Annotated in this window: 29 protein-coding genes and 2 pseudogenes (1 of these 31 cut by a window edge); 16 read left to right on the top strand and 15 right to left on the bottom strand. The window is 72.6% G+C overall.

The genetic code is table 11. The annotated features are described in order from the left end of the window. Nucleotides 1–98 precede the first annotated feature (98 nt). From LRS74_RS30780 to LRS74_RS30795, 4 genes are all read right to left on the bottom strand, one after another. The gene (locus LRS74_RS30780) at nt 99–1,163 is read right to left on the bottom strand and encodes a zinc-dependent alcohol dehydrogenase family protein (RefSeq protein ID WP_277744077.1); all 1,065 of its coding nucleotides are present in this window, start codon (nt 1,161–1,163) and stop codon (nt 99–101) included. 370 nt (nt 1,164–1,533) lie between these two features. After that, the gene (locus tag LRS74_RS30785) at nt 1,534–2,361 is read right to left on the bottom strand and encodes an SDR family NAD(P)-dependent oxidoreductase (RefSeq protein ID WP_277744078.1); all 828 of its coding nucleotides are present in this window, start codon (nt 2,359–2,361) and stop codon (nt 1,534–1,536) included. Between the two features lie 133 nt (nt 2,362–2,494). Continuing rightward, entirely contained in the window at nt 2,495–3,634 is a 1,140-nt protein-coding gene (locus LRS74_RS30790; protein ID WP_277744079.1) for an amidohydrolase family protein, read from the bottom strand. Between the two features lies 1 nt (nt 3,635). Continuing rightward, on the bottom strand, nt 3,636–5,054 hold the full coding sequence (locus LRS74_RS30795) for a glutamine synthetase family protein (RefSeq protein WP_277744080.1): 1,419 nt from the start codon (nt 5,052–5,054) through the stop codon (nt 3,636–3,638). A 469-nt stretch (nt 5,055–5,523) separates the two neighbouring features. Here LRS74_RS30795 and ssuE point away from each other — a divergent pair, with 469 nt between their 5' ends. Then, nucleotides 5,524–6,123 (top strand): NADPH-dependent FMN reductase, encoded by a 600-nt coding sequence (gene ssuE, locus LRS74_RS30800; RefSeq protein ID WP_277744081.1) that lies wholly within the window; start codon nt 5,524–5,526, stop codon nt 6,121–6,123. A 392-nt stretch (nt 6,124–6,515) separates the two neighbouring features. Here ssuE and LRS74_RS30805 read toward each other — a convergent pair whose 3' ends face one another. Further along, a complete protein-coding gene (locus LRS74_RS30805) occupies nt 6,516–6,749 on the bottom strand; it encodes a PQQ-dependent sugar dehydrogenase (protein WP_277745005.1) in 234 nt (77 codons plus the stop codon). Nucleotides 6,750–7,326: 577 nt separating this feature from the next. On the opposite strand from LRS74_RS30805, the gene pqqA reads away from it, so the two are divergent. The 6 genes from pqqA to LRS74_RS30835 all read left to right on the top strand — a co-directional run bounded on the left by pqqA (nt 7,327) and on the right by LRS74_RS30835 (nt 12,514). Then, complete coding sequence (gene pqqA / locus LRS74_RS30810) at nt 7,327–7,458, top strand: pyrroloquinoline quinone precursor peptide PqqA (RefSeq protein ID WP_144385886.1); 132 nt, start codon at nt 7,327–7,329, stop codon at nt 7,456–7,458. Between the two features lie 7 nt (nt 7,459–7,465). Next, complete coding sequence (pqqB, locus tag LRS74_RS30815) at nt 7,466–8,371, top strand: pyrroloquinoline quinone biosynthesis protein PqqB (RefSeq protein WP_277744082.1); 906 nt, start codon at nt 7,466–7,468, stop codon at nt 8,369–8,371. 193 nt (nt 8,372–8,564) lie between these two features. Next, nucleotides 8,565–9,323: a pyrroloquinoline-quinone synthase PqqC gene (gene pqqC, locus LRS74_RS30820; protein WP_277744083.1), complete on the top strand. Its 759-nt coding sequence runs from the start codon at nt 8,565–8,567 to the stop codon at nt 9,321–9,323. Beyond that, nucleotides 9,320–9,598 carry a pyrroloquinoline quinone biosynthesis peptide chaperone PqqD gene (gene pqqD, locus LRS74_RS30825; protein ID WP_277744084.1) on the top strand — a complete coding sequence of 93 codons (279 nt, stop codon included), beginning with the start codon at nt 9,320–9,322 and terminating at the stop codon, nt 9,596–9,598. Before pqqC ends, pqqD begins: the two co-directional genes overlap by 4 nt. Continuing rightward, a complete protein-coding gene (gene pqqE, locus LRS74_RS30830) occupies nt 9,595–10,692 on the top strand; it encodes a pyrroloquinoline quinone biosynthesis protein PqqE (RefSeq protein WP_277744085.1) in 1,098 nt (365 codons plus the stop codon). Before pqqD ends, pqqE begins: the two co-directional genes overlap by 4 nt. A gap of 340 nt (nt 10,693–11,032) precedes the next feature. Continuing rightward, nucleotides 11,033–12,514: an SDR family NAD(P)-dependent oxidoreductase gene (locus tag LRS74_RS30835; protein ID WP_277745006.1), complete on the top strand. Its 1,482-nt coding sequence runs from the start codon at nt 11,033–11,035 to the stop codon at nt 12,512–12,514. 130 nt (nt 12,515–12,644) lie between these two features. Here the strand turns inward: LRS74_RS30835 and LRS74_RS30840 are convergent, their stop codons facing one another. The 3 genes from LRS74_RS30840 to LRS74_RS30850 form a co-directional block, all read right to left on the bottom strand. After that, entirely contained in the window at nt 12,645–13,460 is an 816-nt protein-coding gene (locus LRS74_RS30840; protein ID WP_277744086.1) for an SAM-dependent methyltransferase, read from the bottom strand. A 144-nt stretch (nt 13,461–13,604) separates the two neighbouring features. Next, entirely contained in the window at nt 13,605–13,820 is a 216-nt protein-coding gene (locus LRS74_RS30845) for a DUF397 domain-containing protein (protein ID WP_144386104.1), read from the bottom strand. Nucleotides 13,821–13,873: 53 nt separating this feature from the next. Beyond that, on the bottom strand, nt 13,874–14,731 hold the full coding sequence (locus LRS74_RS30850) for a helix-turn-helix transcriptional regulator (protein WP_277744087.1): 858 nt from the start codon (nt 14,729–14,731) through the stop codon (nt 13,874–13,876). A gap of 285 nt (nt 14,732–15,016) precedes the next feature. Between LRS74_RS30850 and LRS74_RS30855 the strand changes: the two genes are divergently transcribed. Continuing rightward, nucleotides 15,017–15,427 (top strand): ATP-binding protein, encoded by a 411-nt coding sequence (locus tag LRS74_RS30855; protein WP_277744088.1) that lies wholly within the window; start codon nt 15,017–15,019, stop codon nt 15,425–15,427. A gap of 99 nt (nt 15,428–15,526) precedes the next feature. After that, nucleotides 15,527–16,480 carry a TAXI family TRAP transporter solute-binding subunit gene (locus tag LRS74_RS30860; protein WP_277744089.1) on the top strand — a complete coding sequence of 318 codons (954 nt, stop codon included), beginning with the start codon at nt 15,527–15,529 and terminating at the stop codon, nt 16,478–16,480. Between the two features lie 255 nt (nt 16,481–16,735). Here LRS74_RS30860 and LRS74_RS30865 read toward each other — a convergent pair whose 3' ends face one another. From LRS74_RS30865 to LRS74_RS30875, 3 genes and pseudogenes are all read right to left on the bottom strand, one after another. Further along, on the bottom strand, nt 16,736–18,133 hold the full coding sequence (locus LRS74_RS30865; protein WP_277744090.1) for a HAMP domain-containing sensor histidine kinase: 1,398 nt from the start codon (nt 18,131–18,133) through the stop codon (nt 16,736–16,738). A 128-nt stretch (nt 18,134–18,261) separates the two neighbouring features. Further along, nucleotides 18,262–18,918: pseudogene (locus LRS74_RS30870) on the bottom strand (response regulator transcription factor); the annotation flags it as partial. Between the two features lie 30 nt (nt 18,919–18,948). Further along, nucleotides 18,949–20,304, bottom strand: coding sequence for an MFS transporter (locus tag LRS74_RS30875; RefSeq protein WP_277745007.1), 1,356 nt, complete (start codon nt 20,302–20,304; stop codon nt 18,949–18,951). A gap of 581 nt (nt 20,305–20,885) precedes the next feature. On the opposite strand from LRS74_RS30875, the gene LRS74_RS30880 reads away from it, so the two are divergent. Beyond that, on the top strand, nt 20,886–22,034 hold the full coding sequence (locus LRS74_RS30880) for a serine hydrolase domain-containing protein (RefSeq protein WP_277744091.1): 1,149 nt from the start codon (nt 20,886–20,888) through the stop codon (nt 22,032–22,034). Between the two features lie 246 nt (nt 22,035–22,280). Here the strand turns inward: LRS74_RS30880 and LRS74_RS30885 are convergent, their stop codons facing one another. Further along, nucleotides 22,281–22,943: a response regulator transcription factor gene (locus LRS74_RS30885; protein WP_277744093.1), complete on the bottom strand. Its 663-nt coding sequence runs from the start codon at nt 22,941–22,943 to the stop codon at nt 22,281–22,283. Then, nucleotides 22,918–24,090: a histidine kinase gene (locus tag LRS74_RS30890; protein WP_277744094.1), complete on the bottom strand. Its 1,173-nt coding sequence runs from the start codon at nt 24,088–24,090 to the stop codon at nt 22,918–22,920. The genes LRS74_RS30885 and LRS74_RS30890 overlap by 26 nt, the downstream gene beginning before the upstream one ends. Before the next feature lie 175 nt (nt 24,091–24,265). On the opposite strand from LRS74_RS30890, the gene LRS74_RS30895 reads away from it, so the two are divergent. Together LRS74_RS30895 and LRS74_RS30900 are read left to right on the top strand one after the other, a co-directional pair. Continuing rightward, nucleotides 24,266–26,545 (top strand): MMPL family transporter, encoded by a 2,280-nt coding sequence (locus LRS74_RS30895; protein ID WP_277744095.1) that lies wholly within the window; start codon nt 24,266–24,268, stop codon nt 26,543–26,545. Between the two features lie 32 nt (nt 26,546–26,577). Then, a pseudogene (locus LRS74_RS30900) lies at nt 26,578–26,884 on the top strand (transposase); the annotation flags it as partial. Between the two features lie 6 nt (nt 26,885–26,890). On the opposite strand, the gene LRS74_RS30905 reads toward LRS74_RS30900, so the two are convergent. Together LRS74_RS30905 and LRS74_RS30910 are read right to left on the bottom strand one after the other, a co-directional pair. Then, nucleotides 26,891–27,226: a hypothetical protein gene (locus tag LRS74_RS30905; protein WP_277744096.1), complete on the bottom strand. Its 336-nt coding sequence runs from the start codon at nt 27,224–27,226 to the stop codon at nt 26,891–26,893. 596 nt (nt 27,227–27,822) lie between these two features. Then, a complete protein-coding gene (locus LRS74_RS30910; RefSeq protein ID WP_277744097.1) occupies nt 27,823–28,818 on the bottom strand; it encodes an FkbO/Hyg5 family chorismatase in 996 nt (331 codons plus the stop codon). Between the two features lie 320 nt (nt 28,819–29,138). Between LRS74_RS30910 and LRS74_RS30915 the strand changes: the two genes are divergently transcribed. The 4 genes from LRS74_RS30915 to LRS74_RS30930 form a co-directional block, all read left to right on the top strand. After that, complete coding sequence (locus LRS74_RS30915) at nt 29,139–29,855, top strand: alpha/beta fold hydrolase (RefSeq protein WP_277744098.1); 717 nt, start codon at nt 29,139–29,141, stop codon at nt 29,853–29,855. A 499-nt stretch (nt 29,856–30,354) separates the two neighbouring features. Next, nucleotides 30,355–46,938, top strand: coding sequence for a type I polyketide synthase (locus LRS74_RS30920; protein ID WP_277744099.1), 16,584 nt, complete (start codon nt 30,355–30,357; stop codon nt 46,936–46,938). Nucleotides 46,939–46,998: 60 nt separating this feature from the next. Beyond that, entirely contained in the window at nt 46,999–53,637 is a 6,639-nt protein-coding gene (locus tag LRS74_RS30925) for a type I polyketide synthase (protein ID WP_277744100.1), read from the top strand. Between the two features lie 50 nt (nt 53,638–53,687). After that, on the top strand, nt 53,688–57,671 hold the beginning of the coding sequence (locus tag LRS74_RS30930) for a type I polyketide synthase (RefSeq protein ID WP_277744101.1). 11,565 nt of this gene lie beyond the right edge of the window; the window shows 3,984 of its 15,549 coding nt (coding positions 1–3,984); the start codon lies at nt 53,688–53,690; its stop codon lies off the right edge, out of view.

Raw genomic sequence — 57,671 nt, forward strand, 5'->3', positions numbered from 1 at the left:
TGCGGCCGACGACACCCGGTGGCTCCCCGCGCGGGTCGACCGGCGTTGCGCGTCCTCCCCCCACCGGCACCCCGGGCGTGGGGGAGGCCGCCGGGCCGTCACCCCGCGGGCGGCCGGCGGAGGTGGGGCTCGATGACGGTGACGCCCGTGCCGCCCCGGGCCGCCAGGCCGACCAGCGCCTCCGGGGCCTGGTCGAGGCCGATGGTGTGGGTGACCAGCAGGTCGGGGCGCAGCACCTTCGCCTTGACCATCTCCATCATCGGCGGGTAGGCGTGTGCCGCCATGCCATGGCTGCCGAGCAGCCGGAGCTCCAGGGCGATCACCCGGTCCATCGGGAGCATCGGGTTCCCGGCGGCCGGCGGGAGCAGGCCGACCTGGACGTGGCGACCGTGTCTGCGCAGGCTGTTGATGGACGCGGCGCAGGTCCGCGGGGAGCCCAGGGCGTCGAGGGAGAGGTGGGCGCCACCGCCGGTGGCGTCCTGGACGGCCTCCGCCACGGAGCCCAGCACCGAGGAGGCGTCGATGCACTGCGCCGCGCCGAACCGCCGGGCCAGGTCGAGTGCGTGGGGCGAGATGTCGACCGCGACCACCCGCGCCCCCGCCGCCGCGGCGATCATGACGGCTGAGAGGCCGACACCGCCGCAGCCGTACACCGCCACCCACTCGCCCGGTGTGACCCGGCCCTGCGCCACCACGGCGCGGAACGCGGTGGCGAAGCGGCAGCCGAGGCCGGCGGCGGTGGTGAAGGACAACTCCTCGCGGATGCCGACGAGATTGATGTCGGCGTTCTCGATCGGGACGTACTCCGCGAACGACCCCCAGTGGGTGAAACCGGGTTGCGACTGTCGCTCGCACACCTGCTGCGCGCCCTCCGCGCAGGCTCCGCACCGACCGCAGGCGCAGACGAAGGGCACGGTGACCCGCTGCCCCGGCCGCCAGTTGGCGACGTCGGGGCCCACCGCCTCGACGACCCCGGCCAGTTCGTGGCCGGGGACGTGCGGCAGCCGGATCTCCGGGTCGTGTCCCATCCAGCCGTGCCAGTCGCTGCGACACAGCCCGGTCGCCTCGACCCGGATGACCGCGCCGCCGCGGGCGGGTGCGGGATCCGGGACCTCCCGGACCACCGGCCTGCGCCCGAACGCATCGAAGACCACCGCACGCATAGGCCCGCTCCCTCGCTCCTCAACGCCGGTCGCCCGACGACGGCGCGGTACGCCGCACGCGACCGCCCCCCGGTCGCGCGATGTCTGGGCACATTCTTGCCATGCCCCCGCGCGTTCCGCACGTATCGTTGGCCGTCGCCCGTATTTCCGGATCGTTTCCGGGAGGGCGGGCAGCGGAGCCCCGGGCCGCACCGCGGAACGGTACGCTCGGACCCGGACGCCCCGCTCAATCGGAGGCGGAGCCCTCGCCGACGGTGGGGCCGTCGCCGCCGGGAGAGTCCCTCAACTGCGGCGGAGCCTCAACCGGCACCCGAACCTCAAGGGCACCCGAACCTCAACCGGCATCGATCCCTCAACCGGCACCGATCCCTCAGTCGGCGCCGGAGCCTCGGTCGGCGGTGGAGCCTTCGCCGTCGCCGGAGCGCCGCGCCTCCGCCATCTCGCGCATGGTACGGGCGCCCACCCGGCGCTGCACCGCCCCGGCCACGCCCGGGAACAGCCCGCCGATCACGCCGCTCAGCCGCAGCTCCAACGGAGCGATGGTGACCTCGCCGCGGTCGCGCTCGACGGCACGGATCGTGGCCGCCGCCACCTGGCCCGGGGAGACGGTGCGCACCCCCGGCGGCAGCGTGGCGCCCGAGTCGGCGAACATGCCGACGTCCCGGACGAACCCGGGCTGCACGATCGACACGCCCACGCCTGATCCGTGGAGTTCCTGCCGCAGGGCGTGGGCGAAGCCGCGCAGCCCGAACTTCGTGGCGTTGTAGAGCGCGGCGCCGGGGGAGGCGGTGCGCCCGGACAGCGAGCCGACCAGCACGATGTGGCCGCGCCGCGCCTCCACCATGCCCGGCCCCAGCATCCGGGCGAGCGCGATCGGCGCCCTGAGGTTGACCTCCAGCGACCGGTCGATGTCCGCGAGCGGGCTTGCCAGCACCGGACCGCTGGAGGACTGGGCCGCGTTGGCGATGAGGATGTCGACGCCGGCGGCCTCCTCGGCCAGACGGGCCAGGTCCTCGCGGTCGTTCAGGTCCGCCACGATCGCCCGCCCGCCGACGGAGTCGGCCAGCTTCCGGAGGGGCTCGGCACGCCGCCCGGTCAACAGCAGTTCGGCGCCCCTGGAGGCGAAGGCACGGGCGAGGGTCCGCCCGAGACCGCCGGTGGCGCCGGTGATGAGGACGGTCGATCCGGATACGTGCATGCGCTCCACCTCGGGCGACGGGTCAGGGTCCGCACGAACGCTACCCGAGGGGCCGCCCACCGGGTGCCGGGGACGCGGCGGCCCGTCGGGATCGGCCGCCCGCCGGGTGCGCCGGGTCGGACCGCCCCCGCGGCTACCGCGCCGGAAGCCCGTACACCCGCCGCGCGTTGTCCGCCGCGATCAGCGCCGCGACGCGCTCCGCGTCGTCCCGGGCCCAGGCGCCGCTCGTCACCCAGCGCGCCACCAGGGCGGCCAGGGCCTCCCGGAACAGCCGCACGCCCACCGTGTACAGCTCCGGCAGCCCGTAGGCGTCGGTGGAGAACAGCACCTTGCCGAACGGGGCCAGCTCCAGCACCTCCCCCAGCACGGCCTCGGCGCGCGCCCCGCTGTGGGTCAGCGCCAGCCCGACGTCGGCGTGGACATGGGGGTACATGGCCGCGAGGTACGCCGCGTTCCGGTGGTACGGGTAGCCGTGCAGCAGGACGAGCGGGGCGCCGGTGGGGCCTACCGCCCGGATGAAGTCGGTCAGCAGCAGCGGGTCGCAGCGGTGCAGCGAGAGGTCCGGGTCGCCGAACCCGGTGTGCAGTTGCAGCGGCAGGCCGGTGGCGACGGCGGACCACAGCAGATGGCGCAGCAGCACCGGGTCGGCGAGCCGGCCGCCGGCGGGGCGCTCGGTGAGCCACCAGGCGGCCGCCGCCAACACCTCGGTCTCCCCGGGCGGACCGGGTGCGAAGTCCAGGCCATGGCGGTAGCCGACGACCGACTTGAAGGCGATCGCGGAACGGGCCGCCGCACGGACCGCCTCGCCGAGGTCGGCGACGAAGGCGTGGGTGGTACGGGCGTCGTCGGCGACCCGCTCCGCCAGCTGCTCCAGCCGCACCACCTCGTGGGCGGTCGCGGAGCCGGCGGCGGCCGCCAGCTCCCCCGGAGTGGTCAGCTCGCCCGGCAGCCCGGTGTCCACCAGGAACGCGCCGATGCCCAGCCCGCCCAGCAGCCGCGAGGTGGCCTCGACGGCCCCCAACTCGCGCCGCCGCGCCAGATAGCGCTCGGGCGGGCAGTGCGGTTCGAGTCCGAGCAGCGGCGGACACCAGCGGCGCACCGCGAAACCGGCCTGGGTGTCGAAGAAGCTGGTGCCCGGCGCGGCCGGCGCGTCCGACTCGGTGAGCAGCGCCTCGAACGCGGCCGCGTCGAGGTCGGCGCGGACCACGCCATGGCAGTGGTGGTCCACCAGCGGCGGCAGGGGGAACGTCTCCGGGTCCGGTGCCGACGCCATGTCAGTACCGCCAGCGGGTCGCGGAGACGATCTCCTCCGGGGTGGCCCCCTCGAACAGCGCCACCTCTGCCCGGCGCACCGCGGCGACGGACGTGAAGAGCGGCTCGCCCAGCGCCTCGCGCAGCACCGCCGAGCGCTCGAACCAGTCCAGCGCCTCGGCCAGCGAGGTGGGCAGTCGGGCCTCGGTCCCGGCCTGGGCGGGGTCGCCGGCGACCGGGGCGGGCAGCGAGAGCCCGGCGTCGACCCCGGCCAGCCCCGCCGCGATCACCGCGCCCACCACCAGATACGGGTTGGCCGCCGCGTCGAAGCACTTGACCTCGGCGTTGGCCGCGCCGGGGTCGTCCGGGGCGCCGGTGACGAAGCGCAGCGCCGCCTCCCGGTTCTCCAGCCCCCAGCACTGGAACACCCCGGCCCAGCGCGAGGGTTCGAGCCGGAGGTAACTCGCCGGGCTGGGCGCGCCGATCGCCAGCAGGGCGGGCAGCTCGCGCAGCACACCGGCCAGGAACGCCGCGCAGACCGCGGTCATCCCGTACGGCCCGTCCCCGCCCCGGCACAGGTTGCGCCCCTCCTGCCAGAGACTGAGGTGCAGATGGCCGCCGTTACCGACCGAGCCCACCTCGATGGCGGGGGCGAACGAGGCGGCCAGCCCGTGCCGGGCCGAGACCGCCCGGATGGTCTCCCGCACCAGCACCACGAGATCGGCCGCGCCGACGGGATCGGCCGGGGCGACGGAGACCTCGAACTGGCCCGGCGCGTACTCGGGATGGATCTGGAGCACGTCGATCCGCTGGGCGTGCAGGGCCTCCAGCACCCCGGCGAGATAGTCGGACAGCTCGACCACGCGGGCCATGCCGTAGGCGGGGCCGGTGCCGGCGTAGCGGGGCTCCGCCCCGAGCTCCCCGACCGCGCCCCGCCGCGGCCCGGGGACCGACGCCCCGTCGGGCGCCGGCTCGGGGCCGCCCGCGTGGGCCACCACCCACTCGGTCTCGAACCCCATCCGCGGCTCCAGGCCCCGCTCCCGGGCGCGCTCGACCATGCGCCGCGCGAACAGCCGCTGGCACACCGGATGCGCTCGGCCCTGCTGGTCGTAGCGGTCCACCGGGGCCCAGGCCCAGCCGGGCTGGGCGGCCAGGACCGTCAGCCGCTCCAGGTCGGGGAAGAGCCGCAGATCACCGTCCGGGCCGCCGACGTGGGGGCTGGTGGTCATCGAGTCGTCCACCAGATAGACGTCGAAGACCGGCGACATGCCCACCCCGCGGCTCGCCGCCTGCGGCAGCCGCGTCGTGGGCACGGCCTTCACCCGGATCAGCCCGGCGTTGTCCACCCAGGTGAGGGCGGCGCCGCGGACGCCCTCCGCGGTCAGGTGGTCGGTCTCCTGGCGGGCCCGGGCCCGCGCTTGCTCACGCTCCTCCGCGTCCACGCGACTCCCGTCCGTCGTCCGGTCCTCGCACCGAGTGTGACACGGCGGCAGCTCCCGTTCACGGTGCCCGAGGGGCGCTGAGCGGTGGACATCCGATCGTCTCGGATGGTGAGAGCCGCCGTTGACGATCGCGAAATCGGCGTGCTTGCATCGGCGCATGCACCAGCAGTCCCTGACCCGCCGCCGCTGCGTCGACCTCCTGCGCGTCGCGGCAGCCATCTGTCCCACCGGTCGCTGACTGCATTCGCCGTAGGGCCCCTCGGCCGCGGCATCCCCCGCGCGTACGCCGCCACCGCCCGAGCGGCCGCTCTCCGTAGGCCACGCCCGGCCGCCGAGGCCGTACGCCCCTCCACGCCACGACGCCCCCACGCCACGGCGCCCCCCACGCCGCCCCCTCCCACGCCTTCCGGCGACGGCCCGGCCCTCGCGGCCCCGTCCCCCGCGCCACCCACCCCGCAAGGAGCACACCATGGCTCGTGTCCTCGCCCTCTCCGGCAGCCCGTCCCGCTCGTCGCGCACCGCCGCCCTGCTGCGGTCCGTCGAGGCACGGCTGCACGGAGCCGGGCACACCGTGCGCACCGTCGCCGTCCGTGAGCTGCCCGCCGGCCCGCTGCTGGCGGCGGACACCGCCGACCCGGCGATACGGGACGTGGTCGACGCGGTCGCCCGGGCGGACGCGCTCGTGGTCGCGACCCCCGTCTACAAGGCCGCCTACAGCGGGCTGCTCAAGGTGCTGCTCGACCTGCTGCCGCAGCGGGCGCTGACCGGCAAGACGGTGCTGCCGCTGGCCACCGGCGGCAGCACCGCCCATGTCCTGGCGATCGACTACGCGTTGCGCCCGGTGCTGACCGCGCTGGGCACCGACGCCGTGCTGCGCGGCTACTTCGTGCTCGACCGGCTGCTCGCCGTCGGCCCGGACGGCGCCGCGGCACTGGACCCGGAGGCGGCACGCGGCCTCGCCGACGCCGTGGACCGGTTGGCGGCGGCGCTGGGGCCGGCCACCGACGTGGACACCTGGCTCCCCACGCTCGACAGTCGCACGCCTCTCGGGTCGCTCGCCGGTTCCTAGCGGGCCGGCGTGGTGGGCGGCCGTGAGGGGCCGCACGGGGACGGGGTGGTTCCGGCGCGGTTCGACGCGCGACACGCGGTCCGCGCCGGGTGGCCGGCCGCCGGCGGCGTCGACGTCGGTGGTGGTCACCCAGAGGCACCGGGCACGGTCTCGACGGTGCGCTGCCGGCCGTACCGCCCGGCGGTGTACGCCCGGGGCCGCCGGTCTCCGGGCCGGCGAGCGGGATCCGCCCCAGCCGCTCGCCGCGCGTCGCCGCCCTGTAGAGGGCCCCGTCGGCGTGGGCGAACCCGCCGGGGGACGCCTCACCGACCGGCCACTGGCGCCCGGGGCCGGTCATCCCGGCCGCGGAGCACGTCCCCTCACAGGCCGGCCGTCGTTCCGCCCCGGCTCGCTCAGGTTGAGCTCGTCGTAGCGGTTCGGTGGTCGCTGCTCCGGTTCGGCGGGAAGGCGATGCCGAGCAGCCCGCCCCCGCCGTCGGTGGTCACCCCGTTCGGCACCCGGCCGACCGGCGTGCGGACGCCGGTCGGGGACTGGCGGACGACGGCGAACGAGTCGCGCTCGGTGGTGAGCGCCGAGCCGTCCGGCAGCCAGCTCAGCCCCCAGGGGATCGACCGGCCGCTGGACATGGTCGTCACGGCGCCCGGCACCGACCGAGGCCCCGGCGCGGCGCTGGTCTCCGGTGCGCCGGACACCCCGGTGGGGCGGCGGCGCCGGCCGTGGGGGAGGGCGCGGGAGCGTCGCCGCGTGGCCAGGGGGGTGTCCTGCTCCGGAAGAGGTGCGCGCTACGGGCAGCCTCCCCGAAGGCCGCGCGACCCACGCGGAACGCAGCGATCGCCACCCCGTCAAGGGCGGGTACAGGCCATGCCGGCACCGGCGGGGGGCCACGGTCCTCGGCGGGGTTCGCGCGTTCGGCCGCCCTCCGGTGGCCTGCGGTAACGCGCGTGGCTAGCGTGGCGTTGAGCTGTCGACGCCCGGTCACAGGGCCGGGATCCGTCGGCGACTCGCCCGCCCCACCGCCCCTTCCCGCCCGTCCGGCCCCCCTTGGGAGCGCCGAACTCGGTCTTCACGGACCCCTCGGCCCCCGCCATCCTGGCACCACCAGCCGACGACATGACCTTCGCCCGAGCGCGGAACGCGAGCGACGCGTGCGCTTCCGCCCGCTCACACTCCCCCCCCCCCGACACAGGAAGGCAGGTACGGCTCATGAACGAACCGGAGCAGCACCCCGAGCAGGCCCCGCAGCCGGGCCCCGCGGAGACCGTCTGGCAGACCCCCGACTTCGTGGTCATCGAGACCGCGCTGGAGGTCACCGCCTACTCCCTCACCAAGCGCTGACCCCGCCATGCTGCTGCGCGTGCTCGGCACCGCGGCGGGCGGCGGCCTTCCCCAGTGGAACTGCGCGTGCCCCGGTTGCTCCGGGGCACGCGCCCATCCGCGCCGGCGCCGCCGCCACGCCTCGCTCGCCGTCCAGGCGGCGGAGGGCCGCTGGTACCTGATCAACGCCACCCCCGACATCGGCGACCAGATCGAGGAGTTCCCCGAGCTGCGTCCCGGCCCCGGCCCCCGGCAGACCCCGGTCGCCGGGGTGCTCCTCACCGACGCCGAACTCGACCACACGCTGGGGCTCGCCCGGCTGCGCGAGGCGGACTCGCTGCGGATCCTGTGCACCGCACAGGTCCGCACCGCCCTGCTGGACGGGCTGCGGCTCGGCGCGGCGCTGACCCCCTACGTGCGGCTGGACTGGCGGCGGATCGGCGGCCGCGACGGCTCGCTGGCCGTCGACTCCCCGCTCGCGGTCAGCGCGATCCCCGTCTCCGGTAAGCGTCCCCGCTACGCCGCGGACGTCCCAGCGGCCCGGGGCGGGGACGACGGCTGGGTGGTGGCCCTGCGCCTGCACGACCACACCACCGGCCGCTCCCTGGTCTACGCCCCCGCCCTCGCCGCCTGGCCGGACGCCTTCCAGGACGCCGTCGCCGAGGCCGACTGCGTCATCGTCGACGGCACCTTCTGGGCCGAGGAGGAGCCCCTGGACCGCGGCTTCTCCACCCGTACCGCCAGCGCCATGGGACATCTGCCCATCGACGGGCCGGACGGCACCGCGCGGCGGCTCGCGCGACTGCCGGGCCGCCGGCTGTACACCCACCTCAACAACACCAATCCCCTCACCGACCCGACCGCACCCCAGCACAAGCGGCTGGAGGCCCAGGGCATCGAGGTGGCCGCCGACGGGATGGTGATCGAACTGTGAGCGCGCGAGGCCGCCGGGCCGCGGTTGCCGCCGGCGCCGCCCCCGCGCCGCGCCCGGCGGGGGCGGAGAAGACCGCGGAGAGGGCCGGGGAGAGGACCGCAAAGAGGGCCGCGGAGAAGACCGCGGAGAGGGCCGGGGAGAAGACCGCAAGGAGAGCCGGGGAGAGGACCGCGGAGAGGACCTGGGAGACGACATGAGCATCGGCTTCGAGGAGCGGCTCCGCGCCGTCGCGCGCGAGCACTACCACGACCGGCACCCCTTCAACGTACGGATGCACCAAGGCGAGCTCAGCCCCGCCGAGCTGCGCCGCTGGATCCTCAACCGCTTCCACTACCAGCGTCACATCCCGGTGAAGGACGCGCTGATCACCGCCAAGCTGGAGGCGCCCGCGCTGCGCCGGATGTGGGTGCGCCGGATCCAGGACCACGACGGCACGGTCGAAGGGGAGGGAGGCATCGAGCGCTGGCTGCGGCTCGGCGAGGCCGCGGGCGTCGAGCGGGACCGGCTGCTGTCCGGGGCGGAGGTGGCGCCCGGCGTCCGCCTCGCCGTCGCGGGATACGTCGACTTCTGTCGCCTCGGCAGCCCCCTGGAGGCCGTCGCCGCCTCGCTCACCGAGCTGTCCGCCCCGGACCTCATGCGCACCCGCGTCGACGCCTTCGAACGCCACTACCCCTGGATCGACCGCGCGGGGCTGCGCTACTTCCGCGAGCGCGTCGCCCAGGGCCGCCGGGACAGCCGAGAGGCGCTCGACCTGGTGCTGCACTGGGCCCGCACCCCCGCCGAGCAGGAGCGCGCGCTGGCGGCGCTGACCTTCAAGTGCGAGGTGCTCTGGGCGCTGCTGGACGCGGTGCAGCACGCCGGGACCGGGGCCCGTCCCATGGTCGGCGCCCCAGCCGGCGTCGGCGTCGGCGCCTGCTCCGGGGCCGAAGACCCGGAGGAGGGGGAGCCGTGACGGCCCCGCTCGCCGACACCGCGCCGTGGCGGCCCGTCCTGCCGCCCGCCGTCCTCCTCCGCCACGACCCGGTGCGCGGGGCCGAACTGCTGGTGCTGCCCGAGCGCGTCGTGGTGCTGCACGGCAGCGCCGGCAGCGTGCTGCGCCTGTGCGACGGCGTCCGCGAGGTCGCGGCCATCGTCGCCGAACTGGCCGCCCGCCACCCCGGCGCCCCGGTCGCGGGCGAGGTGCCCGCCTTCCTGGACCGGCTGCGCGCCCAGGGACTGCTGCGATGAGCGCCGACCGGGACCGGCCCTGGGCGATGCTCGCCGAGCTCACCCACGGCTGCCCGCTGCACTGCCCGTACTGCTCCAACCCGCTGGAGCTGGTCCGCCGCTCCCGTGAGCTGTCCACCGCGCAGTGGGTGGAGGTCATGCGGCAGGCGGGGGCGTTCGGGGTGGTGCACACCCACCTCTCCGGCGGCGAACCGCTGCTCCGTCCCGACCTGGTGGAGATCGTCGCCGCCGCGGAGCGCGCCGGGATCTACACCCAGCTGGTCACCAGCGGCACCGGACTCAGCCGGGACCGGCTCGGCCCGCTGTGCGACGCCGGGCTGCGCGCCGTCCAGCTGTCCGTGCAGCACGCCGACCCGGCCGCCTCGGACCGCATCGCCGGGCGCCGCTCCTCCTTCGCGGAGAAGGAGGAGGCGGCCGCCGCCGTGCGGGAGGCGGGTCTGCCGCTGGGCCTCAACGTGGTCCTGCACCGCGGCAACCTGGACGCCGTCGACGCCATCGTCGCGCTGGGCCTGGACTGGGGCGTGGACCGGATCGAGCTGGCCAACACCCAGTTCTACGGGTGGGCGCTGCGCAACCGGCCGGCCCTGCTGCCCACCCGCGAGCAGCTCGCGCGAGCCCGGGAGGACGTCGACCGATGCCGGGCGCGGCTGGCCGGCCGGCTCGACCTGGTGTGGGTGGTGCCCGACTACTTCGACGGCGAGCCCAAGCCCTGCATGGGCGGCTGGGGCGCGGTCTCGCTCACCGTCGCCCCCGACGGCCGGGTCCTGCCCTGCCCCGCCGCCGCCACCCTGCCCGGTCTGGACCCGCCCAGCATCCGCGACCACCCGCTGGACTGGATCTGGGACCACTCCACCGCCTTCAACCTCTACCGGGGCACCGACTGGATGGCCGCGCCGTGCCGCGGCTGCCCCCGCCGTGAGCAGGATCACGGCGGCTGCCGCTGCCAGGCGTACGCCCTCACCGGCGACCCCAACCGCACCGACCCGGCCTGCGCGCTCTCCCCGGACCACGCGCTGCTGCGCAGCCTGATCGATCCGGACCCGACCACGGCGGCCGCCACCCCACCCGCGTACGCCTACCGCAAGCCGGAATAGGCGAGGGGCCCCCTTTTTTTTGAGGGCTCGGTTCGCCTCCGGGCGCCTTAAGCGACTGCCGACAGTCGACCGTGCTCGCCTGCTCGTTCCTCACAGGCTCCGCGCGCTCTCCCTTTCGGCAGCCGCGCGCCCTTCGGTTCACTCGCCGGACCGCACGGGGCCGGAGTACGTCCGAGGCCGTGAGGCGGGGGCGCGCCCTTCGGCTCACTCGCCGGTCCCTGCGCGGTTGCAGCGCGAGCGCGGCGCTGAGGCGAGGGCCACAAAAGTTGGAGAACCGGCCCGCCCTTACATACCCTTCCCGAGGTTCCATGAAGACTCGAACATGAAAGCGGCTGTGGCGATGACGGTGACGGAAGACGGTCCGGCCGAGTGGGCGGACGCCGCCGAGGTGGCAGGCGTCGACCCGGAGCGGATGGCGGTCTGTCTCAGTGTGCTCGCCGAACTGGACCAGCTGCCGCTGGACCATCCCGACGCGATAGCGGTGCGGCGCGCCACCTCCCGCATCTACCGGACGGTGAAGCAGCGCCGCCGCCAGGAGCGACGTGCCGCCAAGACCGCGCACGACCGGGCGGTCACCGAGGCGACCGCGACCGGCGCCGCCGACCGGATCGACGACGAGACGCTGGGCCGCGCGCTGACCAGCTCGGTCACGACGGAGATCGCCGGCATCCTGGAGCGGCCGCGCTCCTGCTACACCTGCAAGGACCGGTACGTCGAGGTCGACGCCTTCTACCACCAGCTGTGCCAGTCCTGCGCCAAGGAGAACCGGGCACGGCGCGACGCCCGCACCGACCTCACCGGGCGGCGGGCGCTGCTGACCGGCGGCCGGGCCAAGATCGGGATGTATATCGCGCTGCGGCTGCTGCGTGACGGGGCGCACACCACCATCACCACCCGCTTCCCCAACGACGCCGTCCGCCGCTTCAAGGCGATGCCGGACAGCGCCGACTGGCTGCACCGGCTGAAGATCGTCGGCATCGACCTGCGCGACCCGGCCCAGGTGGTCGCGCTGGCCGACTCGGTCAGCGCGGCCGGTCCGCTGGACATCCTGATCAACAACGCGGCCCAGACCGTGCGCCGCTCCCCGCAGGCCTACGCCGAACTGGTCGCCGGCGAGTCGGCACCGCTGCCCGCCGGGGAGCTGCCCGAGTCGGTGGTCTTCGGCGCCTTCGGCAGCGGCGCGCAGGCCGCGCTGCCCGGCCCCGCCACGCCCCGGACGGGCGGGCTGACCGCGGACGACGTGGCGGCCCTGGCGCTGACCACCGGTTCCGCCTCGCTCGCCCGGATCGAGGCCGGCACCGCGATCGACGCGGGTGGTCTGGTGCCGGACCTGGCCCCGACCAACACCTGGATCCAGCGGGTGGACGAGGTCGACCCGGTGGAGCTGCTCGAAGTGCAGCTGTGCAATGAGACGGCGCCGTTCATCCTGGTCAGCCGGTTGCGCGCGGCGCTGGCCGGCTCGTCCGCGCGGCGCAAGTACGTGGTGAACGTCTCCGCGATGGAGGGCAAGTTCAGCCGCGGCTACAAGGGCGCGGGGCACCCGCACACCAACATGGCCAAGGCCGCGCTGAACATGCTGACCCGTACCAGCGCGCGCGAGATGTTCGAGTCCGACGGCATCCTGATGACCAGCGTCGACACCGGCTGGATCACCGACGAGCGGCCGCACCCGGACAAGATCCGACTGGCTGAGGCGGGCTTCCACGCCCCGCTGGACCTGGTCGACGGCGCGGCGCGGGTCTACGACCCGATCGTGCGCGGCGAGGACGGTGAGGACCTCTTCGGCGTCTTCCTCAAGGACTACGCGCCGACGGACTGGTGAGGCCGGTCGGGGCCGGACGACCGGCCCCGGGGAAACGCCGAAACGGCCGGAGCGAGGGCACCTCGCTCCGGCCGCCGTGTCGGTAGCCGTCGTCGGACGTCGTGTCGCCGGATCGGCGGGCGGACGCCGATCAGGGCTTGCGGGCCACGCCCGCCCAGAAGGACACCTCGGCGTCGGTCACGGTGGCCGCGGCCGCCTCGGCGTCGGGCTTCCAGCGGTGCGGCACCTCCACGCCGGGCTCCACCAGCTCCAGGCCGGTGAAGAACTCCTCGACCTCCTTCCGGGAGCGCACCTGGGCCGGGATGCCGCCCTGGCGGTAGATCTCCACGACCTTCTCCCAGGTCGCCGGGTCGAAGTCCGGCGTGCAGTGCGACAGCACCAGGTAGCTGCCGGAGGCCAGCGGCTCCAGCATCCGCTGGACGATCTCGTACGGCTCGAACTCGTCCGGCACGAAGTGCAGCAGTGCGTTTAGGGAGAGCGCGACCGGCTGGCTGAGGTCCAGGGTGTCGCCGAGCTCGGGAGCGGCCATGATGCGCTCCGGCTCGCGCACATCGGCCTGGATGTAGGAGGTGCGCCCCTGGGGGGTGGAGCGCAGCAGGGCCTGGGCGTGCGTCAGCACGATCGGGTCGTTGTCGGTGTAGACGATCCGGGCGTCGGGTGCCACCTGCTGCGCGACCTGGTGCAGGTTGGGCTCGGTGGGGATGCCGGTGCCGATGTCGAGGAACTGCCGGATGCCGGCCTCGGCGGCCAGCCAGCGGGTGGCGCGGTGCATGAACGACCGGTTGGTGCGGGCGCAGGTCTTGATGCCCGGGTAGACCTCGAGGACGTGGGCGGCGGCCTGGAGGTCCACCTCGTAGTGGTCCTTGCCACCGAGGTAGTAGTCGTACATCCGGGCCGGATGCGGCCTGCTGGTGTCTATCTGGCCGGGTGCGCCGTGGTCGGACATGCGGCCCTCCGTTCTGTTGTGCGCCGCGTGGTCGCTGGGGCGGCCGAAGTGGTCGGCTTCGGTGCGTGGTCGGGGTGGTGCGGTGGCGTGCTGCCGTGGGGGTGGTGCCGTGGGGTGCTGCGGGGATCGCGCCGCGTCGGGTCGCTAGGTGAGCAGGAAGTCGGCCGCTCCGGCCTTCGCTCCCTCGATGAACGTCTCGATCTCGTGGTAGGCGTAGATCAGCGCGGGGCCGTCGGGATCGGTGGACTGGCGCAGCGCCACCCGGCCGTCACCGAGCTTCATGACTTCGACGCAGCTACCGCCGTTGGGACCGCTCCAGGGCTTCTGCCAGCCTTCCGTGCCGAGTTCCCTGGAGGGCATGCCGTTGTAGATGTGTGCGAGGGGTGCCACATCGTGATCGTTGGGATCCACGGTCAGAGCTCCTTGCGAATCGCTCCGAGGTAGGCCTCGGTGTGGTGCACCGGAGTTGCTTGAGTGCACATCCGGTCGAGGGCCTCCAGATAGGTGGCCACATCGGCGCGTTGGTCGATGTAACCCGCGCCGGTCAGGCTTTCGCTGTAGACGATGTCCGGCAGTTCGGGGATGGCGAACCGGAACAGCTGGAAGGGGCCGAACATGCCCGGGTGGGGACCCGAGGTGAGCGTGATCACCTGGAGCGTGACATTCGGCCGCTCCAAGCTGTCGATCAGATGGTCGATCTGGCGACGCATCACCTCGGGGCCGCCGACGGGACGGCGCAGCACGGTCTCGTCGATCACGGCCCACAGGTGCGGGGCGCCCTCCTTGGTGAGCAGCGACTGCCGCTCCATGCGCAGCGCGACCCGACGGTCCAACTCCTGGTCGGTCGCGGTCGGGAAGCCGATACGGAGCAGCGCTCGGGCGTACTCCTCGGTCTGCAACAGCCCGGGGACGCAGTGCGGCTCGTACGCCCGGATGCGGACAGCCGCCTCCTCGAGGCTCACATACAGGCTGAACCACTCCGGCAGCACATCACGGAAGCGGTGCCACCAGCCCGGCCGGTTGGCCTCCTCGGCGAGGGCGAGGAAGGCGTCGATCTCCTCCCGCTCCACCCGGTAGGTCTGCAGTAGCTTCTCGACGTACGGGATCTTCAGGCCGACCTCGGCCTTCTCCATCCGGCGGACCGTCGTCTGGTTGACGTGCAGTGCCTTGGCGGCCTGGTCGTAGGAGACGCCCGCCTTCTCCCGCAGAGCGCGCAGCCGCATGCCGAGGACCATCTGCCCGACGGTCGGGGCAGACCGCGCTTCAGCCACGTCGTTCCTCCTCGGAGGGCCTGGATGCTCGGACGCCTTGGTGAGCCTTGATGACGGCATCAGTGTGCCACGATCGCCTTGGATCGAACAGACTGCGCTCGCTACTCTGCATTTTGCAGAACGCCTCTTGCCAACTTGCAGTGCCAGCAACGATAGTGAGGGAGCGGAGTGGTCCAACAAGGCCACGACGTCGAGGACTTGTAGCACCACCTGGTCCCACCCCACAGGTAGATGGAAGGCGAAACGGCCGTGGCACTACCTCAACGCACGACGATGGTCCGCTCCTTGCCCACCGGCGTCGTTGACGGCGACCGCCAGGAAAGATTCCATCTGCCCGCCCAGGGGACGTCCGTGGCCGCCGCGCGGCGACGGGTGCGGGCGCACGTGCCCGCATGGGGCTTCGGCGGCGACGTCTGTGACGCCGCCGAGCTGGTGGTCTCGGAACTCGTCACCAACGCGCTCGTACACACGGGGAGCGAGCGGATCCTGTGTGTCCTGCGCGCCGAAGAGCGGCTGCTGTACGTCGAGGTCGCCGACCAGGGCGGGGGACCGGTCGGACCCACGGCGCGGCACGCCGCCGCGGACGACGAGGGCGGACGCGGGCTGATGCTCGTGTGCGCCCTCGTCGACGCCTGGGGGGACCGCCGGACAGCCGGCGGGGGCCACGTGGTGTGGGCCCAGTTAGGAGCCGGCTGAGCGCCGGAGGGTTCGGGTGGCCGACCGCCGCGCTCCGCGGCGACCGGCGCGGCCGCGGCCACGCCTGGGCCCGCCGACGCGGGGTTCTACGATGTCCCCGTGTCAGCCCTCCCACGCCGCGGCCTCCTGGCTCTCCCCCTGGGCACCCTCCTGGCGGGCGGCGCGCTCACCGGGTGCACGGAGTCGGGGCCGCACGGAGCGGTCCGACTGGCGACGGGCCCCCGCGGCGGGCCGTACGCGATCTTCGGTAGCAGACTCGCCGACGAGGTGCGCAGCTCGCACGCACACCTCGGGGTGCGGGTGCTGACCACCGCGGCCAGCGTGGAGAACCTGCGGCTGCTCGGCGACGGACGCGCCGACCTCGCCCTCAGCCTCGCGGACAGCGCCGCGGACGCCGCCGCCGGACACGGGGTCTTCCCCCGGCGGCTGCCGGTCGCCGCGCTCGCCCGGCTCTACCTCAACTACCTCCACCTCGTGGTCCCCGCGCGCTCCGCGATCCGCACGCCCGCCCAGCTCGTCGGCCACACCGTCTCGATCGGCGCCGCCGAGTCCGGCACCTCGGTGACCGCCGAGCGGGTGTTGGAGACCGCCGGGGTGGACACCGACCGGGGCGTGCGGCTGGGGCTCGGCGCCTCCGTGACGGCACTGCGCTCCGGCGACGTCGCGGCCTTCTTCTGGTCCGGCGGCGCGCCCACCCAGGCCATCGCCGACCTCGCCCGACGCACCCCCGTACGACTGGTCCCCCTCGGCGACCTGGCGCCGGCGCTGCGCCGGACGTACGGCCCCGTCTACGAGGGTGTCGCCATCCCTGCCGGCGTCTACGACCAGCCCGGCCCCACCCCCACCGTGGCCACCCCCAGCTACCTCGTCTGCCGCACCGATCTGCCGGACGACGTGGTCCGTGCCGTCACCGGTGTGCTGTTCGCACGCCGGGACCGGCTCCCCGTCCCGGACGCCCCCGGCAGCCGCCTCGACGAGCGCTACGCGATCGGCACCGGCACCGTCCCACTCCACCCCGGCGCGGCCGGCTACTACCGCTCCGTGCACGGTTGAGGTGGCCTGTGAGGGTCGGGTCGCGGCGGCCGGCGCCAGGTCGCTGCCGGGAGGTCGTCGTGGTCGTGGGCGAAGTGGCGGGGTCGCCGGCCGGCTACTACCGCTCCGTGGAGGGGGAGCGAAGTGGCGGGGGTCGCCGGGCGGCTGCTAGCGCTCCGTGCACGGTTGAGGGGCCTGTGAGGGTCGGGCTGCGGTTCCGCACCAGGTCCGCTGCCGGGAAGCCTTGGTCGTGGGGCCGGGGGCGCCGGGCGGCTGCTAGCGCCGTGGCCGCGGTGGACCGGGTCTGGGCCCGTGGGGCCGCAGTTCCACCACCAGGCCGTGCGGGTGGGCGGGGAGCAGGGTGAGGGTGGAGTCGCTGGAGCGGGCCAGCTCGGCCGCGATCGCCAGACCCAGGCCGCTGCCCGGGACGTTGCCGTGGCCGGGGGAGCGCCAGAAGCGGCCGAGGGCCGCCGACCGCTGTTCGGCGTCGAGCCCCGGCCCGTCGTCGGCGATCCGCAGCACCCCCTCGCGCAGCGAGACGGTGACCGTCCCGCCGGGCGGGACGAACTTCGCCGCGTTGTCGAGCGCGATGTCGGCGATCCTGGCGGCCGCGGCGGGCAGCGCCGGTGGCGCCGCGGTGGACGGGGCGTCGCCCGGGGAGCGCATCGCCTCCCCGGTCTCCACCGCCACCTCCAGCGTCAGACCGCGCGCCGCGTACACCTCCCGCCAGCTCTCCAGTCGCCGTGGCAGCTCCGTCGCCGCGATCGGCTCAGGGGCGGTGGCGTCGGACTCGACCCGGGCCAGGGTGAGGAGGTCCTCCATCAGTCGGGCGAGGCGGTCGACCTCCGCCGACGCCTCGGCGAAGTCGGCCTCGCCGGAGGGGCGCAGATGCGGCTCCAGGTTCTCCAGCCGCAGCGAGAGCACCGTCAGCGGGGTGCGCAGCTCGTGCGAGGCGTCCGCGACGAAGGCGCGCTGCCGGTCCAGGGCGGCGGAGACGGCGTCGGCCATCGCGTTGAAGCGGCGCTCCAGCAGCCGCAGCTCGGCGGGGCCGTGGTCGGCGGCGCCGACCCGCGCGTCCATCCGGCCCTCGGCGATGGCGCGGGTGGTGGCGTCGAGCTCGGTGACCGGCCGCAGGATCCACCGGGCGAGCCGCCGCGCCGCGAACAGCGCGCAGCCCACCGCGACCACCGAGCCCGCCGCGATGGCCGCCCAGACCAGCGTCACCTCGTGCCGGGCGGTCGCGGTCGCCACCCGCATCACCACCACTCCCGACACCTGGGCGTCCCGCCCGGCCGGCTCCGCGACCACCGCCGCATCCGGGCCGAAGGGGGTGACCAGCGGCAGGCTTCCGGTGGTGCGGCCCGACAGCGCCCGCCGGGCGGCCGCCTCGTCCCAGGCGCCGTCGCCCGTGACCGGGGCGCCGTCACGGTCGCGGATCTCCACCGGGGTGCCGTAGAGCTCGGTGTAGCGCCGCACCTCCAGGGCGAGGCCCGTGGTGTCCCCGTCGCGGATCGCCTGGTCGGCGAGTTCCGCGAACCGGGTGGCGTCCGCCCGGCGCTCCAGCAGCAGCTGCCCGGTGCGGTGCGAGGAGTACGCGAGGGCGAACGGCACGGCGAGCGCGGTGACCAGGCAGGCGACCAGCACCGCGTAGACGCTCAGGATGCGCAGCCGCATCCGCCCGCCGTCCCGGTCTCCGGATCCATGGGCGTGGTCGCCGTGGGGCCGGCCGGCGCCGGCCCCGCCGTCTCCGGCTTCGGCCGTGGCTTCGGTTTCGGCTCCGGAGCCGAAACCGAGCCCACCGCCAGCCGGTAGCCCGTGCCGCGCAGCGTCTCGATCAGACCGGGGCGGCCGGTCTTGGCGCGGATACCGGCGATGTGGACGTCCAGCGAGCGGGAGGCCGACAGCAGCACATCGCCCCACACCGCGTCCAGGATCTCCTCCCGGCCGCGCACCACACCCGGCTCCCGGGCGAGCAGCGCCAGCACCTCGAACTCCCGGCGGGTCAGCTCCACCGGCCGGCCCGCCACCTCCAAGCGCCGCGTGGACAGGTCGATCCGGACCCCGCCCGCGGCCGTCACCACCACCGGACCCGGGGCGGCGAGCGGCCGGGTGCCGCGCCGCACCACCGCCTCCATGCGGGCGATCAGCTCGGCGGTACGGAAGGGCTTGACCAGATAGTCGTCGGCGCCGCCGCGCAGCCCGCGGAGCACGTCGCGCTCCTCGGTCCGCGCGGTGACGACGATGACCGGCACCGCGGAGACCCGCCGCAGCCGCCGCAGCGCCTCCAGGCCGTCCATGTCGGGCAGCCCCAGGTCGAGCAGGACGAAGTCGGCGCCGTCCTTCAGCCGCAGCGCGTCGTCGGCCCGCCCGGCGCGGACCACCTGGTGGCCGTGGCGGGCGAGCGACGCGGTCAGGGCGGCCGCCAGCCGGTCGTCGTCCTCGACCAGGAGAATGTGCATGGCGGTAAGGGTAAGTGGGTCCGGCCCAGGTCAGACAGGGGTCTTCGGGCTCACCTCGGGGGCCGCCTCCACCGGCCGGTCCGGGGTCAGGGCGGCGTCCCGGGTCTCCCGCATGGTCGCGTAGACGACCAGCGAGACGGCGGCGCAGCCGGACACGTACCAGTAGAAGCCGGACTCGGCGCCCGCGTTCTTGAACCAGAGGGCCACGTACTCCGCCGTGCCGCCGAACAGCGCGTTGGCGAGCGCGTACGGCAGCGCCACGCCCAGCGCCCGGACATGGGTGGGGAACAGCTCGGCCTTCACCACCGCGTTGATCGAGGTGTAGCCGGTGATGATCACCAGCGCGGCCAGCGAGAGCAGCAGCGCCCCGCCGAAGGAGCTGGTGTCGGAGAGGGTGCTCATGATGGGCACGGTGCCCAGCATCGAGCCGACGCCGAAGCTGATCAGCAGCGGGCGGCGCCCCACCCGGTCGGACAGCGCCCCGGCCAGCGGCTGGAGCAGCATGAACAGGAACAGCGCGCAGAAGCTGACCAGCGAGGCGTCGGACTTGCTCATCCCGGCGGTGTTCGACAGGTACTTGGTCAGATAGGTGGTGTACGTGTAGTACGCGACCGTGCCGCCCATCGTCAGCGCCATCACCAGCGCGAACTCCCTGCGGTGCTGGAGCAGCTGGCGGATGGTGCCGCGCTCGTGGCCCTCGGTGTCCCTGCCCTCCCCGGTGCCCTCGGCCGCCTCGTACGCCTCCGTCTCCAGCAGGTTGCGCCGCAGCCAGAAGACGACGGCCGCGCCGACGGTGCCGACGAGGAACGGGATGCGCCAGCCCCAGGAGTGCAGCGCGTCGTCCGACATGGTGTGCTGGAGCAGGATCTGCAGGCCGAGCCCGCACAGCTGACCCATGGTCATGGAGACGTACTGGAAGCTGGCGACGAAGCCGCGCCGGCCGGGGTTGGACGCCTCGGTCAGATAGGTGGCGCTGGCGGCGTACTCACCCCCGACGGAGAGGCCCTGGAGCAGTCGGGCCACCAGGAGCACGGCCGCGCCGGCGTAGCCGACCTGGTCGTACGTCGGCGCGACGGCGATCAGCAGGGCGCTCGCCGACATCAGGGTGACGGTGAGGGTGAGCGCCGCCTTGCGGCCGCGCCGGTCGGCGTAGCGGCCCAGCAGCCAGCCGCCGACCGGGCGCATGAAGAAGCCGACGGCGAAGATGCCGGCGGTGTTGAGCAGCTGGGCGGTGGCATCCCCCTTGGGGAAGAAGGCGCCGGCGAAGTAGGTCGCGAAGCTGGCGTAGACGAACCAGTCGAACCACTCGACGAGATTGCCGACCGAGCCGCCGATCACGGCCTTCCAGGGCGTGCGGCTGCTCGGCGCGGCGGGGGGTGTGGACACGGTCACGGGGCCCTCCTTCGACGTGCGGGACGCGGCCCGGCCTCCGCGAGCGGTGCGCGGAAGCGGTGCCGCAGCCCGCAGCCTCCGGTTTCGGGCCGGCTCCCGTACAGACTCCGGAGCGAGAGCTAACATCCGGTTAACACTGCCGGCGGATTCTCCGCTCCAGGAGACCGGCAGGGGCTCAGGACTCTCGGGCGGGTCTCAGGAGGTTCGAACGCGCCCCGTAGGGAGCGTTCTCCCAGTTCAGAGCGCTGCGCTGATTCGCCTCTGCTGGTAGGGCTCCCGGTCGGGCAAGCCCTTTTCGGCAAGTTGCGCACGCCGGAGGCGCTTCGCCAGGACCCCGCTCCGTCCCGGTTGGAACCGGACCGAGCCGGACCTTGGGGAGGGTTTTAGGGGGGTAACCCCCGGCACCGCCCTGACGACAGCACATCGGTACGTCAGGGGGAAAGCCGGATAGGCCGATCCCCCCCTCCGCTGGTGGGATGGTCACCGACCGCCGCCTCCGGGGCAACTCCGTCGCGGGCCACAGCCTGAGCGGTTCCTGAACGCGCGCGCAACCTGAACGCAGAGAAGGGGTCGTCATGCATGGGTTAAGAAGGCGTCGGCGAGGCCTGCTCGTCCTGACCAGCCTGGCCACAGCCGTCCTCGTCGCATCGACCGCGCCCACGGCGTCGGCGAAGCCGCGGTCGGCCGATCCGCTCCAACAGCAGGTGGAGGCGATCCACGACACCGGGACCGTCGGTGTGCAGGCCGAGGTGATGTCACCGGACGCACGCCACAGCGCGTACGCCGGGACGGCCGCGATGAACTCAAGGAGGCCGATGCCGCGGGACGGCAGGTATCGGATCGGCAGTGCCACCAAGACCTTCACCGCCACTGTTGTGCTCCAACTCGTCGGCGAGGGGCGAATGTCCCTGGAGGACACCGTCGAGCGGTGGCTGCCGGGAGTGGTCCGGGGCAACGGCAACGACGGCAGCCAGATCACCGTGCGGCAACTGCTGCAGCACACCAGCGGCATCACTGATGTCGGGCCGCAGATACCCGCGTTGACCAGTGCGGAAGGCTACCGGGTCGAACGGTTCCGCACGTACACCCCCGAGGAGTTGGTAAGGCTGGCGATGCAGCATCCTTCCAAGTTCTCCCCGGGCACTGACTGGTCGTACTCCAACACCAACTACGTTCTCGCCGCAATGATCATCCACAAGGTCACCGGCAGGAGTTGGGCACGGGAGGTGAAGGACCGGATCATCCGCCCCCTGGACCTGAGGGGCACCAGTACGCCCGGCGTCTTCCCGTCCATCCTGGGCCCGCACGCCGAGAGCTACGCCGCGTTCGGCACCGACACCGGCATCGACGTCACGGAGCTCAACTCGAGTATGGCCGTCGGCTCCGGCTCGATCATCAGCACTGCGCACGACCTGAACCGGTTCTACGCCGCGCTGCTCGGCGGCCGTCTGCTGGCTCCGGCGCAGCTCGACGAGATGACGACCACCATGCGCGCGCCCGAGCTGGGCGTGAGGTATGGACTCGGTCTTGCCGAGATTCCGTTGCCCTGTGGCGGCAGCTACTTCGGCCACCGAGGCGAACTCCTCGGCTATGTCACCTGGGCTGGCGCCACCCGAGACGGGACCCGGACCGCCGTGGTGTACGTCACCAGTGACGGCGGCCAGGACACCCAGCAGGCCATGATCACACTCGTGGGTCAGGAACTGTGCGGGACCCGCTCCTAGCGCGCGCATCGAGTCGTGATCATCCGGTGGTCCTGGTGAGGTCTTTGATCCAGATCATCGAGGCGTGCAGGTGGAGACTGGCGAGGTAGCTGACGGGAGTCTTGTCGTATCGGGTGTCTCACCGTCCCAGTTCCGGCCTCCTGGTACGTCACGCTCTGGGGCGGGTGAGGCACGTGGAGCCGACGTGAGCCGACCGGTGCACTGACGTCCGGGCGGGGACTCATGGGACATGGCCCGGCACCCGGCTCAGGTTCCGGGGAGGATACGGCGCGTTTCGTAGGCCCACATCGCGATCTCGACCCGGTTGCGGGCGCCGAGTTTGGCCATCAGGCTGGCCAGATGCGTCTTCACCGTGCTGAGGCTGATGTGCAGCGCATCGGCGATCTCGGTGTTGGTCAGCCCGCGAGCGACGGCGAGGAGCACCTGTTCCTCGCGGGCGGTGACGGGGGAGACCGGCTGGGCCACGGGCCGGCCGGCGGGCAGGTCCGCGAATGCCTGGAGCAGACGGACGGTGACGCTGGGCGCGATCAGCGCTTCACCGTCGGACGCCGACCGTACGGCCTGCGCCAGAAGGTCCGGTCCCGTGTCCTTGAGGAGGAATCCGCGGGCGCCGGCACGCAGTGAGCCGTAGACGTACTCGTCGAGGTCGAACGTGGTGATGACGACCACGGCCAGCGGGTCGGCGACGCCCGGGCCGGCGACCAGCCGGGTGGCCTCTAGCCCGTCGAGCACGGGCATGCGGATGTCGAACAGGCAGACGTCGGGGCGTAGTCCGCGGGCCAGGCGCACCGCTTCCCGCCCGTCGGCGGCCTCGCCGACCACCTCGATGTCGGGCTGGGCGTTCAGCATGATCCGCAACCCGGTGCGGATGATCGTCTGGTCGTCAGCGACGAGGACGCGAATGGACACCGTTCTCGCTCCTCGCTCTCGGCAGTTCGGCTTCGACATGCCAGCCCCGGTCGGTACCCGGGCCGGCTCGTAGTGTGCCGCCGAGCAGCGTCGCGCGCTCGCGCAGTCCGGTAAGTCCGTATCCGTCGCGACCCCGGCCGGTGCGCCGGCCGTTGTCGCGCACGCTCACCCGTACCGTGTGCCGTTCCGCGGCGACCCGAACGACGAGCTCGGTCGCGTCGACCGCATGGCGCAGCGCGTTGGTCACCGACTCCTGCACGATCCGGTAGACGGCCGCGTCCACGGCCGGGGGCAACGTGTCCAGTTCGCCGTCGAGCCCCAGGTCGACCCTGAGGCGACCACCCGGGGTGCGCACCAGGCGCTCCAGATCCGCGACTCCGGCAGGGGGCGCCAGCTCGGCGCCGACCCCGCGGTCGCGCAGCGTGGCGACCATGGCGCGCATTTCCTCCAGCGTGCGCGCCCCTTCCTCCTCGACCCCCTCCAGCGCCTTGACGGCGGCGGACGGGTCGGCGCCCGCGAGCACCCCGCCCGCCTGGGCGATGATCACCATGGCCGACACGTGGTGGGCCACCGTGTCGTGCAGTTCCCGGGCGAGCTGCTCGCGCTCGCGGGACCGCACTTGCTCCAACTGCCGCTCGCGAGCGGTCACCCAGAACCGCACGGCAGCCCCGAACACGCCGGGCAGCAGCAGGAAGACGAAGCCCACGACGTTCTCGACGACCGGCGTCTCGTCCGTGACGGAACACAGCGCGCCGGCCGCGAGGATCACCGCGCCGCCCAGCCCGATCTCCCGTCCCGATCCCCACCGGGGCAGCGCGTACACCAGCACGAGCACGACCGCGCCGGTGTACAGGCCGACGGGCTCGCGCGGAGCGGCGACCAGCGAGGCCACCTGGAGCAGGATCACCGAGCCGAACGCCAGCGTGACCATCGCCAGCGGGCGGGTCCGGCGCCACAGGGGCAGCAGGCACAGCCATACGGTGAACACCACCGCCACCGGCCGCCACACGACGTTCTCGCGCAGGATGGCCTCCAGCACCACACCGCCCAGGCCCGCGGCGAGCACCCCCCAGTCCCGCCACACCCGGGCCGGAGGGGCGGGCGGCCGGGGTTCGGTCCACAGGGTTCGCAGGTCGTCTCGGAGCACGCTTCTCAGCCTAGGGACCGCGGCGTGCCGCGCATCGGCCGAAAGGACGGTTCGTCGCTCCGCCCTGGGGCCGACGGATCCGCGGCCCGCGGGCCGATGCCGCGGAGCGCCGTGGCGACGAGCCTCGGCATCGGCGGCCGTACAAGGACGGCCGACGAGGTGGTTGGAGGACCCGATGCTCTCGAAAGCCCTGTTGCGCCTGGGCGCAAGCGCCGCCCGCCATCCCTGGCGGGTGATCGCGGCATGGCTGATCGCCGCCACGCTTGCCGTCCTCGCCGCGATCGCCATCGGCGGGCGGACCGCGGACTCGATGACCGCTCCGGGACTGGACTCCCAACGGGCCGCGCAACTGATCGAGCGGGCCGGCACGGGCCAGGAGGGGATGACCGCCCAAGTCGTCGTCGCCCCCCTCGACGACGGTGCGACGTTCTTCGACCACGGCAGCGCGCGCACCGCTCTCACGCGGCTGCAGACCGAGGTGCAGCGGCTGCCGCACGTGCTCGGCACGAGCGACCCGGCGGGGGCACTCGACGCACGCGGGGACACCGCCGTGCGCGGCGGCCTTGTCTCGGCCGACGGGCGGATCGCGGTCGTCCGGGTGCAGTACCCCGACCAGAGCCGGCTGTCGGCCGAAGACCTCGACGCCCTCGTCGATCTCGGCGACCGGCTGCGCGCCGAACTGCCCCTGCGCATCGAGATGGGCGGGAGCCTCTTTTACGCCTTCTCCGACCCCGACGGCGGCGCAAGCGAGCTGATCGGCATCCTCGCCGCGGCCGCGATCCTGTTCCTGGCGTTCGGTTCGCTCGTCGCCGCCGCGCTGCCGATCGGCATGGCGGTCTTCGGGCTGACCATCGGAGTTGCCACGATGACGGTACTGGCGGGGGTGACGGATGTCCCGACCTTCGCCCCCGTCCTGGGCAGCATGGTCGGGCTCGGAGTGGGCATCGACTACGCGCTGTTCGTGCTCGCCAGGCACCGGGAGTACCTCGCGCGCGGGCTCGATCCCCACGAGGCGGCGGGGCGAGCGGTGGCCACGGCGGGGAGGCCCGTGGTCTTCGCCGGCGGCGTCGTCATCGTATCGATCCTCGGCCTGGCGGTCGCGAACGTGCCGTTCATGACGGTGGGCGGGCTCGCCGTCTCGATCGTCGTTCTGACCATGGTGGTCGCGTCGGTGACGCTGCTGCCGGCCTTCCTCGGCGCCGCCGGCCCACGCCTGGCCCGGGCCGGCCGGATCGGCCGGGCTCTGCAGACCAGGAAGCTGGGCCGACTCGCACGGCGGCGGGACCCGGCGGCGGACGCCGCCCCCGCCGCCGGGTGGCGGCGCTGGATCGGGCACGTCAGCCGGCACCCGGTGCTGTACGCGATCGGCGCGGCGGGGCTGTTGCTGACCGCGACGCTGCCCGTGCTCGGCCTGCGCGTCGGCCTGCCCGACGACGGCTCACTGCCCCACAGCCGTACCGAGCGCCGCGCCTACGACCTCGTCGCCGAGGGGTTCGGCCCGGGCACCAACGGTCCCCTCGTCATCGCCGCGGACCCCGCCGGTGATCCGGGAGTGCTGGACCGACTCGTCGGGGCGGCCGCGGCGGATCCGGGCATCGCATCCGTCGCGCCGACGCACATCGATCGGGTCACCGGCATCGCGACCCTCGTGGTGTTCCCGACCAGCAGCCCTCAGGACAAGGCCACGGCCGACACCATCGCCCGGCTGCGCACCGACGTGCTGCCCACGGCGATCGGGCACGGCCCGGCCAGGGCCCACGTCGGCGGCGCCGCCGCGAGCCTGTCCGATGTGGGCCAACGCACCAGCCAACGCCTGCCGGTGTTCGTCGCTGCCGTGCTGGCGATGTCGTTCCTGCTGCTGATGCTGGTCTTCCGCTCGATAGTCGTACCGCTCAAGGCGGTACTGCTGAATCTGCTGAGTATCGGCGCGGCCTACGGCATCATGGTCGCGGTCTTCCAGTGGGGCTGGGGAGGCGCACTCATCGGGCTGGAAGCGACGGTTCCGATCGTGTCGTTCATCCCGATGTTCCTCTTCGCCATCCTGTTCGGCCTGTCGATGGACTACGAGGTGTTCCTCCTCTCCCGCGTACGCGAGGAGTACCTGCGCACCGGCGACAACGGCACGGCGATCGTCGAGGGCGTCTCGGGCACCGCCCGGATCATCACCTCGGCCGCCCTCATCATGGTGGCGGTCTTCCTGTCCTTCGCCGTCGCCGAGGACCCCTCCACCAAAATGTTCGGGCTCGGCCTGGCCACCGCGATCTTCATCGACGCCACGGTCGTACGCATGGTGCTGGTACCGGCGACCATGACACTCCTCGGCCGGACCAACTGGTGGCTGCCGAGGTGGCTGGACCGGATGCTTCCCCGCGGCCCGGTCGGTACCGACGGCACCGACGGCACCGACGCGGAATCCACGGGTGAGGCTCCGCGTCCACGGCTGGTTGACCGTTGACTCAACTCCTGCCCGCCCCTGGCGTCGGCACCTTCCCGACCGCCGGCCACCTCGCCGCCTACGCCGGACTCGCCCCGGCAACCCGCAGCTCGGGCTCCTCGATCCGCGGCGAACAACCGTCCCGCAGAGGAAACAAGCAGCTCAAACGGGCCTTCTTCCTCTCACGCGTTCGCCGCCCTGGGCGACCCGGCATCCAGGGCCTACTACGACAAGAAGATCGCCCAAGGTAAACACCACACCCAGGCCCTGCTCTGCCTCGCCCGACGCCGGGCCGACGTCCTCTTCGCAATGCTCCGCGACGGAACCTTCTACGAGTCCCGGCCTACCGCAGTGGCATGAGATCGCTCACGAGTCGCGCTGCATGGACGTCGAGAGGGGCGACTCGCAGTCGAAATCGAAAGTCTCTACGGCGGCGTCAGCGGGGAAGTCCGGGTGGTCGTGCCAGATTCCAGCCAAGGCGACCAGCAGGTTCCACGAGGCGGTTGCATGCAGCTCCGTCTCCCCTGAGTGCTCAGCCGGAGAGTTTCGGTGGAAGATCACCGCCGCGATCTGTTTGTTCGCGGCCAGGCGCAGGGCTGCGGCCGTGCGGCGGGCTTCGCCTTGAAGCGGAGCGGTTTCGGGGATGCGTGCCGACACGAAGCTGGCCAGCCGTGCGACCTGGTCCTCAGTGATCCGTTCCACTCATACCCCCTGCGGCTAGCACCCTATTCATCTGCGACGGCAACTATCGCACCGGGCTGACACCGCCATGGGCGACGGGAGGCCCAGACAGCTTGACCAAAGAGATAGGGGCAGGCACCCCCCCAAGCTCCGGGCCGCGGCACCTACCGGATGCCACCCGGCGACGACCTCGGCACGGATGCCGGGTCGGCCCGACACGGGCTTCGCAGTTGGCGGTTCTCTACTGTCGAGCGGCTCGCGGCCATCGCTCGAGGAGGTGAGGCTGGTACCCCTGACGCGGCGGTGGCCAGCCTGGTGGTCAGCGCCGGCCCCGCGTGCGGCGGGCTCGCGGTCGGCAATGGGGGACTTCGGACAGCCACGGCCTTCGCGAGCGGTAAGGGGTGGCATGACGGCCCCGCCGGTGTCCACTGTCGGGGACTCGGCGGGGCCCTGGAGCATGGGGAGGATCTTGGGGAGGGGGGAACCCTCCCCATGGTGTGTTCTCCCAGGTGACTGCGTCGCCCTGATGCTCCATCCGGTTGACAGCCGGCGGATTTCTCTCTCCGGGAGACCGGCAGGGGTCCGGGCGGACAGGCCGCCTACCCGGGCCGCGGGCACTACGCGATGATGCCCTCGATCTCGACGAGGAGGTCGGCGCGGCAGATGTCGACGTTGAAGTAGGCGATGTCGACCGGGTCCGGGAAGGCATCCTGGCACGCCTCGCGGACCTGCGGCATGTCGTCCAGGTGCCGGACGTAGACCTTCACCTGGGTCAGGTCGGACAGCTCATGGCCCCGGGCGATGCCGTGCTCCTGGAGGTTCCGGTCGCCGATGAGGTGCTCGATGTTCTCCAGCGCCACCCGGCACTGCTTGTCGATGCTGTCGGAGTGGACCGTCTGGTGGCCGAGGATGGCCGCGGTGCCGGAGACGTAGAGGTGCGCCGCACCGGCCTCGGCGTCACGCGGCGTCAGATGGGTGGCCCGGGCGAAGCTCGGCGACTTCGGCCCGTACTGCTCCGGGTAGTTGTAGGCCGGGATCTGGCGGGTGTTCTCGATGTTGACCCGGGCTCCGGTCCGGGAGGCCAGGAAGTAGAAGGCGACGCCCTCCCCGCGGGAGCCGATGCCGGTGGCCGAGGGCATGTCCCGGCCCTCGGCCGCGTAGCTCTCGAACGCCTCGGCGCGGCCCCGGCAGAAGTCCTGGTAGATCTCGAGCCCCTCGGCGTTCGGCTCATTGATCCGGCCGATGAGATTCCACATCCGGAAGATGCTGGGGTAACCGAGCCGCTCGACCAGCTCGAAGACCGCCGTGTAGGCGGCTCGGGTCGCATCGGTGTACGTGTCCTGCCCGGGTATGTAGCCGGCGCAGAACAGATAGTCGTCGGTATACCCGTACACCAGGCCGTTCTCGGTGCCCGTGCGGACGGGCTGGTCCACCGTCCACCGCTCGGTGCGGACCTCCGTCTCGTCGGCCGCCATGTGCGTGGGGAGCACCGGCACGCCCTCGAGCACAAGCGGATTCGAGCCCTCCAGTCCGTATGTGACCTCCCCGAGGACGAAGCGGCCAGACTGGTTCTCGGGCAACTGGCCGGGGACGATGTAATCGCATCGCAGCATAGGGAACTCCAACGCGCCGCAGATCACGGCTTGGTGATGAGGGACCAGATAATTGCGGGAAGAATGCGTAGGAATACGCAGAGTGAAGGCTGGCCGGGGGAGCGGGTCGGAGGGTCGCCGCGCGACGCATGCCGATCCGTGCCAACGGCCCCACCATACGTCAGTACTTCTCTAGGCGACTTGCCTTCTGTGATCGGGTCGACATTGAAGCTTCCTGACGGGTTTTCGTAGGCTACCGACTCAGCCCAGCTTGGAGGAAGAGAAGCCAGATGCCCGCTAACGACGCCCGAAAAAGCGCCTGGATACAGGGATTTGGCTCCATGTCTTCCGGCGATGTTCGCCTGGTTTGTCTCCCGCACGCCGGAGGCTCGGCGAGTTTCTACCACCCGTTCTCGCGATTGCTGCCGTCCGCCGTGGAGATGCTGGCCATCCAGTACCCGGGACGTCAGGACCGGCGCCTCGAGCCCTGCATCGTGGACTTGAGGGAACTCGCGGACCGTGTGCTTGAGGAGCTGCGGCCGTACATCGGTCAGCCCCTCGCCCTGTTCGGTCACAGCATGGGCGCGACCCTGGCGTTCGAGGTGGCCCGCCGCCTTGAGGAGCAGGACACCCCGCCGACGCACCTGTTCGTCTCCGGCCGGCGCGCGCCGTCCCGCTCCCGCCACGAGGACGTGCACCTGCGTGACGACGCGGGCCTCATCGCCGAGCTGGCGGAACTCAGCGGAACCGACACCCGGCTCCTCGAGGACGAGGAGATGCGGCGCATGGTCCTGCCCGCCCTGCGCGGCGACTACACGGCAGCCGAAACCTATGTCTACCAGCCCGGACCGCCGCTGGCGTGCCCCGTGACCATGATCACAGGAGACGCCGACCCCAGGGTGGACCGGGACGAGGCCGAGGCGTGGGAGAAGCACACGACCGGTCCGTTCGAGCTGCTGACCTTCCCGGGCGGCCACTTCTACCTCAGCGACCAGCGCGCGGAGGTCGCCCAGGCCGTGGCCGCCAGGCTGCTGCCCGGCCTCCCCACGGACCACTGAGCCGCCCGGCGCCCGCCCGCCGAGCCGAGGCGCTGTCAGGTCGCCGCGTACGCTGGGGACCTGACGGTGACCGGTCGAATTCCAGTCGGCCGGGAGAGGTACACTGCCGAAACGCACGTGCAAAGTGCTGAAGTTATTGTTGGTCGCGGGGGTGGCGACAGCACGACGCGGGGGAGATTCACGCATGCCAGACCGGCACGACCTCATTGCCATGGGGCAATCACGGGGAGCCGAGCCAGCGACGCTGCTCATGCGGACACGGAGTTCCGGCGCGGTCATCAGCGCCTCGCAACTTACCCATCACACCTGTCCGAATTCTTCGGCGGGGGCATTCGCTCGGCACTGAGTGGTGCCGGCATAGACATTCCCTGACAGGCGCCGGCCTGCCGCGAGAACTGCCGCGGCACGCCATCACACACACATCCATGGGCTGGTGCGCCCATTGCCGGGAACGAACCCCGGCGTGTGCTGTCAACGAGGCGAGGAAAAGGAATCCAAGGTGCGTGCAGAGCTGATCCAGCCGTTGCCCGAACTGCTGCGTGCCCACGCCGAACAGCGAGGCGACCAGATCGCTTTCGCTGACGAGCGGCGCAGCGTGAGCTACCGGGAGCTGGAGCGGCGTACCGCTCGCCTCGGGGGACACCTGGCCGGGCTGGGTCTGCGGCGCGGCGACCGCGCGGTGATCCTCCTCAACAACAGCGTGGAGGTGATCGAGAGCTATCTCGCCGTCACCCGGGCGGCCTGCGTCGGCGTGCCGGTCAACCCCCAGTCGGCCGACGGCGAAGTCGCCCACGTACTCGACGACAGCGGCGCCCGCGTCGTCATCGCCGACACCGCCCACCTGGAACAGGTCACCCGCATCCTGGCCGACGGACGCGAACGGGTGCGAGTCGTGGTCGTCGGCGAGGACGACCCGGCGGCCGGGCACGCCTCCTTCGAGGCGATGGCCGCCTCCGAGCCGGCCCAGCCGGCCCGGGACGACCTCGGACTCGACGAGGTCGCCTGGATGCTCTACACCTCCGGGACGACCGGGCGGCCGAAGGGCGTGCTGTCCACCCAGCGCAGTTGCCTGTGGTCGGTCGCCGCCTGCTACGCCCCGGTGCTGGGCCTCTCGGAACGGGACCGGGTGCTCTGGCCGCTGCCCCTCTTCCACAGCCTCGCCCACATCCTCTGCGTCATCGGCGTCACCGCGACCGGAGCCACCGCCCGGATCATGGGCGGCTTCGTGGCCGAGGACGTCCTGAGGCTGATGCGAGCCGAATCGTTCACCCTGCTGGTGGGTGTGCCGACCATGTACCACCACATGGTGCTCGCCGCCGACCAGGAGCCCCTGGACACCACCGAGCTGCGCGCCTGCATGGTGGCCGGAGCGGTGACCGCGCCCTCACTGGCCCGCTCCTTCGAGGACACCTTCGGCCTGCCCCTGCTGGACGCCTACGGCAGCACCGAGACCTGCGGCCTGATCACCATCAACCCGCCCGGTGGGAAGCGGGTCACCGGCTCCTGTGGGCAGCCGGTGCCCGGCCTCGGAGTGCGTCTGGTCGACCCGGAGACCGGCCAGGACGTGCCGGCCGGCGCGGAGGGCGAGGTGTGGGTCAGCGGACCGAGCCTGATGGCCGGTTACCACAACCAGCCCGAGGCCACCGCCACGGCACTGCACGACGGCTGGTACCGCACCGGAGACCTCGCACGGCGCGACGACGACGACTACTTCACCATCAGCGGCCGCATCAAGGAACTCATCATCCGCGGCGGCGAGAACATCCACCCCGCCGAGGTCGAGGAAGCGCTGCGCGCCGCCCCCGGCATCGCTGACGCGGCGGTGACCGGCAAGCCCCACGACACCCTGGGCGAAGTCCCGATCGCCTACCTGATCCTGGACGAGCCCGGCGCGTTCGACCGCGAGCAGGTCCTCGCGGTCTGCCGGGAACGACTGGCGAACTACAAGCTGCCCGCGGAGCTGTACGAGGTCGACGCGATCCCGCGGACCGGCTCCGGCAAGATCATCCGTCATCTCCTGGCCGAACGGCCCGCCCAGCTCCTCGCGCTCGGCGACACCTCCCACGAGTCACTCTTCCGGCTCGACTGGACCGAGGTGACCGGTTCCGCCGACGGGACGGCCGCCACCGGCGCCGCCGACGACGCCGCGCACGCGACCACCGGCTGGGCACAGATCGGCCCGGACGCGCTCGTGCCGGACGCTCAGACGTACCCGGACCTCGCCGCGCTCGGCGCCGCCATCGACTCCGGCACGCCCACCCCCGGCTTCGTCGCCATCCCGCACCGGCACATCGCTCCGGCGGACGCCCCCGCGACCGACACCCCGCAGGCCCGCACGACCGGCGACGAGTCGCTGGACCGGCTCCGCGGATGGCTCGCCGACCCGCGACTCGCCTCCTCCCACCTGGTCATCGTCACCCAGGGGGCAGTCTCCGCCGCTCCCGGCGAGGACGGACCCGACCCGGCCGAGGCCGACCTGGTGAGCCTCCTGCGCACCGTCCAGGAGGCGCACCCCGACCGGCTGACCCTGCTCGACCTCGACGATGACGAAGCGTCACGGGCACTCATCACCACCGCCACCACCTGGCGAGAACCGCAGCTCGCGATACGCGCCGGCACCGCCTATGCCCCCCGGATGCGGCCCGTCCGCCACGCCGACCCGCAGCACGGGGACGGCGACGCCGTCCTGTCCGCGCTGCGCGACCGACTCGCCGGCATGTCCGATGCCGAACGGACACGCACCCTGCACGAGCTGGTCCGCGAGCAGGCGACGGCTGTCCACGGCGACCTGGGCCAGGCCACCTTCGAGCCCCGCCGGAGCTTCCGGGAGCAGGGCTTCACCTCGCTGACCGGGGTGGAGCTGCGCAACCGCCTGGCGGCCGCCACCGGGCTGCGTCTGCCGGCCACCCTCGTCTTCGACCACCCCACGCCGCAGGCCGTGGTCCGCTACCTGCAGGCGGAACTGCTGGAGAGCCAGGACGCCCTCGTCGGCCCGAGCCCGAGCGGCCCGCTCGCCGCCGCCGACGACCCGATCGCCATCGTGGGCATCGGCTGCCGCTACCCGGGCGGCATCGCCTCCCCCGAGGAACTGTGGCGCCTGGTGTCAGGCGGCAGCGACGCCATCTCCGCCTTCCCCACCGACCGTGGCTGGGACCTCGACGGGCTCTACCACCCGGACCCCGACCACCCGGGCACCAGCTACGCCCGCGAGGGCGGATTCCTCTACGACGCTGCGGACTTCGACGCCGGGTTCTTCGGGATCTCGCCGCGCGAGGCGCTGGCGATGGACCCGCAGCAGCGGCTGCTCCTGGAAACGTCCTGGGAGGCGTTCGAGCGCGCGGGTATCGATCCGCTGTCGGTGCGCGGCAGCCGTACCGGCGTCTTCGCGGGCGTCATGTACCACGACTACGCCAGCCGCCTGAACGCCCTTCCCGAGGGCGTCGAGGGATACCTGGAAACCGGCAACGCGGGCAGTGTGGCCACCGGTCGGGTGGCCTACACGCTGGGGCTTGAGGGTCCGGCGGTGACGGTGGACACAGCGTGTTCGTCGTCGCTGGTGGCCCTGCACCTGGCGGCGCAGTCGCTGCGTCAGGGTGAGTGCTCGATGGCGCTGGTCGGTGGTGTGACCGTGCTGTCGACGCCGGACGTGTTCGTCGAGTTCAGCCGCCAGCGCGGTCTGGCGGGGGACGGCCGCTGCAAGGCGTTCGCCGGTGCGGCGGACGGCACCGGCTGGGCCGAGGGTGCGGGCATGCTGCTCATCGAGCGGCTGTCCGACGCCCAGCGGAACGGCCACCCCGTGCTGGCCGTCGTCCGGGGCAGCGCCATCAACCAGGACGGTGCCTCGAACGGCCTGACGGCGCCGAACGGCCCGTCCCAGCAGCGGGTGATCCGCCAGGCACTCTCCAACGCCGGCCTCTCCACCCAGCAGGTGGACGCGGTCGAGGCGCACGGCACGGGCACCACGCTGGGTGACCCGATCGAGGCCCAGGCGCTGCTCGCGACATACGGCCAGAACCGCGCTGACGACCGTCCGTTGTGGCTGGGTTCGGTGAAGTCGAACCTGGGTCACACGCAGGCGGCGGCTGGTGTCGCCGGGATCATCAAGATGGTGATGGCGATGCGGCACGGTGTGCTGCCGCAGACCCTGCACGTCGACGAGCCCACGCCGCACGTCGCCTGGTCCGCCGGATCCGTCCAGCTGCTCACCGAGCAGGTGGCCTGGCCCGAGACCGACGAGCCCCGCCGGGCGGGCGTGTCAGCCTTCGGGGTCAGCGGCACCAACGCCCACGTCATCCTCGAAGCCGCCCCGGCTCCCGAACAGCCCGAGGACGCGACCGACCTCACCGGTGACACCGATGCCGCCGTGGTCCCGTGGGTGCTCTCCGCCCGCGGCCCGGAGGCCCTGCGGGCGGCAGCGGAGCGCCTCATCCAGCTGGTGGAGAGCGCGACAGACGCATCGCCGACGGACATCGGCTACTCGCTGGCGACCACCCGCGCCTCCCTGGAGCACCGTGCCGCCATCGTGGCCTCGGGCCGGGAGGAGTTCACGGCTGCTCTGACCGCTGTGGTCGCAGGCGACGCCACCGCCGGAGTCCTTCGCGGTCAGGCGAACGCGTCCGGCGGTGTGGTGTTCGTGTTCCCGGGTCAGGGTTCACAGTGGTTGGGGATGGCGGTGGAGCTGTTGGAGGCTTCGCCGGTGTTCGCTGCGCGGATGGCGGAGTGCGCTGATGCGCTTGAGCCGCTCACGGACTGGTCGCTGCTTGATGTGGTGCGGGATGAGTCGGGGGTGTGGCTGGAGCGGGTGGATGTGGTCCAGCCGGTGTTGTGGGCGGTGATGGTGTCGCTGGCCGCGGTGTGGGAGTCGCATGGTGTGGAGCCTGCCGCGGTGGTGGGTCATTCGCAGGGTGAGATCGCGGCCGCGGCTGTGGCGGGTGCGTTGACTCTGGAGGACGCTGCTCGGGTTGTGGCGTTGCGGAGCCGGTTGCTGCTGGATCTCAGTGGTGATGGTGGCATGTTGTCCGTCGCGTTGCCGGTGGAGCGGGTTGCTGAGCGGATCGGTGGGTTCGGGGACGCGGTGTCGGTGGCCGCGGTCAACGGTCCTGGCTCGGTGGTTGTTTCCGGTGAGCGTGTGGTGTTGTTGGAGCTTCAGGCTGGGTGGGAGGCTGAGGGTGTCCGGGCGCGGATGGTGCCGGTGGATTACGCCTCGCATTCGGCGCAGGTGGAGGAGATCGAGGGCCGTCTGCTGGAGGTCCTGGCTCCGATCCAGCCCCGCAACGCTCGTGTTCCGTTCTACTCTTCCGTGACCGGTGCCCGGATCGACACTTCGGGTCTGGATGCCGCGTACTGGTACCGGAATCTGCGGCAGACGGTGGAGTTCGCCAACGCCACCGCGACCCTGCTGGATGAGGGTCATGGTGCGTTCATCGAGGCCAGTGCGCATCCTGTGTTGTTGATGGGTGTGCAGGAGACCGCGGATGCCGCGGATCGTGCGGTGGTGACGGTCGGTACGTTGCGTCGTGGTGAGGGTGGGCGGCAGCGGCTGTTCACGTCGCTGGCGGAGGCGTATACGCAGGGCGTCGAGGTGGATTGGGCGTCGGTGTTCGCGGGTGTGGGGGCGCGTCGGGTGGATCTGCCGACGTATCCCTTCCAACGCCAGCGCTACTGGCTCGACGCTCCCGAAACCGATCAGCAGCCCACCAACGGCCAGGCCACCAGTGCCGCCGAGACCACCTTCTGGGACGCGGTCGAGCGCGAGGATCTGGCGTCGCTGGCCTCGGCCCTGCGGGTCGGGGACGAGGACCCTTTCAGTGCGGTGCTGCCGGCGCTCTCGTCGTGGCGCCGTCAGCAGCGGGACGCGTCGACCGTGGAGCAGTGGCGATACCGGATCGACTGGCGGCCGATGCCGGGTGCGCAGGCGCGTTCGCTGTCGGGCACCTGGATCGCGGTGCTGCCGTCGAGCGGCGGCGGTGAGCAGTGGGTCGCGGCGCTGGAGGAGCGCGGCAGCCGCCTGGTGCGCGTCCAGCTGGACGCGGCACCGGACCGCGCCTCGCTGGCCGACCAGTTGCGGGATGCCTGCGCCGCCGGCCCGGTCGCGGGCGTGCTGTCGCTGGCGGCCCTGGAGGACGGCGCCCATCCGCTCCATGCCGGCCTGCCCGGCGGCACGGCGGCCACCGTGGTCCTGGCGCAGGCCCTCGGAGACGCCGGGGTGGACGCCCCGCTGTGGCTGCTGACCGAGGGCGCGGTCGCCACCGGCCGCGCCGACGAGCTCACCGACGCGCAGCAGGCCCAGGTCTGGGGCCTCGGCCGGGTGATCTCCCTGGAGCACCCGGACCGCTGGGGCGGCCTGATCGACCTTCCGCAGGCCGCTGACGAGCGGGTCCTGGACCGGCTGTGCGGCGTGCTGACCGCCGCCGAGGACGAGGACCAGCTCGCCATCCGTCCGTCCGGCGTCCATGTGCGCCGGCTCGTCCGCGCGCCCCTCGCCGACACCCCCGGCTCCCGCACCTGGGAACCGCGCGGAACGGTCCTGGTCACCGGCGCGACCGGCGGGCTGGGGCCGCACATCGCACGCTGGCTGGCCCGCAGTGGCGCCGAGCATCTGGTCCTGACCAGCCGACGAGGCCCCGAGGCCGCGGGCGCCACCGAGCTGGCCGACGAACTCGTCGCGCTCGGCATCCGGTTCAGCATCGTCGCCTGCGACATGACCGACCGGAACGCCGTGGCCACACTGGCCGAGCGGCTTGCCGACGAGGGCACCCCGGTACGCGCCGTGATCCATGCGGCGGCCTACACCGAGCTGGCCGCACTCGCCGAGACGAACGTCGCCGACTTCGCCGCCGTGGTCGAGGCCAAGGCCCGAGGCGCGGAGTACCTGGACGAGATCTTCGGGTCCGAGGTCGACGCCTTCGTGCTCTTCTCCTCGATCTCGGGAGTCTGGGGCAGCGGCAACCACGCCGCCTACGCCGCCGCCAACGCCTATCTGGACGCGCTGGCCGAGCGCCGCCGTTCGCGGGGCCTGACGGCGACATCGGTGGCATGGGGCATCTGGGACAGCGGCGCCGACCGTGCCGAGGTCCTCCCCGAAGCACTGCGCCGGCAGGGCCTGCCGTTCATCGAGCCGGAGCTGGCCTTCACCGCGCTGCAGCAGGTCCTCGACCACGACGAGACCTTCATCGCCGTGGCCGACGTCGACTGGGAGCGCTTCGTCCCGGCCTTCACGATGGCGCGCCCGCGCCCGCTGCTCGACGGAGTGCCCGAGGCGCGCGCGGCCGTGGAATCCGCGGACCGCGCCGACCTGGCCGTGACCGCCGGAGCAGGCACCGGCACGGGTGACGCAGAGGCCGAGGGCAGCGCGCTGGTGCGGCAGCTCGCGGCACTGTCCGAGGCCGAACGCGACTCGGCCCTCGCCGAGCTGGTCAGCACCCACGCCGCCGCTGTGCTCGGCCACGCGTCCGCCGGCGCCGTGACGACCGACCGCGCCTTCCGTGACCTCGGCTTCGACTCGCTCACCGCGGTCGAGCTGCGCAACCGGCTGCAGACGGCGATCGGCGTCCGGCTCCCGGCGACCATGATCTTCGACCACCCGACCCCGCAGGCGCTGGTCCGGTACCTCGCCGACACGCTCCTCGGCTCGGAAGCGGACCGCGCGGGCGCCGCACCGGCCCCCGTGCCGGCCGCGACGGTGGACGACGAACCCATCGCGATCGTGGGCATGAGCTGCCGCTACCCGGGCGGCGTCAACTCGCCCGAGGAACTGTGGCAGCTGCTGGCCGCCGGTGGAGACGCGATCTCGGCCTTCCCCGGAGATCGCGGCTGGGAGCTGGACGGATTCTTCGACCCGGACCCGGACCGACCCGGCAAGAGCTACGTCCGTGAGGGCGGATTCCTGCACCAGGCGGCGGACTTCGACGCCGGGTTCTTCGGGATCTCGCCGCGCGAGGCGCTGGCCATGGACCCGCAGCAGCGACTGCTCCTCGAAACCTCCTGGGAAGCGCTGGAGCGTGCGGGCGTCGACCCGCTGAGCCTGCGCGGAACCCAGGGCGGAGTCTTCGTCGGCGCGGCCGCGCAGCGCTACGGCGGCGACCCGAAGCACGCACCGGAGGGCGCGGAGGCGCACCTCGTCACCGGCACCGCCGCCAGCGTGCTCTCCGGCCGGGTGTCCTACACCCTGGGCCTGGAGGGTCCGGCGGTCACGGTCGACACCGCCTGCTCGTCCTCGCTGGTCGCCCTCCACTGGGCGGTGCAGGCCCTGCACCGGGGCGAGTGCACGGTGGCACTCGCCGGTGGCGTGGTGGTCATGCCCACCCTGGAGCCGTTCGCCGGATTCAGCCGCCAGCGCGCCCTCGCCGCCGACGGCCGCTGCAAGGCCTTCTCCGGCGCCGCGGACGGAATGGGCCTGGCCGAAGGCGCCGGCATGCTGGTGCTGGAGCGGCTGTCCGACGCCCAGCGGAACGGCCACCAGGTGCTGGCCGTGGTCCGCGGTTCGGCGGTGAACCAGGATGGTGCGTCCAATGGTCTGACGGCGCCGAACGGTCCGTCGCAGCAGCGGGTGATCCACCAGGCGCTCTCCAACGCCCGACTGTCCCCCGCGCAGGTCGACGCGGTCGAGGCGCACGGCACCGGCACGGCGCTGGGTGACCCGATCGAGGCGCAGGCGCTGCTGGCGACGTATGGCCAGGGTCGTTCCGACGACCGTCCGCTGTGGCTGGGTTCGGTGAAGTCGAACATCGGCCACACCCAGTCGGCCGCCGGTGTGGCGGGCGTCATCAAGATGGTGATGGCGATGCGGCACGGTGTGCTGCCGCAGACCATCCACGTCGACGAGCCATCGCCGCATGTGGACTGGTCGGCGGGCGCTGTCGAGCTGCTGACCGAGCAGATCGCCTGGCCGGAGACCGGCCAGCCCCGCCGGGCCGGCGTGTCCTCCTTCGGAATCAGCGGCACCAATGCCCACGTCATCCTGGAGAGCGCCCCGGCCGTCGAGCCGGAGGCGCCCCAGGAGGACGTCCCCGTCATCGACGGTGTGGTGCCCTGGGTGCTGTCGGCACGCACCGGGACCGCACTGCGCGCCCAGGCCGGGCGGTTGACCGCACTCATCGAGCGTGCGGATGACATGTCGCCGGTGGATGTCGGGTATTCGCTGGCGGTGTCGCGGTCCGCGTTGGAGCACCGTGCGGCGGTGGTGGCTTCGGATCGTGCGGAGTTCCTTGCGGCTCTGGAGGCGTTGGCTGCCGGTGAGGCCCCGGCGGGTACGGTCCAGGGCGTGGTGTCCGGCGGCAAGCTGGCCGTGTTGTTCACGGGTCAGGGTGCGCAGCGGCTCGGCATGGGTCGGGAACTGTATGAGCGGTTCCCGGTGTTCGGGGAGGCTTTCGATGCGGTCTGTGCGGAGCTGGACGTTCATGTGGAGCGGCCGCTGCGTGAGGTGATCTTCGCGTCTGAGGCCGATGTGCTGGACCAGACCGGTTTCACCCAGCCCGCGCTGTTCGCGGTTGAGGTGGCCCTGTTCCGGCTGGTGGAGTCGTGGGGGGTCCGCCCCGACTTCGTGGCCGGGCACTCCATTGGTGAGCTGTCTGCGGCGCATGTGGCGGGTGTGCTCTCGTTGGCGGATGCGGCGACCCTGGTGGCTGCTCGTGCCCGTCTGATGCAGGCTCTGCCGCAGGGTGGTGCGATGGTGTCCATCGCGGCCCCGGAGGCTGATGTCCGGTCGGCCCTCGATGGCGCCGCTGGTGTGTCGGTGGCTGCGGTCAACGGTCCCGCTTCCGTGGTGATCTCGGGTGACGCTGACGCTGTGGTGCGTATCGGTGAGGGCTTTGCCGCGCGTGGGGTGAAGACCAAGCGGTTGCGGGTCAGTCACGCGTTCCACTCGTCGCACATGGACGGGATGTTGGAGGAGTTCGCGGGGGTTGCGATGGGGTTGTCGTTTGCGGCTCCTCGCATCCCGGTGGTCTCCAATGTGACGGGTGAGATCGCGTCGGTTGAGGAGCTGTGCTCGGCGGAGTACTGGGTGCGGCATGTACGCGACGCTGTGCGTTTCGCCGATGGGATCCGTGCACTGGAGGCCCAGGGCGTGACCCGGTTCCTGGAACTGGGCCCGGACGGGACCCTCTCCGCGATGGCCCGCGACTGTCTGACCGAGGACAGCGAGGCCGTGCTCGTCCCGGCTCTGCGTCGTGACCGTTCCGAGGAGCAGACGCTGCTGGCGGCCCTCGGGCAGCTGTATGTGCATGGTGTCGCTGCCGACTGGGAGGCGGTCTTCGCTGGTACCGGCGCCCGCCGGGTCGACCTGCCCACCTACGCCTTCGAGCGTGAGCGGTACTGGATCGTGCCGGAAGAGACCGACCGGCAGTCCGCCGACGCGGCGGACTCCGCCTTCTGGGAGGTCGTGGAGCGCGAGGACCTCACCGCGCTGGCCTCCGCGCTCAAGGTGGACGATGAGGCCCCGCTCAGCAGCGTGCTGCCCGCGCTGTCTTCCTGGCGGCGGCAGCATCGTGACCTGTCCGCTGTGGACGAGTGGCGTTACCGCGTCAGTTGGACCCCGCTCACCGGCACCGGTGCCTCGACGCTCTCCGGTACCTGGCTGGCCGTACTGCCCTCCGGCGAGGCCGGCGACCCGTGGGTGACGGGGCTGGAGTCCCGCGGGGCTCACATCGTGCCGGTACGGGTCGATGAGTCCGCCGATCGTGGCGTTCTCGCCGATCAGTTGCGAGGCATCACGGACGCGCAGCCGGTCACCGGCGTGCTGTCGCTGCTGGGGCTGGGCGTCGAGGTTGAGGCCGAGGCGACCCACTTCGCGCTTCCGGCGGCCACCGCGGCAACGGTGCTGCTGACGCAGGCTCTGGGCGACGCCCGTGTTCAGGCCCCGTTGTGGCTGCTCACCGCGGGTGCCGTGACCACCGGTCCCGCCGATCGGCTCACCCGCCCCGCTGCGGCTCAGCTCTGGGGGCTGGGCCAGGTGATCGCGCTGGAGCACCCCGACCGCTGGGGCGGACTGATCGACCTGCCGCAGGCGGCCGACGAACGTACCCTCGACCAGTTGTGCGGGGCGCTCACGGCGAGCAGCGGGGAAGACCAGCTTGCCGTCCGCGCCTCGGGCGTCCACGCCCGTCGGCTGGTGAGGGCACGTAACACCGGCACCGCGTCCCGCCCCTGGGCGCCGAGCGGCACGGTCCTGGTGACCGGTGGCACGGGCGCCCTGGGCGCGCATGTGGCGCGCTGGCTGGCCGGTGCGGGCGCAGAGCATCTGCTGCTGCTGAGTCGGCGCGGCTCGGACGCTCCGGGCGCTCGGGCGCTGCGGGACGAGCTGACGGACCTGGGCGCACAGGTGACCGTCGTGGCCTGCGACGTCGCCGACCGCGACGCGCTCGCCGGGGTGCTGGCGGCCGTTCCGGCCGAATACCCGCTGACCGCGGTGGTGCACACGGCCGGTGTGCTGGACGACGGAATCCTTGACGCGCTCACCGGGGAGCGGATCGAGGCGGTGCTACGGCCGAAGGCCGAGGCAGCCCTCCACCTGCATGAACTCACCCACGAGCTGAACCTGTCGGCGTTCGTGCTGTTCTCCTCGTTCTCCGGCGTCGCGGGCAGCGCCGGGCAGGGCAACTACGCGGCGGCCAACGCGTTCCTGGACGCGCTGGCCCAGCACCGGCGGCAGAACGGCCTCACGGCCACCTCCATCGCCTGGGGCGCCTGGGCGGACGGCGGCATGGCCGCCGACGGACGGGCGGTCGAGGAGCGGCTGTCGCGCAACGGTGTCTCCGCGATGGCCCCCGAGCTCGCCTTGACCGCCCTGCGGCAGGCGCTCGACCACGACGAGACGGCGATCGCTGTCGCCGACCTGAACTGGGACGTCTTCACCACCACGCTCGCCACCACCACCCGCCCCGGCTCGCTGCTCGGCGAACTCCCCGAGGCCCAGGAGGCGTTGGCGGCATCTGCGGCGAACGACGACGCGTCGGACCCGCTCACCACCCTCCGGCAGCGGCTGGCGGGACTCTCCGCCGCGGAACGCGATTCCGAGCTGATGGGCCTCGTCCGCGGGCAGGCGGCCGCCGCCCTCGGGCACGCCACAGCGGACGCGGTGCAGGCGACCCGCGCCTTCCGGGACCTCGGGTTCGACTCGCTCACCGCGGTGGAACTCCGCACCCGCCTGCAGCGGAGCACCGGTCTGACACTTCCGGCCACCCTTGCCTTCGACTACCCGACCCCGCAGGCCCTGGTCCAGCACCTGGCCGACCTGCTCGTCGGCCCGGACGCGGACCCCGCGGGTGCCGCGCCGCTCGACGCGCCCGCCGGGGCCGTGTCCGACGAGCCGATCGCGATCGTGGGCATGAGCTGCCGCTTCCCCGGCGGAGTCAGCTCCCCCGAGGAGCTGTGGCACCTCCTGGCCACGGGCGGCAACGGGATCTCCGGATTCCCCACGGACCGTGGCTGGGACGTCGACGGCCTCTTCGACCCGGACCCGGACCGACCTGGCAAGAGCTACGTCCGTGAGGGCGGATTCCTGCACCAGGCGGCGGACTTCGACGCCGGGTTCTTCGGGATCTCGCCGCGTGAGGCCGTGGCGATGGATCCGCAGCAGCGGCTGCTGCTGGAGACCTCGTGGGAGGCGCTGGAGCGCGCCGGTATCGACCCACAGTCCGTACGGGGCAGCCGCATCGGCGTCTTCGCCGGCACCAACGGCCAGGACTACGCCACGGTCGCGATGAGCGCCCCGGAGAGCACCGAGGGCTATCGGGGTATCGGCAACGCCGCCAGCGTGGTGTCGGGCAGGGTCGCGTACACGCTGGGCCTGGAGGGCCCGGCGGTCACCGTCGACACCGCCTGCTCGTCCGCGCTGGTCGCCCTGCACTGGGCGGCGCAGTCGCTGCGCCAGGGCGAGTGCTCGATGGCGCTCGCGGGTGGTGTGACGGTGATGGCGACGCCGGCGGCGTTCGTCGAGTTCAGCCGTCAGCGCGGTCTGGCCGCGGATGGTCGCTGCAAGGCGTTCGCGGGTGCCGCGGACGGCACCGGCTGGTCCGAAGGCGTGGGCATGCTGCTTGTGGAGCGGCTGTCCGACGCCGAGCGGAACGGTCACCCGGTGCTGGCGGTCATTCGTGGTTCGGCGGTGAACCAGGACGGTGCCTCGAATGGTCTGACGGCGCCGAACGGTCCGTCGCAGCAGCGGGTGATCCAGCAGGCCCTGGCCAGCGCCCGGCTGTCCGCCGATCAGGTGGACGCGGTCGAGGCGCACGGCACGGGTACGGCGCTGGGTGACCCGATCGAGGCGCAGGCGTTGCTCGCGACCTACGGGCAGGGTCGTTCCGACGACCGTCCGTTGTGGCTGGGTTCGGTGAAGTCGAACATCGGCCACACCCAGGCGGCGGCTGGTGTCGCCGGGATCATCAAGATGGTGATGGCGATGCGGAATGGGGTGCTGCCGCAGACCCTGCACGTCGACGAGCCGACGCCGCATGTGGACTGGTCGGCGGGCGCTGTCGAGCTGCTGACCGAGCAGATCGCCTGGCCGGAGACTGGCCAGCCCCGCCGGGCCGGCGTGTCCTCCTTCGGCGTCAGTGGCACCAACGCCCACGTCATCCTGGAAAGTGCTTCCGCCGTCGAGCAGGAGGCGTCCGAGGAGGACGTCCGCGTCATCGATGGTGTGGTGCCGTGGGTGGTGTCCGCGCGGAGTGCGGAGGCGCTGCGGGGGCAGGCGGGGCGTTTGGCTGCTTTTGTGGAGTCCCGGTCTGATGTGAGCCTGGCGGATGTCGGGTATTCGCTGGCGGTGTCGCGGTCCGCGTTGGAGCACCGTGCGGCGGTGGTGGCTTCGGATCGTGCGGAGTTCCGTGCGGCTCTGGAGGCGTTGGCTGCTGGTGACGTGGCGCCTGGTGTGGTTCAGGGCGTGGTCGGTGGCGGGAAGCTCGCCGTGTTGTTCACGGGTCAGGGTGCGCAGCGGCTCGGCATGGGTCGGGAACTGTATGAGCGGTTCCCGGTGTTCGCGGAGGCTTTCGACGCGGTCTGCGCGGAGCTGGACCGGTTCCTCGGACAGCCGCTGCGTGAGGTGATCTTCGCGTCTGAGGCCGAGGTGCTGGACCAGACGGGGTTCACCCAGCCTGCGCTGTTCGCGGTTGAGGTGGCCCTGTTCCGGCTGGTGGAGTCGTGGGGGGTCCGCCCCGACTTCGTGGCCGGGCACTCCATTGGTGAGCTGTCTGCGGCGCATGTGGCGGGTGTGCTCTCGTTGGCGGATGCGGCGACCTTGGTGGCTGCTCGTGCCCGTTTGATGCAGGCTCTGCCGCAGGGTGGTGCGATGGTGTCCATCGCGGCCCCGGAGGCTGATGTCCGGTCGGCCCTCGATGGCGCCGCTGGTGTGTCGGTGGCGGCGGTCAACGGTCCCGCTTCCGTGGTGATCTCGGGTGACGCTGACGCTGTGGCGCGTATCGGTGAGGACTTCGCGGCGCGTGGGGTGAAGACCAAGCGGTTGCGGGTCAGTCACGCGTTCCACTCGTCGCACATGGACGGCATGCTGGAGGACTTCGCGGGGGTCGCGAAGGGGTTGTCGTTTGCGGCTCCTCGCATCCCGGTGGTCTCCAATGTGACGGGTGAGATCGCGTCGGTTGAGGAGCTGTGCTCGGCGGAGTACTGGGTGCGGCATGTGCGGGAGGCTGTGCGGTTCGCCGATGGGATCCGTGCGCTGGAGGCGCAGGGTGTGACCCGGTTCCTGGAGCTGGGCCCGGACGGGACGCTCTCCGCGATGGCCCGGGACTGCCTGGCCGAGGACAGCGAGGCCGTGCTCGTCCCGGTCCTGCGTCGTGACCGTTCCGAGGAGCAGACGCTGCTGGCGGCCGTTGGGCAGCTGTATGTGCATGGTGTCGCTGCCGACTGGGAGGCGGTCTTCGCCGGTACCGGCGCCCGCCGGGTCGACCTGCCCACCTACGCCTTCGAGCGTGAGCGGTACTGGATCGTGCCGGAAGAGACCGACCGGCAGACGGCTGATACAGCGGACTCCGCCTTCTGGGAGGCGGTTGAGCGCGAGGACGTCAGTGCGCTTGCCGATGTGCTGGAGGTCGGCGAAGACGAGCCGCTCGATGCGATGCTGCCGTTGTTGTCCCGGTGGCGACGGGAGGGACGTGAGCGCTCGGCCATCCGGGACTGGCGCTACCGCGTGGACTGGCTTCCCGCGGCCGAGCCGACCGTGTCGCCGCTCTCCGGCGCATGGCTGGTGATGGCCCCTGGAGCAGGTGAGGACGGCGGCCGGATCGCTGACGCCCTGGCGGCGCGCGGCGTCGAGGTCGTGCGCATCGACCTGACGGACGCGGCGGGTGACCGGGCGGCGCTGGCTCAGCGGATGAAGGAGGTCGTGGCGGAGTACCCGGTGATCTCCGGGGTGGTCGCGCTGCCCACGAGCGCCGTCGACACGGCGCTGCTGGCACAGTCACTCGGTGACGCCGGTGTGCGGGCGCCGCTCTGGCTGCTCACGCGGGGCGCGGTGTCCACCGGGCCGGCCGATCAGCTCACCCATCTCACCCAGGCTCAGGTCTGGGGCCTGGGCCGGGTGGTCGCGCTGGAGCACCCGGACCGCTGGGGCGGGCTGATCGACCTCCCGCAGGCCGCGGATGAGCGGACCCTGGACCGCTTGTGCCGCGTGCTGGCCGACGGCGGCCAGGAGGACCAGCTCGCCATCCGTTCGTCCGGCGTGTACGTGCGCCGGCTGGTGCGGGCCCGCCTCGGCGGCGGGTCGGCCGGCCGAAGCTGGTCGCCGCGTGGTTCGGTGCTGGTGACCGGCGGCACGGGCGCCTTGGGCGCGCATGTGGCACGCTGGCTGGTCGCCGCGGGAGCGGAACATCTGGTGCTGGTCAGCCGGCGCGGCGCCCAGGCGCCGGGTGCTGAAGCGCTGCGCGAGGAGCTGTCCGGGCTCGGGGTGTCCGTGACCCTGGCCGCGTGCGACGTGGCCGACCGGCAGGCGCTCGCCGGAGTGCTGGCGGCCGTGCCGGCCGAGTATCCGCTGACCGCGGTGGTCCACACCGCGGGGATCCTGGACGACGGCGTCGTGGACGGGCTCACCGAAGAGCGTATCGACGCCGTGCTACGGCCCAAGGCCGACGCCGCGTGGCATCTCCATGAGCTGACGCGGGACATGGACCTGTCGGCCTTCGTGCTGTTCTCCTCGCTGGCGAGCACCGCCGGCAGCCCGGGGCAGGGCAACTACGCGGCGGCCAACGCGTTCCTGGACGCGCTCGCCCAGCACCGGCGGCAGAACGGCCTCACGGCCACCTCCATCGCCTGGGGTGCCTGGGCGGACAGCGGCATGGCCGCCGACGCCCAGGTCGTGGAGGAGCGGCTGCGTCGCAGCGGTGTCGTGCCGATGGCACCGGAGCCGGCGCTGTCGGCGCTGCGGCAGGCGCTCGACCATGACGACACCGCGGTCACGGTCGCCGACCTGGACTGGCAGCGCTTCGCCCAGTCCTTCACCGCCACCCGCCCCAGCGCGCTGCTGGGCGAACTGCCCGAGGCGCGCGAGGCACTGCGCGCGGCGTCGGACGAGGATGCGGTCTCCGCTTCCGGGTCCGCGGGCACGGACCTGGCCCACCGCCTCTCCGGTCTGTCCGAGAGCGGGCGGGAGCGCGTCCTGCTGGACGTGGTCCGCAACCACGCCGCGACCGTCCTGGGACATGCCTCGGCGCGGACCGTGGATCCCGAACGCGGCTTCCTGGACCTGGGATTCGACTCGCTCACCGCGGTCGAACTCCGCAACGGGCTGCAGCGAATGACCGGACTCACCTTCCCGGCGACTCTGCTCTTCGACTACCCCACGCCGGCCGCGCTCGCCGCGCACCTGCGTGCCGCGATCGTTCCCGCCGACCACGACGGTCAGGCGAATGATCCGGCCTCGGCCGACTCCGCGCTGACGGAGCTGAACAAGGTCGAGGCGGCGCTGTCGTCCATGGAGTCGGACGAGGATCGTACGAAGGTCGTCGCCAAGTTGAACGACATGCTGACGAAGTGGCGCGGCACCGTGCGCGCAACGGACGAGGACGACGACGGCCGGATTGACGCGGCCACGGACGAGGAGATCTTCGCACTCATCGACGATGAGTTCGGGGACCTCTGAACCGACGAATCCGAACCGATGAATCCGACCGTCTCGAAATTCCAGCTGGGGTGATGTGTTGTGTCCAATGAGGTACCGAACGAAGAGAAGCTCCGCGAATACCTCAAGCGGGTCACGAACGACCTGCGGCGGACGCGTCGCCGTCTGTCCGAGCTGGAGGACGGCGCGCAGGAGCCCATCGCGATCGTCGGGATGAGCTGCCGGTTCCCCGGTGGGGTCAGCTCGCCGGAGGAGCTGTGGCAGCTGCTGGCGGCCGGCGGCGACGCGATCTCGGAATTCCCGACGGACCGCGGCTGGCCCCTTGAGCAGCTTTTCGACGAGGACCCGGACAACTCCGGCACAAGCTATGTCCGCGAGGGCGGATTCCTGCACGAGGTCACGGAGTTCGACGCGGGATTCTTCGGGATTTCGCCGCGCGAGGCCGTGGCCATGGACCCGCAGCAGCGATTGACCCTGGAAACCTCCTGGGAGGCCCTGGAGCGGGCGGGGATCTCTCCGCTGTCGCTGCGCGGCAGCCGTACCGGCGTCTTCGCCGGTACCAACGGCCAGGACTACATGCAGCTGCTCGCCGACGCGGAGGAGGACACCGGGGGTTACCTCGGCACCGGCAACGCGGCCAGCGCCATGTCGGGCCGGGTGTCGTACACCCTGGGCCTGGAGGGTCCGGCGGTCACGGTCGACACGGCGTGTTCGTCGTCGCTGGTCGCGCTGCACCTGGCGGCCGAGTCGCTGCGGCACGGTGAATGCACCCTGGCACTGGCCGGTGGTGTCACCGTGATGTCCACCCCTGGAGCCTTCATCGAGTTCAGCCGTCAGCGGGGTCTGGCGGCGGACGGCCGCTGCAAGGCGTTCTCGGACTCGGCTGATGGCACGGGGTGGGCCGAGGGCGTCGGCATGCTGGTGCTGGAGCGCTTGTCGGACGCGGAGCGGAACGGTCATCAGGTGCTGGCCGTGGTGCGGGGTTCGGCGGTGAACCAGGACGGTGCCAGCAGTGGTCTGACGGCGCCGAACGGTCCGTCGCAGCAGCGGGTGATCCAGCAGGCGCTGGCCGGCGCGCGGCTCACCGCCGGCCAGGTGGACGCGGTCGAGGCACACGGCACGGGCACCACGCTGGGTGACCCGATCGAGGCCCAGGCGCTCCAGGCCACCTACGGGCAGAACCGCCCCGAAGGCCGTCCGCTGTGGCTGGGTTCGGTGAAGTCGAACCTGGGCCACACGCAGGCGGCGGCTGGTGTCGCCGGGATCATCAAGATGGTGATGGCGATGCGGCACGGTGTGCTGCCGCGGACCCTGCACATCGACCGTCCGTCGTCGAAGGTGGACTGGTCGGCGGGTGCGGTCGAGCTGCTGACCGAGCAGGTGGCCTGGCCGGAGACCGACGAGCCCCGCCGGGCCGGCGTGTCGGCCTTCGGTGTCAGCGGCACCAACGCCCACGTCATCCTCGAAGCCGCGCCGACGGCGCAGCCCACCGAGACCGGATCGGAGACGGCCCCCACGGTCGTTCCCCTGGTGCTGTCCGCACGCAACGCGGCCGGGCTGAACGCCCAGATGGCACAGCTGGCAGCTTTCGTCGGCGACCGGCCCCAGACCGCGCCGGCGGACATGGGGTACTCGCTGGCCACCACCCGGGCCGCTCTCGACCACCGCGCGGTGGTACTCGGAACGGACCGCGAGCAGCTCATCCACGCGCTGACCGCGGGCGAAGGCGCGGCCGACGTGGTGCGGGGGGTGTCGGGCTCGCCGGGTGGTGTGGTGTTCGTGTTCCCGGGTCAGGGTTCGCAGTGGTTGGGGATGGCGGTGGAGCTGTTGGAGGCTTCGCCGGTGTTCGCCGCGCGGATGGCCGAGTGTGCGGCCGCGTTGGCGCCGTTCACGGACTGGTCTTTGCTTGATGTGGTGCGGGATGGGTCGGGGGTGTGGCTGGAGCGGGTGGATGTGGTCCAGCCGGTGTTGTGGGCGGTGATGGTGTCGCTGGCGGCGGTGTGGGAGTCGCATGGTGTGGAGCCTGCCGCTGTGGTGGGTCATTCGCAGGGTGAGATCGCGGCCGCGGCTGTGGCGGGTGCGTTGACTCTGGAGGATGCTGCTCGGGTTGTGGCGTTGCGGAGCCGGTTGCTGCTGGATCTCAGTGGTGATGGCGGGATGTTGTCCGTCGCGCTGCCGGTGGAGCGGGTTGCTGAGCGGATCAGCGCGTTCGGTGATTCGGTGTCGGTGGCTGCGGTTAATGGTCCTGGCTCGGTGGTTGTTTCTGGTGAGCGTGTGGTGTTGTTGGAGCTTCAGGCGGGGTGGGAGGCTGAGGGTGTCCGGGCGCGGATGGTGCCGGTGGATTACGCCTCGCATTCGGCGCAGGTGGAGGAGATCGAGGATCGTCTGCTGGAGGTCCTGGCCCCGATCCAGCCCCGCAACGCTCGTGTTCCGTTCTACTCTTCCGTGACCGGTGCCCGGATCGACACTTCGGGTCTGGATGCCGCGTACTGGTATCGGAATCTGCGGCGGACGGTGGAGTTCGCCAAGGCCACCGCGACCCTGCTGGATGAGGGTCATGGTGTGTTCATCGAGGCCAGTGCGCATCCGGTGTTGTTGATGGGTGTGCAGGAGACCGCGGATGCCGCGGATCGTCCGGTCGTCACGATCGGCACTCTGCGCCGTGAGGAAGGCGGGCGGCAGCGGCTGTTCACGTCGCTGGCGGAGGCGTATACGCAGGGCGTCGAGGTGGATTGGGCGTCGGTGTTCGCGGGTGTGGGGGCGCGTCGGGTGGATCTGCCGACGTATCCCTTCCAACGCCAGCGCTACTGGCCGCGTGCCACGTCCACCTCGCTGCGCGACGTGGCGTCCATCGGCATGCGACCGGCCGAACACCCGCTGCTGGGCGCCGGCGTCCGGCTGGCCGACACGGGTGGATTCCTCTTCACCGGCCGACTGTCGCTCCAGTCGCACCCGTGGGTCGCAGACCACGCAGTGGCGGACGCCGTCCTGCTGCCGGGCACGGGCCTGCTGGAACTGGCCGCCCACGCCGGTGACGAGGTCGGCTGCGGCCGGGTCGAAGAGCTCACCCTGGAGGCTCCGCTCGTACTGCCCCGAGAGGGCGGCGTCCAGGTGCAGCTGGTGGTCGACGGCCCCGAGGAGCCGGGCGACCCGGACGGCCAGGACGCGTCCCGGGCCCTGTATCTCTACTCGCGCCCCGACAACGCCCCGGACGACCAGCCCTGGACCCGGCACGCCAGCGGTCTGCTGGCCCCCGAATCCGCCGACGACACCCGCGCACGCGCGGCCGAGGCCCTGACCTGGCCGCCGGCGGACGCGGAGGCCGTGGAGGTCAGCGGTTGCTACGACGACCTGCGCGAGCGCGGATACGGCTACGGCCCGGCGTTCCAGGGGCTGCGCCGGGCGTGGCGGCGAGGCGACGAGGTCTTCGCCGAGGTCGCCCTGCCGGAAGGGGTCGCCGACGCCGAGCGGTACGGCATGCACCCCGCGCTGCTCGACGCCGCCCTGCACGCGATCGGCCTCGGTGACGGGCTCAGCGCCGAAGCAGGCAGCGGCCAGGCCCGCCTCCCCTTCTCCTGGCGCGGGGTCTCCCTGCACGCCGCCGGCGCCTCGACCCTCCGCGTCCGGCTCTCGCCGGCCGGCGACGACGGGATCGCGCTGGCCGTGGCCGACGGCACCGGCCAGCCGGTCGCCACCGTGGAGGCGTTGACGCTCCGCACCGTGGAGCTGGACCAGCTCACCCCGCCGAGCGCGCACCACGACGCCCTGTTCCGCGTCGACTGGACCACCCTGCCGGCCGGCGAAGCCGCTCCGGGGACGACTCCTGAGGCGAGCCGCTGGGCCGTGGTCGGCGACATCGCCGAGCAGGCGGCCAAGGTCCTCGCCGACGTGAGCCGCTACCCGGACCTGGTGTCCCTGGGCGAAGCCGTCGCCGCGGGCACCACGGCCCCCGAATCGGTGCTGGTCTTCGCCCCGCCGTTCGACGCGGACGGCGACGAGACCGTCGCCGACGCGGTACGGACCTCCACCCACCGCACCCTCGCGCTGGTGCAGGGATGGCTGGCCGAGGAGCGGTTCGGCTCCTCCCGCCTGGTGCTGGTGACCCGTGCGGCGGTGGCCACCGAGCGTGGCGAGCACGTCACCGACCTGGCCAACGCCCCGGCGTGGGGCCTGCTGCGCTCGGCCCAGTCCGAGCACCCGGGACGGTTCGTGCTGCTCGACCTGGACGGCCAGGACAGCTCGTACCCGGTGCTGCCGGCCGCACTCGTGCAGGACGAGCCGCAGCTCGCCATCCGGCGCGGCACCCTGCGCGCACCCCGGCTCGCCCGCGCCACCGCCGGCACCGGAGCACGGCTGTCGCCGCCCGCCGGCGCCGTCGCCTGGCGCCTGGACATCCCGGTCAAGGGAAGCCTGGACAACCTGGCCCTCGTCGAGAACGCGGCGGCCCTGGCACCGCTCACGGAGGGCCAGGTCCGGGTCGCGGTCCGCGCCGCCGGCCTCAACTTCCGGGACGTGGTGCTCGCCCTCGGTGTCGTGCCCAACGAGGACACCATGGGCAGCGAAGGCGCTGGTGTGGTCCTCGAAGTCGGGCCGGGCGTCACCGACCTGACCCCGGGCGACCGGGTGATGGGCCTGTTCGTCGGCGGCTTCGGCCCGGTGGCCGTCACCGACCGCAAGGTCATCGCCCGCATGCCCGCCAACTGGTCGTATCTCCAGGCCGCCTCCGTGCCGGTGACCTTCCTGACCGCGTACTACGCCCTCACCGACCTCGCCGACGTGCAGCCGGGCGAGGCGGTGCTCGTCCACGCGGCAGCCGGCGGAGTCGGCACGGCCGCCGTGCAACTGGCACGCCACCTCGGCGCGGAGGTCTTCGGAACCGCCAGCCCCGGCAAGTGGGACACCCTGCGCTCCCTGGGACTCGACGACGCGCACATCGCCTCCTCGCGGACCACGGACTTCCAGGACCGGTTCCTGGCCGCCACCGACGGCCGGGGCATGGACGTGGTGCTCGACTCCCTCTCCGGGGAACTCGTCGACGCCTCACTGCGCCTGCTGCCACGCGGCGGCCGGTTCCTGGAGATGGGCAAGACCGACATCCGCGACGCCGACGAGGTGACCGCCCGCCACGAGGGCGTCCGCTACCGGGCGTTCGACCTCGGCGAAGCCGGCCAGCCCCGGATCGGGCAGATGCTCGAGAAGATCCTGGAGCTCTTCGAACGCGGCGTGCTCAGCCCCCCGCCCGTGACCGCCTGGGACATCCGGCGCGCCCCCGAGGCATACCGGTTCCTGAGCCAGGCGCGGCACATCGGCAAGGTCGTGCTGACCCTGCCTTCCACCCCCGCGCCCGAGGGCACCGTGCTGATCACCGGCGCCACCGGAACGCTCGGCACCCTGCTCGCCCGCCACCTGGTCACCCGGCACGGCGTACGGAACCTGCTGCTCACCAGCCGCCGCGGACCCGACTCACCCGGCGCCGGCGAACTGCTGGCCGAGCTCTCCGCGGCCGGCGCCACGGTCGACCTGGTCGCCTGCGACACCGCCGACCGCCGGGCACTGGCCGAGCTGCTGGCATCCGTCCCCGCGGAACACCCGCTGACAGGCGTGATCCACGCCGCGGGCGTCCTCGACGACGGTGTGGTCGAATCGCTGACCCCGGACCGGCTCGACGTGGTGCTGCGACCGAAGGTCGACGCGGCCGTCAACCTGCACGAGCTGACCCAGCACCTGGACCTCACCTCCTTCGTGCTCTTCTCCTCCGCGGCCTCCACCTTCGGCAGCGCGGGACAGGGCAACTACGCGGCGGCCAACGCCTTCCTCGACGCGCTGGCCCAGCACCGCCGCGCCCGCGGACTGCCCGCCACCTCCGTGGCCTGGGGGCTGTGGGAGCAGGCCAGCGACATGACGGGCCACCTCGGCGCGACCGACCTGACCCGCATCAAGAAGAAGGGCGCCGCCCTGCTCACCTCCGAGCAGGGCCTGGAGCTGTACGACCTCGCCGACGCCTCCGACGAGTCGCTCATGGTCGCCGTTCCGCTCAACACGGCCTCACTGCGCACCCCGGACGGCCAGGTCCCCGCCCTGTTCCGGGCGATCGCCGGCGGCAGCCGACGCCCGCGCCGGGCGGCCACCGGACCGGCGACCGCCGACGGACCCACCTTCCTGGAACGTCTCACCGCGCTCCCGGCGCCGGAGCGCGCCGCCGCGCTGCTCGACCTGGTGCGGACCCAGGCGGCCGGGGTCCTCGGACACTCCTCCCCGGACCTGATCGAGCCCGACCGGGCCTTCCGGGAAATCGGCTTCGACTCGCTCACCGCCGTCGAATTCCGCAACCGCCTCGGCACGAGCACGGGCAAGCGCTGGCCGGTGACCCTGGTCTTCGACTACCCGAACCCCACGGCGCTCGCCGACCACCTGGCGGCCAAGCTGCTCCCCGACGGAGCGGCGGCAGCCGGCGGGACCGCCCAGCCCGACGGGCACGGACCGGGCCACACCTCGGCCTCGCTCCACGCGGAGCTGGACCGGCTCGAAGCCGCGCTGTCCTCGGCCGACCCCGACGACGCCACGCGTACCGGCGTCGCGGAACGCCTGCAAGCCCTGCTGACGCAGCTCAACGAGCCCGCCACGCCGACTGGTGTCACCAGCTCGGACGACGAATCCGGGAAACCGGTCACCGCAGAGTCGCTGTTCGCCTACATCGACCAGAAGTACGGCACAAGCTGACCGACCCGCTCGACCGCCCTCCTCGACCACTCACACAGGTGACACAACCCATGGAAAACGAAGACAAGCTCCTCCAGTACCTCCAGCGGGTCACGGCCGACCTCGACCAGGCGCACGCACGCCTGAAGGAGATCGAGGACACGGCGCAGGAGCCGATCGCCATCGTGGGCATGGGTTGCCGCTACCCGGGCGGCGTCACCTCCCCCGATGAGCTGTGGCAGTTGGTCACCGCCGGTCGGGACGCGATGTCCGCGTTCCCGACCGGCCGCGGGTGGAACCTGGAGGAGCTGTTCGACCCCGACCCGGACCGGCCGGGCACCAGCTACGTCCGCGAGGGCGGCTTCATCCACGACGCGGACGGATTCGACGCGACGTTCTTCGGCATCTCGCCGCGTGAGGCACTGGCGATGGACCCGCAGCAGCGGCTGTCGCTGGAGGCCGCGTGGGAGGCGCTGGAGCGGGCCGGCATCACCCCGCAGTCGCTGCGCGGCAGCCGGACCGGTGTCTTCGTCGGCTCCAGCGGCCAGGACTACGCCACCCTGCTCAGGCAGTCCGCCGAGGACGTCGAGGGCTACCTGATGACCGGCAACACCCCCAGCGTGGTGTCCGGGCGGGCCTCGTACACCCTGGGCCTGGAAGGGCCCGCGGTCACCGTCGACACCGCCTGCTCGTCCTCGCTGGTCGCCCTGCACCTGGCCTGCCACGCGCTGCGCCAGGGCGAGTGCACGATGGCCCTGGCGGGCGGCGTGTCCGTGATGGCGATCCCGAGCGTGTTCGTCGAGTTCAGCCGGCAGCGTGGCCTGGCCTCCGACGGCCGCTGCAAGTCCTTCGCGGGCGCGGCGGACGGCACCGGCTGGGCCGAGGGCGTCGGCATGCTGGTGCTGGAGCGGCTGTCGGACGCCGAGCGGAACGGCCACCGGGTGCTGGCCGTGGTGCGGGGTTCGGCGGTCAACCAGGACGGCGCGTCGAACGGCCTGACGGCCCCCAACGGTCCCTCGCAGCAGCGCGTGATCCGCCAGGCGCTGGCCAATGCCCGGCTCTCCGCCGGCCAGGTGGACGTCGTCGAGGCGCACGGCACGGGCACCACCCTGGGCGACCCCATCGAGGCCCAGGCCCTGCTGGAAACCTACGGCCAGGACCGCCCGCAGGGCCGGCCACTGCTGCTCGGCTCGATCAAGTCCAACTTCGGCCACTCCCAGGCGGCCGCCGGTGTCGCGGGCGTCATCAAGATGGTGATGGCGATGCGGCACGGCGTGCTGCCGCAGACCCTGCACGTCGACGAGCCGTCGCCGCACATCGACTGGTCGGCGGGCGCCGTCGAGCTGCTGACCGAGCAGGTGGCATGGCCCAAGACCGACCAGCCCCGCCGGGCCGGCGTCTCCTCCTTCGGCGTCAGCGGCACCAACGCCCACGTCATCCTCGAACAGGCCCCGACGGCCGCCGAGTCGTGGCAGCCGGCCGACGGGGAGAAGACACCCACGCCGCTCGGCGACGCCACCCCGGTCCTGCCGTGGGTGCTCTCCGCCCGGAGCACCGACGCGCTCCGCGCCCAGGCCCGTAACCTCGCCGCCCATCTGGCCTCCTCGCCCGCCCTGTCCCTCCCCGACGTGGGCCTTTCCCTGGCGACCACCCGGACCGCATTCGAGTACCGGGCCGCCGTGGTGGCCTCGGACCATGAGGAGTTCCGCACCGCCCTTGAGGCGCTGGCCGCCGGCGAGACCCCGGCCGGCACGGTCCAGGGCGCGGTGTCCCCCGGCAGGCTCGCGGTGCTGTTCACCGGCCAGGGTGCGCAGCGGCTCGGCATGGGCCGGGAACTGTACGAGCGGTTCCCGGTGTTCGCGGAGGCATTCGACGCGGTCTGCGCGGAGCTGGACCGGTTCCTCGGACAGCCGCTGCGCGAGGCGATCTTCGGATCCGACGCCGAGCTGCTGGACCAGACCGGAAACACCCAGCCCGCCCTGTTCGCCATCGAGGTGGCCCTCTTCCGGCTGGCCGAGTCGTGGGGAATCCGCCCCGACTTCGTGGCCGGGCACTCCATCGGTGAGCTGTCTGCCGCGCATGTGGCCGGTGTGCTCTCGCTGAAGGACGCGGCGACCCTGGTGGCCGCCCGCGCCCGCCTGATGCAGAGCCTCCCGCAGGGCGGTGCGATGGTCTCCATCGCCGCCCCCGAGAAGGACGTCCGGTCGGCGCTTGAGGGTGTCGCCGGGGTGTCGGTGGCGGCGGTCAACGGCCCCGCTTCCGTGGTGATCTCTGGCGACGCCGACGCCGTGGCGCGCATCAGCGACGGCTTCGCCGCCGACGGGGTGAAGACCAAGCAGCTGCGGGTCAGCCACGCCTTCCACTCGCCGCACATGGACGCGATGCTCGCGGACTTCCGCCGGTTCGCCGACATCCTCACCTACCACGCGCCCCGCATCCCCGTCGTCTCCAACGTCACCGGAAAGATCGCGACGGCGGAGGAGCTGTGCTCGGCGGAGTACTGGGTCCGACACGTGCGCGAGGCCGTGCGCTTCGCCGACGGCATCCGCACCCTGGAGTCCCAGGGCGTGACCCGGTTCCTGGAACTGGGCCCGGACGGGACCCTCTCCGCCATGGCCCGCGACTGCCTCACCGAGGGCTCCGAGGCCGCGCTCGTCCCCGCCCTGCGCCGCGACCGGCCCGAGGAGCGCTCGCTCCTCACCGCCCTCAGCCGACTGCACGCCCACGGCGTCCCGGCCGACTGGGAAGCCGTCTTCGCCGGCACCGGCGCGCGCCGCGTCGAGCTGCCCACCTACGCCTTCCAGCGCCGGCAGTACTGGCCCAAGCCCTCCGCCACCCAGGCCGGTGACGTCTCGGCGGCCGGCCTGACACGGGCCGAGCACCCGCTGCTCGGCGCCGCCGTCGGCCTGGCCGACGGCGACGGCTACCTGTTCACCGGACGTCTCAGCGTCGAGACACACCCCTGGCTCGCCGACCACATGATCGGTGGCGCGGTCGTCGTCCCGGGAACGGCGATCCTCGAACTCGCCGTACGAGCCGGGGACCAGGCCGGTTGCGACCGGGTCGACGAGCTCACCCTGGAAGCCCCGCTGGTCCTGCCGGAGCACGGCGCGGTGCAGCTCCAGATCTCGGTCGGCGCCCCCGACGACTCCGGGCACCACCCGTTCGACCTCTACTCCCGGCCGGCGACTGCCGAAGCCGACGGCCCCTGGACCCACCACGCGGGCGGCGTCCTCGCGGCCGCCAAGCGGGGAACCCCCGCCACGGACCTCGAAGCCTGGCCCCCGGCAGATGCCACCGAGGCCGACATCGACGGCGTCTACGAACGCCTCGCCGAGAACGGCACCGTGTACGGCCCCACTTTCCGCGGACTGCGGCGGGTGTGGCGGCGCGGTGAGGACGCGTTCGCCGAAGTGGCCCTCCCGGAGGGCGCCGAGGCCGACGCACCTCTCTTCGGCCTGCACCCCGCGCTCCTCGACGCCGCCCTCCACCCGGTGGGCATCGGCGACGGCCTGCTCGTCCGGGACACGGGCGGCGCCCGCCTCCCGTTCGCCTGGACCGGAGTGTCGCTCCACGCCACCGGTGCCACCTCCCTACGGGTACGCCTGCGGTCGATCGGCACGGACACCCTCTCGATCGAAGCGGCCGACGCCCGCGGCGCCCTCGTAGCCTCCGTCGAGTCCCTGGTGCTGCGCCCGGTCGCCCCCGAGGACCTCGCCTCCACCCCGCAGCAGCAGTCGCTCTACCGGGTGGATTGGCAGTCGGCGTCGCTGCCGGTGGCTGAGGTTGGTGCGGGTGGTGCTGGTTGGGCGGTGCTGGGTTCGGAGGATTCTGGTCTGCCGGCGTCGTGGGGCGTGGGTGAGGTCGTTTCGGATCTTGCCTCGCTGGGTGCTGGTGGTGTGGTGCCGGATGTGGTGCTGGTGCCGTGTCTGTCCGGTGGGTCCGGTGCTGCGGATGTACGTGGTGCGACCGGTCGCGTCCTGGGCCTGCTTCAGGAGTGGCTGGGGGATGAGCGGTTCGCCGCGTCGCGTCTGGTGTGGGTGACCCGTGGTGCG

It is taken from the genome of Streptomyces sp. LX-29, assembly GCF_029541745.1.
Taxonomy (GTDB): Bacteria; Actinomycetota; Actinomycetes; order Streptomycetales; family Streptomycetaceae; genus Streptomyces.

What these genes read in the sequence shown, in the direction of transcription:
- LRS74_RS30780 (WP_277744077.1), bottom strand. Translation starts at nt 1,163, where the DNA reads ATGCGTGCGGTGGTCTTCGATGCGTTCGGGCGCAGGCCGGTGGTCCGG.
- LRS74_RS30785 (WP_277744078.1), bottom strand. Translation starts at nt 2,361, where the DNA reads ATGCACGTATCCGGATCGACCGTCCTCATCACCGGCGCCACCGGCGGT.
- LRS74_RS30790 (WP_277744079.1), bottom strand. Translation starts at nt 3,634, where the DNA reads ATGGCGTCGGCACCGGACCCGGAGACGTTCCCCCTGCCGCCGCTGGTG.
- ssuE (WP_277744081.1), top strand. Translation starts at nt 5,524, where the DNA reads ATGGCTCGTGTCCTCGCCCTCTCCGGCAGCCCGTCCCGCTCGTCGCGC.
- LRS74_RS30805 (WP_277745005.1), bottom strand. Translation starts at nt 6,749, where the DNA reads ATGTCCAGCGGCCGGTCGATCCCCTGGGGGCTGAGCTGGCTGCCGGAC.
- pqqA (WP_144385886.1), top strand. Translation starts at nt 7,327, where the DNA reads ATGAACGAACCGGAGCAGCACCCCGAGCAGGCCCCGCAGCCGGGCCCC.
- pqqB (WP_277744082.1), top strand. Translation starts at nt 7,466, where the DNA reads ATGCTGCTGCGCGTGCTCGGCACCGCGGCGGGCGGCGGCCTTCCCCAG.
- pqqC (WP_277744083.1), top strand. Translation starts at nt 8,565, where the DNA reads ATGAGCATCGGCTTCGAGGAGCGGCTCCGCGCCGTCGCGCGCGAGCAC.
- pqqE (WP_277744085.1), top strand. Translation starts at nt 9,595, where the DNA reads ATGAGCGCCGACCGGGACCGGCCCTGGGCGATGCTCGCCGAGCTCACC.
- LRS74_RS30835 (WP_277745006.1), top strand. Translation starts at nt 11,033, where the DNA reads ATGACGGTGACGGAAGACGGTCCGGCCGAGTGGGCGGACGCCGCCGAG.
- LRS74_RS30840 (WP_277744086.1), bottom strand. Translation starts at nt 13,460, where the DNA reads ATGTCCGACCACGGCGCACCCGGCCAGATAGACACCAGCAGGCCGCAT.
- LRS74_RS30845 (WP_144386104.1), bottom strand. Translation starts at nt 13,820, where the DNA reads ATGCCCTCCAGGGAACTCGGCACGGAAGGCTGGCAGAAGCCCTGGAGC.
- LRS74_RS30865 (WP_277744090.1), bottom strand. Translation starts at nt 18,133, where the DNA reads ATGCGGCTGCGCATCCTGAGCGTCTACGCGGTGCTGGTCGCCTGCCTG.
- LRS74_RS30880 (WP_277744091.1), top strand. Translation starts at nt 20,886, where the DNA reads ATGCATGGGTTAAGAAGGCGTCGGCGAGGCCTGCTCGTCCTGACCAGC.
- LRS74_RS30895 (WP_277744095.1), top strand. Translation starts at nt 24,266, where the DNA reads ATGCTCTCGAAAGCCCTGTTGCGCCTGGGCGCAAGCGCCGCCCGCCAT.
- LRS74_RS30910 (WP_277744097.1), bottom strand. Translation starts at nt 28,818, where the DNA reads ATGCTGCGATGCGATTACATCGTCCCCGGCCAGTTGCCCGAGAACCAG.
- LRS74_RS30915 (WP_277744098.1), top strand. Translation starts at nt 29,139, where the DNA reads ATGTCTTCCGGCGATGTTCGCCTGGTTTGTCTCCCGCACGCCGGAGGC.